This is a genomic window from Pseudomonas moorei (genome assembly GCF_008801475.1).
Taxonomy (GTDB): domain Bacteria; phylum Pseudomonadota; class Gammaproteobacteria; order Pseudomonadales; family Pseudomonadaceae; genus Aquipseudomonas; species Aquipseudomonas moorei.
This window is the reverse complement of the sequence record NZ_VZPP01000004.1, coordinates 57,081-114,751: the sequence shown is the minus strand read 5'-3', so window position 1 is coordinate 114,751 and position 57,671 is coordinate 57,081. Positions and strand designations below refer to the sequence as shown.

The 57,671-nt window shown below is 59.8% G+C and carries 55 protein-coding genes (2 of these 55 cut by a window edge); 3 read left to right on the top strand and 52 right to left on the bottom strand.

The features are described 5' to 3' along the window. A protein-coding gene (gene fliK, locus F7R06_RS08285; RefSeq protein ID WP_090324241.1) for a flagellar hook-length control protein FliK crosses the window boundary here: on the top strand, nucleotides 1-1,455 show its 3' portion. 120 nt of this gene lie to the left of the window's left edge; 1,455 of the gene's 1,575 nt are visible here — the last part of the coding sequence; its start codon lies beyond the left edge, outside the window; the stop codon is at nucleotides 1,453-1,455. Beyond that, nucleotides 1,452-1,781: an EscU/YscU/HrcU family type III secretion system export apparatus switch protein gene (locus F7R06_RS08280; protein WP_090324242.1), complete on the top strand. Its 330-nt coding sequence runs from the start codon at nucleotides 1,452-1,454 to the stop codon at nucleotides 1,779-1,781. The genes fliK and F7R06_RS08280 overlap by 4 nt, the downstream gene beginning before the upstream one ends. Nucleotides 1,782-1,960: 179 nt before the next feature. Here F7R06_RS08280 and F7R06_RS08275 read toward each other — a convergent pair whose 3' ends face one another. The 15 genes from F7R06_RS08275 to flhA form a co-directional block, all read right to left on the bottom strand. Then, nucleotides 1,961-2,461 carry a hypothetical protein gene (locus F7R06_RS08275; protein ID WP_090324244.1) on the bottom strand — a complete coding sequence of 167 codons (501 nt, stop codon included), beginning with the start codon at nucleotides 2,459-2,461 and terminating at the stop codon, nucleotides 1,961-1,963. 280 nt (nucleotides 2,462-2,741) lie between these two features. After that, on the bottom strand, nucleotides 2,742-3,137 hold the full coding sequence (locus tag F7R06_RS08270; protein WP_090324245.1) for a DUF2802 domain-containing protein: 396 nt from the start codon (nucleotides 3,135-3,137) through the stop codon (nucleotides 2,742-2,744). Then, nucleotides 3,138-3,623 carry a chemotaxis protein CheW gene (locus F7R06_RS08265; protein WP_007980742.1) on the bottom strand — a complete coding sequence of 162 codons (486 nt, stop codon included), beginning with the start codon at nucleotides 3,621-3,623 and terminating at the stop codon, nucleotides 3,138-3,140. A gap of 41 nt (nucleotides 3,624-3,664) precedes the next feature. Further along, the gene (locus F7R06_RS08260; protein WP_090324247.1) at nucleotides 3,665-4,618 is read right to left on the bottom strand and encodes a CheW domain-containing protein; all 954 of its coding nucleotides are present in this window, start codon (nucleotides 4,616-4,618) and stop codon (nucleotides 3,665-3,667) included. Between the two features lie 126 nt (nucleotides 4,619-4,744). Continuing rightward, nucleotides 4,745-5,533, bottom strand: coding sequence for a ParA family protein (locus F7R06_RS08255; RefSeq protein WP_090324248.1), 789 nt, complete (start codon nucleotides 5,531-5,533; stop codon nucleotides 4,745-4,747). A 43-nt stretch (nucleotides 5,534-5,576) separates the two neighbouring features. Then, nucleotides 5,577-6,467, bottom strand: coding sequence for a flagellar motor protein MotD (motD, locus tag F7R06_RS08250; protein ID WP_090324250.1), 891 nt, complete (start codon nucleotides 6,465-6,467; stop codon nucleotides 5,577-5,579). Nucleotides 6,468-6,482: 15 nt separating this feature from the next. Then, entirely contained in the window at nucleotides 6,483-7,223 is a 741-nt protein-coding gene (locus F7R06_RS08245; RefSeq protein ID WP_090324252.1) for a flagellar motor protein, read from the bottom strand. Continuing rightward, nucleotides 7,223-8,353 carry a protein-glutamate methylesterase/protein-glutamine glutaminase gene (locus tag F7R06_RS08240; RefSeq protein WP_090324254.1) on the bottom strand — a complete coding sequence of 377 codons (1,131 nt, stop codon included), beginning with the start codon at nucleotides 8,351-8,353 and terminating at the stop codon, nucleotides 7,223-7,225. Before F7R06_RS08240 ends, F7R06_RS08245 begins: the two co-directional genes overlap by 1 nt. Before the next feature lie 49 nt (nucleotides 8,354-8,402). Continuing rightward, nucleotides 8,403-10,661: a chemotaxis protein CheA gene (locus tag F7R06_RS08235; protein ID WP_090324255.1), complete on the bottom strand. Its 2,259-nt coding sequence runs from the start codon at nucleotides 10,659-10,661 to the stop codon at nucleotides 8,403-8,405. A 46-nt stretch (nucleotides 10,662-10,707) separates the two neighbouring features. Then, nucleotides 10,708-11,496 (bottom strand): protein phosphatase CheZ, encoded by a 789-nt coding sequence (locus F7R06_RS08230; RefSeq protein WP_090324257.1) that lies wholly within the window; start codon nucleotides 11,494-11,496, stop codon nucleotides 10,708-10,710. Between the two features lie 19 nt (nucleotides 11,497-11,515). Further along, nucleotides 11,516-11,887: a chemotaxis response regulator CheY gene (locus tag F7R06_RS08225; protein WP_003183998.1), complete on the bottom strand. Its 372-nt coding sequence runs from the start codon at nucleotides 11,885-11,887 to the stop codon at nucleotides 11,516-11,518. Between the two features lie 166 nt (nucleotides 11,888-12,053). Next, on the bottom strand, nucleotides 12,054-12,794 hold the full coding sequence (gene fliA / locus F7R06_RS08220; protein ID WP_007894214.1) for an RNA polymerase sigma factor FliA: 741 nt from the start codon (nucleotides 12,792-12,794) through the stop codon (nucleotides 12,054-12,056). Next, nucleotides 12,791-13,621 carry a flagellar synthesis regulator FleN gene (gene fleN, locus F7R06_RS08215; protein ID WP_008001746.1) on the bottom strand — a complete coding sequence of 277 codons (831 nt, stop codon included), beginning with the start codon at nucleotides 13,619-13,621 and terminating at the stop codon, nucleotides 12,791-12,793. The genes fliA and fleN overlap by 4 nt, the downstream gene beginning before the upstream one ends. 116 nt (nucleotides 13,622-13,737) lie before the next feature. Beyond that, on the bottom strand, nucleotides 13,738-15,066 hold the full coding sequence (gene flhF / locus F7R06_RS08210) for a flagellar biosynthesis GTPase FlhF (RefSeq protein ID WP_090324258.1): 1,329 nt from the start codon (nucleotides 15,064-15,066) through the stop codon (nucleotides 13,738-13,740). Nucleotides 15,067-15,077: 11 nt separating this feature from the next. Then, on the bottom strand, nucleotides 15,078-17,207 hold the full coding sequence (gene flhA / locus F7R06_RS08205; RefSeq protein ID WP_090324260.1) for a flagellar biosynthesis protein FlhA: 2,130 nt from the start codon (nucleotides 17,205-17,207) through the stop codon (nucleotides 15,078-15,080). A gap of 240 nt (nucleotides 17,208-17,447) precedes the next feature. Here flhA and F7R06_RS08200 point away from each other — a divergent pair, with 240 nt between their 5' ends. Next, the gene (locus tag F7R06_RS08200) at nucleotides 17,448-18,500 is read left to right on the top strand and encodes an RHS repeat-associated core domain-containing protein (protein ID WP_090324262.1); all 1,053 of its coding nucleotides are present in this window, start codon (nucleotides 17,448-17,450) and stop codon (nucleotides 18,498-18,500) included. 94 nt (nucleotides 18,501-18,594) lie between these two features. On the opposite strand, the gene flhB is transcribed toward F7R06_RS08200, so the two are convergent. From flhB to F7R06_RS08010, 37 genes are all read right to left on the bottom strand, one after another. Beyond that, a complete protein-coding gene (flhB, locus tag F7R06_RS08195; protein WP_090324264.1) occupies nucleotides 18,595-19,734 on the bottom strand; it encodes a flagellar biosynthesis protein FlhB in 1,140 nt (379 codons plus the stop codon). Between the two features lie 3 nt (nucleotides 19,735-19,737). Beyond that, complete coding sequence (fliR, locus tag F7R06_RS08190) at nucleotides 19,738-20,520, bottom strand: flagellar biosynthetic protein FliR (RefSeq protein WP_090324265.1); 783 nt, start codon at nucleotides 20,518-20,520, stop codon at nucleotides 19,738-19,740. Between the two features lie 3 nt (nucleotides 20,521-20,523). Next, on the bottom strand, nucleotides 20,524-20,793 hold the full coding sequence (gene fliQ / locus F7R06_RS08185; protein WP_057398373.1) for a flagellar biosynthesis protein FliQ: 270 nt from the start codon (nucleotides 20,791-20,793) through the stop codon (nucleotides 20,524-20,526). Then, on the bottom strand, nucleotides 20,790-21,548 hold the full coding sequence (gene fliP, locus F7R06_RS08180; RefSeq protein ID WP_090324267.1) for a flagellar type III secretion system pore protein FliP: 759 nt from the start codon (nucleotides 21,546-21,548) through the stop codon (nucleotides 20,790-20,792). The genes fliQ and fliP overlap by 4 nt, the downstream gene beginning before the upstream one ends. Then, nucleotides 21,548-21,994, bottom strand: a complete 447-nt coding sequence (fliO, locus tag F7R06_RS08175) for a flagellar biosynthetic protein FliO (protein ID WP_090324269.1) — start codon at nucleotides 21,992-21,994, stop codon at nucleotides 21,548-21,550. Before fliO ends, fliP begins: the two co-directional genes overlap by 1 nt. Then, complete coding sequence (gene fliN, locus F7R06_RS08170) at nucleotides 21,995-22,453, bottom strand: flagellar motor switch protein FliN (RefSeq protein WP_090324270.1); 459 nt, start codon at nucleotides 22,451-22,453, stop codon at nucleotides 21,995-21,997. 68 nt (nucleotides 22,454-22,521) lie between these two features. Continuing rightward, complete coding sequence (gene fliM, locus F7R06_RS08165; protein ID WP_090324272.1) at nucleotides 22,522-23,490, bottom strand: flagellar motor switch protein FliM; 969 nt, start codon at nucleotides 23,488-23,490, stop codon at nucleotides 22,522-22,524. A 9-nt stretch (nucleotides 23,491-23,499) separates the two neighbouring features. Beyond that, nucleotides 23,500-24,000, bottom strand: coding sequence for a flagellar basal body-associated protein FliL (gene fliL, locus F7R06_RS08160; protein ID WP_090324274.1), 501 nt, complete (start codon nucleotides 23,998-24,000; stop codon nucleotides 23,500-23,502). Between the two features lie 235 nt (nucleotides 24,001-24,235). Further along, nucleotides 24,236-25,597 (bottom strand): flagellar hook-length control protein FliK, encoded by a 1,362-nt coding sequence (locus tag F7R06_RS08155; protein WP_090324275.1) that lies wholly within the window; start codon nucleotides 25,595-25,597, stop codon nucleotides 24,236-24,238. A gap of 101 nt (nucleotides 25,598-25,698) precedes the next feature. Continuing rightward, nucleotides 25,699-26,049, bottom strand: coding sequence for an Hpt domain-containing protein (locus F7R06_RS08150; RefSeq protein WP_090324277.1), 351 nt, complete (start codon nucleotides 26,047-26,049; stop codon nucleotides 25,699-25,701). Between the two features lie 30 nt (nucleotides 26,050-26,079). Next, the gene (locus tag F7R06_RS08145) at nucleotides 26,080-27,786 is read right to left on the bottom strand and encodes an ATP-binding SpoIIE family protein phosphatase (RefSeq protein WP_090327504.1); all 1,707 of its coding nucleotides are present in this window, start codon (nucleotides 27,784-27,786) and stop codon (nucleotides 26,080-26,082) included. A gap of 5 nt (nucleotides 27,787-27,791) precedes the next feature. Next, a complete protein-coding gene (locus F7R06_RS08140; protein ID WP_090324278.1) occupies nucleotides 27,792-28,100 on the bottom strand; it encodes an STAS domain-containing protein in 309 nt (102 codons plus the stop codon). A 111-nt stretch (nucleotides 28,101-28,211) separates the two neighbouring features. Next, nucleotides 28,212-28,661 carry a flagellar export protein FliJ gene (fliJ, locus tag F7R06_RS08135; RefSeq protein ID WP_090324280.1) on the bottom strand — a complete coding sequence of 150 codons (450 nt, stop codon included), beginning with the start codon at nucleotides 28,659-28,661 and terminating at the stop codon, nucleotides 28,212-28,214. Between the two features lie 6 nt (nucleotides 28,662-28,667). Beyond that, nucleotides 28,668-30,026, bottom strand: a complete 1,359-nt coding sequence (fliI, locus tag F7R06_RS08130; RefSeq protein ID WP_090324281.1) for a flagellar protein export ATPase FliI — start codon at nucleotides 30,024-30,026, stop codon at nucleotides 28,668-28,670. Beyond that, nucleotides 30,016-30,813 carry a flagellar assembly protein FliH gene (gene fliH, locus F7R06_RS08125; protein ID WP_090324283.1) on the bottom strand — a complete coding sequence of 266 codons (798 nt, stop codon included), beginning with the start codon at nucleotides 30,811-30,813 and terminating at the stop codon, nucleotides 30,016-30,018. The genes fliI and fliH overlap by 11 nt, the downstream gene beginning before the upstream one ends. Nucleotides 30,814-30,817: 4 nt before the next feature. Next, entirely contained in the window at nucleotides 30,818-31,837 is a 1,020-nt protein-coding gene (gene fliG, locus F7R06_RS08120; protein WP_007983391.1) for a flagellar motor switch protein FliG, read from the bottom strand. Continuing rightward, a complete protein-coding gene (fliF, locus tag F7R06_RS08115) occupies nucleotides 31,830-33,617 on the bottom strand; it encodes a flagellar basal-body MS-ring/collar protein FliF (RefSeq protein ID WP_090324285.1) in 1,788 nt (595 codons plus the stop codon). The genes fliG and fliF overlap by 8 nt, the downstream gene beginning before the upstream one ends. Before the next feature lie 15 nt (nucleotides 33,618-33,632). Continuing rightward, on the bottom strand, nucleotides 33,633-33,962 hold the full coding sequence (gene fliE, locus F7R06_RS08110) for a flagellar hook-basal body complex protein FliE (protein WP_090324286.1): 330 nt from the start codon (nucleotides 33,960-33,962) through the stop codon (nucleotides 33,633-33,635). A gap of 258 nt (nucleotides 33,963-34,220) precedes the next feature. After that, the gene (gene fleR, locus F7R06_RS08100; protein WP_090324290.1) at nucleotides 34,221-35,612 is read right to left on the bottom strand and encodes a sigma-54-dependent response regulator transcription factor FleR; all 1,392 of its coding nucleotides are present in this window, start codon (nucleotides 35,610-35,612) and stop codon (nucleotides 34,221-34,223) included. Nucleotides 35,613-35,617: 5 nt separating this feature from the next. Next, complete coding sequence (locus F7R06_RS08095) at nucleotides 35,618-36,835, bottom strand: sensor histidine kinase (RefSeq protein WP_162493937.1); 1,218 nt, start codon at nucleotides 36,833-36,835, stop codon at nucleotides 35,618-35,620. Nucleotides 36,836-36,963: 128 nt separating this feature from the next. Next, nucleotides 36,964-38,439, bottom strand: coding sequence for a sigma-54 dependent transcriptional regulator (locus F7R06_RS08090; protein ID WP_090324293.1), 1,476 nt, complete (start codon nucleotides 38,437-38,439; stop codon nucleotides 36,964-36,966). 173 nt (nucleotides 38,440-38,612) lie between these two features. Continuing rightward, complete coding sequence (fliT, locus tag F7R06_RS08085; RefSeq protein WP_090324295.1) at nucleotides 38,613-38,909, bottom strand: flagellar protein FliT; 297 nt, start codon at nucleotides 38,907-38,909, stop codon at nucleotides 38,613-38,615. Between the two features lie 10 nt (nucleotides 38,910-38,919). After that, nucleotides 38,920-39,315, bottom strand: coding sequence for a flagellar export chaperone FliS (gene fliS / locus F7R06_RS08080; protein ID WP_090324297.1), 396 nt, complete (start codon nucleotides 39,313-39,315; stop codon nucleotides 38,920-38,922). Nucleotides 39,316-39,444: 129 nt separating this feature from the next. Beyond that, complete coding sequence (gene fliD, locus F7R06_RS08075; protein WP_090324298.1) at nucleotides 39,445-40,881, bottom strand: flagellar filament capping protein FliD; 1,437 nt, start codon at nucleotides 40,879-40,881, stop codon at nucleotides 39,445-39,447. An 83-nt stretch (nucleotides 40,882-40,964) separates the two neighbouring features. Next, nucleotides 40,965-41,318: a flagellar protein FlaG gene (locus F7R06_RS08070; protein WP_090324300.1), complete on the bottom strand. Its 354-nt coding sequence runs from the start codon at nucleotides 41,316-41,318 to the stop codon at nucleotides 40,965-40,967. A gap of 72 nt (nucleotides 41,319-41,390) precedes the next feature. Continuing rightward, on the bottom strand, nucleotides 41,391-42,242 hold the full coding sequence (locus F7R06_RS08065) for a flagellin domain-containing protein (protein WP_090324302.1): 852 nt from the start codon (nucleotides 42,240-42,242) through the stop codon (nucleotides 41,391-41,393). A gap of 242 nt (nucleotides 42,243-42,484) precedes the next feature. Then, nucleotides 42,485-42,751 carry a hypothetical protein gene (locus tag F7R06_RS08060; RefSeq protein ID WP_090324303.1) on the bottom strand — a complete coding sequence of 89 codons (267 nt, stop codon included), beginning with the start codon at nucleotides 42,749-42,751 and terminating at the stop codon, nucleotides 42,485-42,487. Next, nucleotides 42,748-44,037 (bottom strand): motility associated factor glycosyltransferase family protein, encoded by a 1,290-nt coding sequence (locus F7R06_RS08055; protein WP_090324305.1) that lies wholly within the window; start codon nucleotides 44,035-44,037, stop codon nucleotides 42,748-42,750. Before F7R06_RS08055 ends, F7R06_RS08060 begins: the two co-directional genes overlap by 4 nt. Before the next feature lie 92 nt (nucleotides 44,038-44,129). Then, complete coding sequence (locus tag F7R06_RS08050; RefSeq protein ID WP_090324307.1) at nucleotides 44,130-45,056, bottom strand: ketoacyl-ACP synthase III; 927 nt, start codon at nucleotides 45,054-45,056, stop codon at nucleotides 44,130-44,132. Nucleotides 45,057-45,285: 229 nt separating this feature from the next. Next, complete coding sequence (gene pseI / locus F7R06_RS08045) at nucleotides 45,286-46,338, bottom strand: pseudaminic acid synthase (RefSeq protein WP_090324309.1); 1,053 nt, start codon at nucleotides 46,336-46,338, stop codon at nucleotides 45,286-45,288. Next, nucleotides 46,331-47,836 (bottom strand): UDP-2,4-diacetamido-2,4,6-trideoxy-beta-L-altropyranose hydrolase, encoded by a 1,506-nt coding sequence (gene pseG / locus F7R06_RS08040; protein WP_090324311.1) that lies wholly within the window; start codon nucleotides 47,834-47,836, stop codon nucleotides 46,331-46,333. The genes pseI and pseG overlap by 8 nt, the downstream gene beginning before the upstream one ends. Continuing rightward, nucleotides 47,833-48,540 (bottom strand): pseudaminic acid cytidylyltransferase, encoded by a 708-nt coding sequence (pseF, locus tag F7R06_RS08035; protein ID WP_090324312.1) that lies wholly within the window; start codon nucleotides 48,538-48,540, stop codon nucleotides 47,833-47,835. The genes pseG and pseF overlap by 4 nt, the downstream gene beginning before the upstream one ends. Beyond that, entirely contained in the window at nucleotides 48,537-49,157 is a 621-nt protein-coding gene (locus tag F7R06_RS08030) for a pseudaminic acid biosynthesis-associated methylase (RefSeq protein ID WP_090324314.1), read from the bottom strand. The genes pseF and F7R06_RS08030 overlap by 4 nt, the downstream gene beginning before the upstream one ends. 31 nt (nucleotides 49,158-49,188) lie before the next feature. After that, nucleotides 49,189-50,346 carry a UDP-4-amino-4,6-dideoxy-N-acetyl-beta-L-altrosamine transaminase gene (gene pseC / locus F7R06_RS08025; protein WP_090324315.1) on the bottom strand — a complete coding sequence of 386 codons (1,158 nt, stop codon included), beginning with the start codon at nucleotides 50,344-50,346 and terminating at the stop codon, nucleotides 49,189-49,191. Next, entirely contained in the window at nucleotides 50,343-51,344 is a 1,002-nt protein-coding gene (pseB, locus tag F7R06_RS08020) for a UDP-N-acetylglucosamine 4,6-dehydratase (inverting) (protein ID WP_090324317.1), read from the bottom strand. Before pseB ends, pseC begins: the two co-directional genes overlap by 4 nt. 29 nt (nucleotides 51,345-51,373) lie before the next feature. Then, nucleotides 51,374-54,298: a TIGR00180 family glycosyltransferase gene (locus F7R06_RS08015; RefSeq protein ID WP_090324319.1), complete on the bottom strand. Its 2,925-nt coding sequence runs from the start codon at nucleotides 54,296-54,298 to the stop codon at nucleotides 51,374-51,376. A 289-nt stretch (nucleotides 54,299-54,587) separates the two neighbouring features. Continuing rightward, nucleotides 54,588-57,671, bottom strand: partial view of a glycosyltransferase gene (locus F7R06_RS08010; RefSeq protein ID WP_090324321.1) — the 3' portion only. The gene runs 510 nt beyond the window's last position; only the last 3,084 of its 3,594 coding nucleotides appear in the window; its start codon lies off the right edge, out of view; the stop codon is at nucleotides 54,588-54,590.

Here is a 57,671-nt window from a genome sequence, read left to right as displayed (position 1 = left end):
GGTCAGACCGCCAGGGCCGAGGTGCTGTCGCTCAAGCAGGCGGATCAGACATTTCAATTGTTGCTCAAGGTCACCCTCGACAGCGGCCGCCAGACCACGGTCCAGGCCACCAGCAACCAGCCGTTGGCCCAGGGCACCAGCATGGTGGTCACTCAGCCCTCGGCGAGCAATCTGGCAGTGACCGTGCAACAAGCCATTGCGTCCAGCGTCGCCACCCTCACCCGCATCGACACGGCGCAATTGCCGGTCGGTACCCTGCTGCAAGCCAAAGTGCTGACCTCCCAGGTATTGCCGCAGGTGCCAGGCCAGGCAACGGTGTTTCGCTCGATGGTCAGCTTGCTCAACACAGCCCTGAGCGGCAGCACCCTGAGCATCGACAGCTCGCAACCGTTGCGCATCGGCACCTTGCTCAGCGCGCTGGTCCAGGACACCCAGACGCTCAAGTTCGTGCCATTGAGCAGCCGGCAGGATCAACTGGCCGTGACCCAGCAACTGGTCGACCAGCAAAGTCGCCAGGGCTCGCTGGACGGTTTGCTCAAACTCCTGCAAGACCTGCCGGATTCCGACCAGACCTCCGTAGACCTGCGTAACGCCGCTTCCCGATTGCTCGCCGGTTTGCCCGATGTTCAGCAACTGAGTACGGCCAAAGGCCTGGCCCAGGCATTACTGGGCAGCGGTGCGTTCCTCGAGACCAAGTTGCTGACCGGCCAGAACCCGGCGCTGGCGCCCGACTTGAAAGCCGACCTACTGAAGCTGATCGCGCAATTGACGCCAGGGCTTCAGGCCAACACCAACCTCAGCGCGATCATCGCGGCGAATACGCTGGCCCAGGCCATGCCGAACTTCGTGCGCAATGCCCTGGGCATGCTCGGGCAGGTCAGCGCCAAACCCTCGCCAACCAGTTTTCCGCTGCCCGAGCGCCTGTTGCAAAGTGCCGAGGGTGAAGATGACCTCGAACATCTGCTGCGCCTGGCCGCCGCTGCGGTCTCACGCCTGCAAAGCCACCAATTATCGAGTCTGGAACAGACCGGCGTGACCGCCGACGGGCGCCTGATGAGCACCTGGCAACTGGAAATCCCGATGCGTAACCTGCAGGACATCGTGCCGTTGCAAGTGAAGTTTCAGCGTGAAGAGGCCCCCGAGAAGGAACCTCAACAGGAACGCCGCGACGAACGCGAACCCAGACAGAATCTGTGGCGCGTTGACCTGGCGTTCGACATGGAACCCTTGGGGCCGTTGCAGGTTCAGGCACAGTTGATCAAGGGCAGTCTGTCGAGCCAGCTGTGGGCCGAGCGGCCCTACACCGCGAGCCTGATCGAAAGCAATCTGTCGGCATTGCGCGAACGCTTGCTGGCGTCAGGCTTGAATGTCGGCGATCTCGACTGCCACCTCGGCACACCGCCCCAGGGCACCCAAACCCGCCTCGAACAACGCTGGGTCGACGAAAACGCATGAATAACCCCAACGCCCCACGCCAGGCCATCGCCCTCAAATACGACGGCACCCACGCCCCGACCCTCACGGCCAAGGGCGATGAAGCACTGGCGGAAGAAATTCTGCGGATCGCTCGCGACTACGAAGTGCCGATCTACGAAAACGCCGAACTGGTGAAGCTGCTGGCGCGGATGGAGCTGGGGGACAGTATTCCGCAGGAACTCTATCTGACGATTGCCGAGATCATCGCGTTTGCGTGGAACCTGAAAGGCAAGTTTCCGGCTGGGCATGTTCCGGATGCGCCCTGGGTCGAGAAGGATGTCACTGAACGCGGGGATGATTACTGAGACTTCCAGAACGCCATCGCGAGCGGGCTCGCTCCCACATTTGATTTTCGGTGAACACCGATTTTATGCCCGACCTGAAACCGCTGTAGGAGCGAGCCTGCTCGCGATGGACTCAGGCGCGACGCGTTGATTCAGACAGCCCGCGTCATCGTTAACGCCCATCGCGAGCGGGCTCGCTCCTACAACGGCGCCCTCGCACCGGTACCGGCCTTGAAAAAACGCAAAAGCCTGAGGCTGCGACCAACGATCAGACCGTTGATGATGCCTGACGCCAATGCGGAGGTTGCTACCGCCGACACGCCATCAACGAGTTCCGGGTACATAGCCGCTTGATATCCGCTGTAGTAACGCCAGGCAAAGAACCCCCAATACACAAGTAGCACCTTGGTGGTGCCATTCAGTACTAGTCGATCTCCATCTCGTACTACGCCTTCGTACGAATAAAAGCGCAATGCCAGAACCCAGCCTGCCAGCATTCCCAACGCATATACCGAGAGCGGGATTGCAGCGCCTTGGGAGAAATTCAGCGAAACCAGGGAAATGGCGACAAAAACCGCCGGTGTGAACTGCAACGACCTCTTCGATTCATGACTCTTGAAGCAGGCGCGCACACCGTAGTAAGTCAGGATAAAAAAGACCGCATAAACCCACAGCGGTGTACCACGCAAAATGTCGTACATAGGCCTCCCTGGCATTGAAATTCACTCAACCAAGCGTCGTTGAATAACGGCGATGGACTCAAATGCAACGCGTTGATCCAGAAAGCCCGCGTCATCGTTAACGTCCTTCGCGAGCGGGCTCGCTCCTACATTTGATGTTCAGTGATCACCGATTTTGTGCCCGACCTGAAACCACTGTAGGAGCGAACCTGCTCGCGATGGACTCAAGCACGACGCGTTGCTTCAGAAAGCACGCGACATCGTTAACGTCCATCGCGAGCGGGTTCGCTCCTACAGGCTTTTAGCTGCTCTTGTGCAACTTGCTCATCAACTCTGCCTCAGCCTGGGTCAAGCCGCAGGACTGGGTCAGTTCGTCGACGCTGGCGCCCATGCCCACCAGTCGCGCCGCCTGGGCGAACGACAGGCTGGAAGGGTCGCGCTGTTCCAGCTGGGCCAGTTTGTCCGGCAAAGGCGCGACGATCGCGCGCAGTTCGTGCAGGTCTTCACCCATGCGCACGCTGCCGTTCTGGTAATTGTCGACGCGCTTGGCCAGGTCCTTGATGCGCTGATCGCGCAGCGCATCACTCTGGGCCTGTTGCGCGGCAATCAGCCGCTGACCGCGAATGTACGCCAGAAACATTGCCAGCGTGCCTGCCCAAAACAGGAACAGGACAATGACCGCCACCTCAAGAATCAATCAGATACTCTCCAGTTCCGACCATTCTTCTTCGCTCATCATCTTGTCGAGTTCGACCAGGATCAGCAGTTCGTTGTTCTTGTTGCACACGCCTTGAATGAACTTGGCGGACTCTTCGTTACCCACGTTCGGCGCGGTTTCGATTTCCGACTGACGCAGGTAAACCACTTCGGCCACGCTGTCGACCATGATCCCGACCACTTGCTTGTCGGCCTCGATGATGACGATACGGGTGTTGTCACTGATTTCGGCGTTCATCAGGCCGAAGCGCTGACGGGTGTCGATCACGGTGACCACATTGCCGCGCAGGTTGATGATGCCCAGCACGTAGCTCGGGGCACCCGGTACCGGGGCGATTTCGGTGTAGCGCAGGACTTCCTGAACGCGCATCACGTTGATGCCGTAGGTTTCGTTGTCCAGCTTGAAGGTGACCCATTGCAGGATCGGATCTTCGGAACCCTTTGCCGCCGTCGCCTTATCATTCATACCCTGACCCCTCGAAAAACCGCCCTGGCGGTGTTGTTCTGTTATGTAGTTTTTTGAGTCGGCTTGCTGCCGCCCATGTGCCTGGCCCCACCGCTGGCGATCAACTCGGCCAGCGCGGAAACGTCGAGCAACGCACACATGTGTTCAATCACGGTGCCCGCCAACCATGGTCGTTGACCACGATGGCTGCGCCATTTGATTTCGTTCGGGTCCAGGCGCAACGAGCGGCTGACCTGATGCACCGCCAGCCCCCATTCGTAGCCCTGAACGGAAATGACGTATTGCAGGCCCTGGCGATAATCCTCGCGATACCGGTCCGGCATGACCCAGCGCGCGGTGTCCAACACTTTCAGATTGCCGGCCTGGCTCGGCAAGATGCCCAGGAACCATTCCGGCTGGCCGAACAACGGCGTCAGCTCATGCCCTGCCAGCGGGTAGATCGACCCCAGGCACACCAGCGGCACCGCCAGGGTCAAGCCCGCGACATCGAACAACAGGCACTCGAACGGTTCGGCGGCCCAGGACGGACGGCCATCGGTTTCCACCGGTGGCGGCGTGTTGGCAGGCGGCAGGTGGACTTCGACGACCGGTGGCACCAGCGTTTGAGGTACCTCGGCAGCCGGCGGTACCACAGCGTGTTGCTCTTCCACGGCTGGCGGTGCCAACGCTTGCAGCAACGGTGCGATGGTCGATACCTGAGCGAGTACCGGTGCAGTGGCTTCGATCACGGCGACCGGTGTTTTTTCAACGACTGGTGCCAGGACCGGCACGGCAAGGGCGGCGCTTTTCTGCGCATCACGGGCCTGTTCTTCGAGCACCGCTGCCTGGAACTCATCCAGCGCAGCTTCTACTTCAATCGCTTCGACAACCTCGACGATTTCAGCAAGCGCTTGAGCTTCAACCGGCAGTTCTTCGGTCGCCTCCATCAGCAAGCTGTCCAGATAAGACTGGAGCGCCAGTTGCGGACGCGAGGTGGTCTTCACCGGCCGATTCATGCCAGCCCCCTTGCAGGAGAGCGCTTGCTCGCGATGAAGGTATGGACACCGCGCATCTCCATGAACCCCGCGTTATCGTTGTCGTCCATCGCGAGCAAGCTCGCTCCTACAGGGGCTGGATTCATCTCACGCCACCTGCGGAACAAGTTGTGCCGCCAGCAAATGCTTGAGTAACGCGCGGTAGGCCAGAACTCCACGGCTTTTGCCGTCGAATTGCGAAGGCGTCAGCCCGGCCCGGCTGGCATCGCGCAAACGCGTGTCGACCGGAATGTAGCCCTGCCAGATTTCATCCGGGAATTTGTCGCGCAGGACACGCAGCGTGCCCAGGGACGCTTGCGTACGACGATCGAACAGGGTCGGTACGATGCTGAACGGCAGCGCCTGTTTGCGCGAGCGATTGATCATCGCCAGGGTGTTGACCATGCGTTCCAGGCCCTTGACCGCCAAGTGCTCGGTCTGCACCGGAATCACCAGTTGCTGGCTCGCCGCCAAGGCATTGACCATCAGCACGCCCAGCAACGGCGGGCTGTCGATGACCGCGTAATCGAAGTCTTGCCACAACTGCGCCAGGCTCTTGGCGATCACCAGGCCCAGGCCACTCTGGCCCGGTGACTGGCGCTCAAGGGTCGCCAGCGCGGTGCTCGATGGCAACAGGGAAATACGTTCGTCGCTGGTGGACAGCAACAACTGGCCGGGCAAGCCCTCAGGCACGCTGCCCTTATGCAGGAACAGGTCGTAGTTGCTGTGTTCCAGGGTATCGGGGTCGTAACCGAAATAGCTGGTCATGGAGCCGTGGGGGTCGAGATCGACCACGACCACGCGCTTGCCCGCCTCGGCCAGCAAACCGGCTAAAGCGATAGAGGAAGTGGTTTTACCGACACCACCCTTTTGATTGGCGACTGCCCAGACTCTCATTCGGATTGTTCCTCCCGGCCGAACGGATCGACCGAGAAATAGCTCAACGTGTTAATGCGGGTGACGGAGAATTGACGGCTCCCTCTCGTCCCGGCGACTTGACCGGGGTCGGTGCAGTTTGTGTGCCAGCACGCTTCAACGCCGCGTCCGGTTGTGCGTGAGCGGTCCCCGTGCCGGTCAGGCTGCGCCGCACGTCGAGATTGCGCGATACCACCAGCACCACCCGACGATTGCGCGCCCGGCCTTCTGCCGTGGCGTTATTGGCCACTGGCTGGAATTCGCCGTACCCCACGGACGCCAGACGACTGGGGTTTACCCCTTGCATGGCGAGCATGCGCACGATGCTGGCGGAACGTGCCGAAGACAGTTCCCAGTTGGTCGGGTACTGCGACGTGCGGATCGGTTGATCGTCAGTAAAACCTTCGACGTGGATCGGGTTGTCGAACGGCTTCAGAATCGCTGCGACCTTGTCGATGATGTTGAACGCAATGTCGCTGGGCATGGCGTCACCACTGCCAAACAACAGGCTGGAATTGAGTTCGATCTCGACCCATAACTCGTTGCCGCGCACGGTCATCTGATTGGAGCTGATCAAGTCGCCGAACGCTGCACTGATGTCGTCGGCGATGCTTTTGAGTGGATCGCTGGTGCCAGCGACACCGGCTTCGACCTGGTCACTGTCGTTGACCAGTGGCTTGGCCGGGGTCACGGTCTTGGGCCGTTCTTCGCCGATCGGGATCGGTTTCAAGGAACGATCGGCGTCCGTGAAGACCCCGATCAGCGCCTGGGAAATGACCTTGTACTTGCCTTCGTTGATCGAGGAGATCGAGTACATCACCACGAAGAAGGCGAAGAGCAAGGTGATGAAGTCGGCGTAGGAAACCAGCCAACGTTCGTGGTTGACATGCTCTTCATGCTGGCGACGACGTGCCATGATCCATGCCCCCCATCAATCCATGAAGCCCTGAAGCTTCAACTCAATGGAGCGAGGGTTTTCACCTTCGGCGATCGACAGGAGGCCTTCGAGCAACATTTCGCGATAACGCGACTGACGCATCGCGATGGATTTGAGTTTCGCGGCAATCGGCAACAGCACCAGGTTGGCACTGGCCACGCCATAGATGGTGGCGACGAAGGCCACGGCAATACCGTTGCCCAACTGCGATGGGTCACCCAGGTTGCCCATGACGTGGATCAAGCCCATCACCGCACCGATGATGCCGATGGTCGGCGCATAACCGCCCATGCTTTCGAAGACCTTGGCGGCTTCGATGTCGCGGCTTTCCTGGGTATAGAAATCGACTTCCAGAATGCTGCGGATCGCTTCGGGTTCGGCGCCGTCCACCAGCAGTTGCAGGCCTTTGCGCGCGTAGTTGTCGGGTTCGGTATCGGCCATCCCTTCCAGTCCGAGCAAGCCTTCCTTGCGCGCGGTCAGGCTCCAGTTGACGACACGGTCAACGCCACCGGCCAGATCGATGCGCGGTGGAAACAGAATCCACGCCAGAATCTGCAGGGCGCGCTTGAAGGCGCTCATCGGCGATTGCAGCAACGCCGCGCCGAAGGTGCCACCTAATACGATCAGCGCCGCCGGGCCGTTGGCCAATGCACCGAGGTGACCGCCTTCGAGGAAGTTGCCACCGATGATGGCAACGAACGCCAGAATGATCCCGATCAGGCTTAGAACGTCCATCAGACACAAGCCTCGACCAGGTGCCGGCCAATGTCGTCGAGGCTATACACCGCGTCGGCGAGTTCGGCTTTGACGATGGCCATCGGCATGCCATAGATCACGCAGCTGGCTTCGTCCTGGGCCCAGATCGAACTGCCGCCCTGCTTGAGCAGGCGCGCGCCTTCGCGACCGTCGGCGCCCATGCCGGTCAACACGACCGCCAGAACTTTGTCACCGTAGGACTTGGCCGCAGAACCAAAGGTGATGTCCACGCAAGGCTTGTAGTTCAAACGCTCGTCGCCCGGCAGGATTTTCACCGCGCCACGGCCATCGATCATCATTTGCTTGCCACCCGGTGCCAGCAGCGCCAGGCCTGGACGCAGGATGTCGCCGTCCTCGGCTTCCTTGACGCTGATGCGGCAGAGCTTGTCCAGACGCTCGGCGAACGCTTTGGTGAAGGCCGCGGGCATGTGCTGGACCAGCACGATCGGTGCCGGGAAGTTGGCCGGCAACTGGGTCAGGACCCGCTGCAAGGCCACCGGGCCGCCGGTGGAGGTACCGATGGCCACCAGTTTGTAGGCTTTGCGTTTTGGCGCAGGCGACGTGGGTGCGTGCGCTGGCGCACGAGCCGGGATCGGAGCCGGGGCCGGACGCGCAGGCACGTTGCCGCTGAAACTGCCAACGCTCGAAGGTGCTGGTGTCGGCGCGGGGGCCGCTACCGGTGGCGGTGCCGTGTAGGTGCTGACACGACGGTTACTGCGCGCGATGCTGAGAATCTTCTCGCACAGCAGTTGCTTGACCTTCTCGGGGTTGCGCGAGATGTCTTCGAAATTCTTCGGCAGGAAGTCCACCGCGCCGGCGTCCAGCGCATCCAGGGTGACCCGGGCGCCTTCGTGGGTCAGCGAGGAAAACATCAACACCGGGGTCGGGCAGCGCTGCATGATGTGCCGCACCGCCGTGATGCCGTCCATCATCGGCATCTCGTAGTCCATGGTGATCACGTCGGGCTTGAGGGCCAGTGCCTGATCAATCGCCTCTTTTCCGTTGGTCGCCGTGCCGACGACCTGGATATTCGAATCCGCTGAAAGAATTTCCGAGACGCGGCGGCGGAAAAACCCCGAATCGTCCACCACCAGGACTTTGACTGCCATAAACACTCCGTTAGACGGAGCGAGGCTCAGTCGCCCCGCTCCATCAGAATCAAATACGCCGCGTGGCGTAACGCTTGAGCATGCTCGGAACATCGAGAATCAGCGCGATGCGGCCGTCACCGGTAATGGTGGCGCCCGACATGCCCGGGGTTCCCTGGAGCATTTTGCCCAATGGCTTGATGACCACTTCTTCCTGACCCACCAGTTGATCGACAACGAAGCCGATCCGCTGAGTGCCCACGGAAAGGATCACCACATGGCCTTCGCGCTGCTCTTCATGAGCGGCGGAGCTGACCAGCCAGCGCTTGAGGTAGAACAACGGCAGCGCCTTGTCCCGCACGATCACCACTTCCTGGCCGTCCACCACGTTGGTGGTCGACAGGTCGAGGTGGAAAATCTCGTTGACGTTCACCAGCGGGAACGCGAACGCCTGGTTGCCGAGCATGACCATCAGTGTCGGCATGATCGCCAGGGTCAACGGCACCTTGATGACGATCTTCGAACCCTGGCCCTTGGCCGAGTAGATGTTGATCGAGCCGTTGAGCTGGGAGATCTTGGTTTTCACCACGTCCATGCCCACGCCACGACCCGACACGTCGGAAATCTCGGTCTTGGTCGAGAAGCCCGGGGCGAAGATCAGGTTGTAGCACTCGGTGTCGCTCAGGCGATCGGCTGCGTCCTTGTCCATCACTCCGCGTTTTACCGCGATGGAGCGCAGGACGTTCGGGTCCATGCCCTTGCCGTCATCGGAGATCGACAACAGGATGTGGTCGCCTTCCTGTTCCGCGGCCAGAATCACCTTGCCGCCACGGGCCTTGCCCGAGGCTTCGCGTTCTTCCGGTGACTCGATGCCGTGGTCGACCGCGTTGCGTACCAAGTGGACCAACGGGTCGGCCAGGGCCTCGACGAGGTTCTTGTCGAGGTCGGTTTCTTCGCCGACCAGTTCCAGGTTGATCTCTTTCTTGAGCTGGCGAGCCAGGTCGCGAACCAGACGCGGGAAGCGCCCGAAGACCTTCTTGATCGGTTGCATCCGGGTCTTCATGACCGCGGTTTGCAGATCCGCGGTGACCACATCCAGGTTCGACACCGCCTTGGACATGGCCTCGTCGGCGCTGTTGGCCCCCAGGCGAACCAGGCGGTTACGCACCAATACCAATTCGCCGACCATGTTCATGATTTCGTCCAGACGCGCGGTATCGACCCGCACGGTGGTCTCGGCTTCGCTGGCCGGTTTCTCCGCAGGCGGAGCGGCCGGGGCACGGGCGGCTGCCGGTGCGGCGGCAGGCGCCGGAGCTTCAGCTTTGGGTTCGGGGGCTTTGGCGACAGGTTTCGGCGCTGCTGCCTTGGCGACTGGCGTGGCCACCGAAGCGGCGGTACCGGTTGCAGCAGTACCCACATCAGTGAACTTGCCTTTGCCGTGCAATTCGTCGAGCAGCGATTCGAACTCGTGATCGGTGATCAGATCGCTACCCGCCGCCGCAGCGGCAGGTGCTGCCGGCGCCGGCACCGAAGCGATGGCCGATTCCAGTGCGTCGACCGCAAAGTTGCCCTTGCCGTGCAACTGGTCGAGCAACGCTTCGAATTCGTCGTCGGTGATGTCGGAGCTGTCGCCTGGCGCTTTAGGCGCTGGCGGTTCGCTGGACGCCGCAGGTGCTGCCAGGGCATCGACGGCGAACTGACCTTTACCATGCAATTGATCGAGCAGTGACTCGAACTCGGCGTCAGTGATTTCGTCACTGGCAGCGGCAGCGCTATCTGCTGCTGGAACGGCTGGCGCTTCGGCCTGAGCCTTGACGGCATTCAGTGAGTCCAGCAGTTGTTCGAATTCATTGTCTGTGATGTCGCCCGAGTCGCTTTCGGCAACAGGCTCTTGCACCACTTCTTCTACCGCAGGTGCAGGCGCCGCCTCGTCAGCGGTTTGCGGCTCGGCCAGACGGGCCAGGGCTGCGAGCAATTCGGGTGTGGCCGCCGTGATCGGGCTACGCTCGCGGACTTCGCTGAACATGCTGTTCACCGCGTCCAGTGCTTCGAGAACCACGTCCATCAATTCCGAGTCGACGCGACGTTCGCCCTTGCGCAGGATGTCGAACACGTTCTCGGCGATGTGACAGCACTCCACCAACTCGTTGAGCTGGAGGAAGCCGGCGCCCCCTTTTACAGTGTGAAAACCGCGAAAAATTGCATTGAGCAGGTCCGCGTCATCCGGCCGGCTTTCCAGCTCGACCAGTTGTTCGGACAGTTGCTCTAGAATCTCGCCGGCCTCAACCAGGAAATCCTGAAGGATCTCTTCATCGGCGCCGAAGCTCATTAAGGGTGTGCTCCTACAGGTCTAAAAACCTAAAATACCTAGAACTCTAAAACCCTAGGCTGGATAGCAAATCGTCCACATCGTCCTGACCGGACACAACGTCTTCTCTTTTATCGGCATGAATCTGCGGACCTTCACCCTGAGAGAGATGTTTTTGTGGATCTTTTTCTGCAAGCATCGCTTCACGGTCATGTTCGATGCCCGCGAAGCGGTCCACCTGACTGGCCATGAGCACGAGCTTGAGCAGGTTGCTTTCGACTTCGGTGACCAGTTGGGTCACACGCTTGATCACCTGACCGGTGAGGTCCTGGTAATCCTGGGCGAGCAGAATGTCGTTGAGGTTGCTCGACACCGCACGCCCGTCTTCACTGCTGCGCGCCAGGAACCCGTCGACTCGCCGGGCCAGCTCGCGGAACTCTTCAGCCCCGACTTCGCGGCGCATGAACCGTCCCCAGTCCGTGCTCAAGGCCTGGGCTTCTTCACTCAGGCGATTGACCAGCGGCGTGGCGTTTTCCACCAGGTCCATGGTGCGGTTGGCCGCGGCCTCCGTCAGCTTGACCACATACCCCAGACGCTCGGTGGCATCGGTGATCTGTGACACTTCCTCGGCTTGCGGCATGTGCGGGTCAATCTGAAAATTGACGATCGCACTATGCAGCTCGCGGGTGAGCTTGCCCACTTCCTGGTACAGGCCGCGGTCACGGGTCTGGTTGAGCTCATGGATCAATTGCACAGCATCGCCGAACCTGCCCTTTTCAAGGCTCGCGACCAGTTCGACGGCGTGTTTTTTCAGGGTCGATTCGAAATCGCCCTGCGATGATTCGTTATGCCCCATAGCTCCCCCGTGGCGCAGTTCAACCGATGCGTTCGAAAATCTTTTCGATTTTTTCTTTCAACGCCTGGGCCGTGAAGGGTTTGACCACATAGCCGTTAACACCGGCCTGGGCGGCTTCGATGATCTGCTCGCGCTTGGCTTCGGCGGTCACCATCAGCACCGGCAGATGCTTGAGCTTTTCATCGGCACGCACGTGGCGCAGCAGATCGATACCGGTCATGCCAGGCATGTTCCAGTCCGTCACCAGAAAGTCGATGCTCCCGCTGTTGAGAACCGGAATGGCGGTAGTGCCATCGTCGGCCTCGACCGTGTTGGTGAACCCAAGGTCACGCAACAGGTTTTTTATGATCCGCCGCATCGTTGAGAAGTCATCAACGATGAGGATTTTCATGTTCTTGTCCAATTCGACCTCCAAGCAGACTAAAACGCGCCCAGCACCTGGACGCGCCATTTCAATCAATCTGGCAAAGCACTCAATGACTGTCTGGAGTACAACGGATCGAGACCGGCGCGGTTCAACACCCCACCCGCCACGTCGCAGTGCCCCCACACTGCCTTCAACGCGCTCGCCACTCTCCCAAACGCCCCCGCAAACGGGCCGCGCACTGGCTGTGTAACTGGCTGACCCGAGATTCGCTAACCCCCAGGACCTCACCGATTTCCTTGAGATTCAACTCTTCGTCGTAGTACAGCGCCAACACCAGTCGCTCACGCTCCGGCAAATTGGCAATCGCGTCCGCCAGCGCCGCCTGAAAGCGTTCATCTTCCAGGTCGCGCGACGGCTCGAGATGAGCACTCGCGCCATCCTCGTGCAGCCCTTCGTGTTCGCCGTCCTGCAACAGATCGTCGAAACTGAATAACCGGCTGCCCAGGGTGTCGTTCAAAATCCCGTAATAATCGTCGAGACTCAATTGGAGTTCGGCCGCAACTTCGTGATCTTTAGCGTCACGGCCGGTTTTAGCTTCAATCGAGCGAATTGCGTCGCTGACCATGCGCGTATTGCGGTGAACCGAACGTGGCGCCCAGTCCCCCTTGCGCACTTCATCGAGCATGGCGCCGCGGATTCGGATGCCCGCGTACGTTTCGAAACTGGCGCCTTTGCTGGCGTCGTATTTGGTCGAGACTTCCAGCAGGCCGATCATGCCGGCCTGGATCAGGTCTTCAACCTGGACACTGGCCGGCAGACGCGCCAGCAAGTGGTAGGCAATGCGCTTAACCAGTGGCGCGTAACGCTCGATCAATTCGTACTGCGCGTCACGTGCCGACTTCTTGTAGAGGTTGTAACCGCTGGCGGTCATAGCACGGGTCCTGCCGTTTGTTGCACGAGGCGCTCGACGAAAAACTCCAGGTGACCCCGCGGGTTGGCCGGCAGCGGCCAGGTATCGACTTTCTGGGCGATGGCCTTGAACGCCAGCGAACACTTGGAACGCGGGAACGCTTCATAGACGGCACGCTGCTTCTGCACGGCCTTGCGCACGCTTTCGTCATAAGGCACGGCACCGACGTATTGCAGGGCGACGTCGAGAAAGCGGTCCGTGACTTTGGTCAACTTGGCGAACAGGTTGCGGCCTTCCTGCGGGCTCTGCGCCATGTTGGCCAGGACGCGGAAACGGTTCATGCCGTAATCGCGGTTGAGCAACTTGATCAAGGCGTAGGCGTCGGTGATCGACGTCGGCTCGTCGCAGACCACCAGCAGGACTTCCTGCGCCGCGCGGACAAAACTGACTACCGAGTCACCAATGCCCGCAGCGGTATCGATCACCAGTACGTCGAGATTGTCGCCGATATCGCTGAATGCCTGGATCAGGCCGGCGTGTTGCGCCGGGCTCAGATGAACCATGCTCTGGGTCCCGGACGCGGCGGGAACGATGCGGATGCCGCCGGGGCCCTGCAACAGGACGTCGCGCAGCTCGCAGCGGCCTTCGATCACGTCGGCCAGGGTACGTTTGGGTGTCAGCCCCAACAAAACGTCGACGTTCGCCAGCCCCAGATCGGCGTCCAGCAGCATGACGCGCCGGCCAAGCTCAGCCAAAGCCAGGGACAAGTTCACTGACACATTAGTCTTCCCGACGCCACCTTTGCCGCCGGTCACCGCGATCACCTGTACGGGATGCATGCTGCCCATGTTATTTCTTTACCTTGTCTTGCATAGACGGAGGCCACATTACTGGCTGCGCGTTCTCAACCGGAACAATGCATGGCAGACCATCGATGTAGGTACAAAAACTATTCATTTTTACCTCAGCCAACCTGCTTGGTCGGGCTGTGGTAGATGTCAGCGAACATGTCAGCCATGGCTTCTTCGCTGGGTTCTTCCTGCATTTGCACGCTGACGGCGCGACTGACCAACTGATGACGACGCGGCAGATGCAAATCATCCGGGATCCGCGGGCCATCGGTCAGGTAGGCCACCGGCAATTCATGACTGATGGCCAGGCTCAACACCTCGCCCAGACTTGCCGTTTCATCCAGTTTAGTCAGGATGCAGCCCGCGAGCCCGCAGCGCTTGTAACTGTGATAAGCGGCGGTTAGAACCTGTTTCTGGCTGGTGGTTGCCAGAACCAGATAATTTTTCGATTTGATGCCACGCCCGGCCAGGCTTTCCAGCTGCATGCGCAGGGCCGGATCGCTGGCCTGCAGGCCGGCGGTGTCGATCAGCACCACGCGTTTGCGCAGCAACGGATCCAGCGCTTGCACCAGCGATTGCCCCGGATCGACGTGGGTCACCGACACGTTGAGAATCCGACCGAGGGTCTTGAGCTGCTCCTGAGCCCCGATACGGAAGCTGTCCATGCTCACCAGCGCGATGTTCTGCGGGCCGTACTTGAGCACGTAACGGGCTGCCAGCTTGGCCAGGGTGGTGGTCTTGCCCATGCCGGCGGGGCCGACCATGGCAATCACGCCCCCCTCTTCCAGTGGTTCCAGTTCCGGCGTGGAGATCATCCGCGCCAGATGCGCCAGCAACATGCGCCAGGCCTGACGGGGCTCGTCGATATCGGTAATCAGTGCCAGCAAATCCCGCGACAGTGGGCCGGACAGACCGATGCGCTGCAGGCGGCGCCACAGGTTCGCCTGCTCAGGGCGGCTGCCTTGCAGCTGATTCCAGGCCAGGGAGCCCAGTTGCACTTCCATCAGTTCACGCAAGCTGTTGAGCTCGAAACGCATCGAATCGAACGCCCGCGGGTCCACGCCACTCGAGGCCGGCGCAGCGGCCGGCGCAGGACGACGGGGTTCGGCATAGGTAGGCTCGATCAACGGCTCGGCGGCGGTCAACGGCAGGCCGGCGAACAACTGGCGATTGGTGCTCTTGTCGCTCTCGCCATCGCCTCGCAGGCTCAGTTCAGCCTGGGCGGTGACGATCCGCGATTGAGTCTTGCGCAGCTCGTCTTCGAGTTCCATGTTCGGAACACGCGGGGCCAGCGCCGACAGTTTGTAATCCAGGGCAGCCGTGAGCTCGACGCCACCGGCAATGCGGCGGTTGCCAATGATGGCGGCGTCGGCGCCCAGCTCATCACGAACCAGCTTCATGGCCTGACGCATATCGGCGGCGAAAAAACGCTTAACTTGCATAAACCACTACCTCAGCCGTTGGGCCCTACTGTCGCAACGATGGTCACTTGCTTGTTGTCAGGGATTTCCTGGTAAGCCAACACATGCAAACCCGGGACTGCCAGCCGGCCAAATCGCGAGAGCATCGCGCGAACCGGACCGGCCACCAGCAGAATCACCGGTTGACCTTGCATCTCTTGACGCTGCGCCGCATCGATCAACGAGCGCTGCAGCTTCTCGGCCATGCTTGGCTCCAGCAGAACGCCCTCTTCCGAGCCTTGCCCTGCCTTCTGCAGACTATTGAGCAATATTTGTTCCAACCTTGGCTCCAGCGTGATAACCGGTAGCTCCGACTCAGTGCCTACAATGCTTTGGACGATGGCACGGGATACACCGACGCGCACGGCGGCCACCAATGCGGCAGTATCTTGACTCTTGGCGGCATTGTTCGCGATGGCTTCGGCAATGCTGCGGATGTCCCGCACCGGCACCTGCTCGGCCAACAGCGCCTGCAGAACCTTGAGCAGCTGCGACAGCGAAACCACGCCCGGCACCAGCTCTTCCGCCAGTTTTGGCGAGCTTTTGGCCAGCAACTGCATGAGTTGCTGCACTTCTTCGTGACCGATCAGCTCGCTCGAATGCTTGTACAAAATCTGGTTCAAGTGGGTTGCCACTACTGTACTGGCATCGACCACGGTGTAACCCAACGATTGCGCCTGTGAACGCTGACTGATTTCGATCCAGACCGCCTCCAGGCCGAAAGCCGGATCTTTGGCGTTAATGCCGTTGAGCGTGCCGTAGACCTGCCCCGGATTGATCGCCAACTCGCGCTCCGGGTAAATCTCGGCTTCGGCCAGGATCACCCCCATCAGGGTCAAGCGATAGGCACTGGGCGCCAGGTCGAGGTTGTCACGAATATGCACGGTGGGCATCAGGAAACCGAGGTCCTGGGAGAGCTTCTTGCGCACGCCCTTGATTCGCGCGAGCAACTGGCCACCCTGGTTGCGGTCGACCAGCGGAATCAGGCGATAACCCACTTCCAGGCCGATCATGTCGATAGGCGTCACATCGTCCCAACCCAGCTCCTTGGTTTCCTGGGCGCGGGCCGGCGAAGGCAACAGTTCTTGCTGACGCTTGACCTCTTGCAGCGCCTGGACCTTGGCCGCGTTCTGCTTCTTCCAGAACAGGTAAGCCCCGCCTGCCGCCAGGGCCGCCATGCTCAGGAACGAGAAGTGTGGCATGCCGGGTACCAGGCCCATGACCGCCATCAAGCCCGCGGCCACCGCCAGTGCCTTGGGCGAGGCGAACATCTGGCGATTGATCTGCTTGCCCATGTCTTCCGAACCGGAAGCACGGGTCACCATGATCGCGGCAGCCGTGGACAACAGCAGTGATGGCAATTGCGCCACCAAACCGTCACCGATGGTCAACAGCGCATACACCTTGCCGGCATCGGCAAAGCTCATGTTGTGCTGGAAGATCCCGACGGCCATGCCGCCGATCAGGTTGATGAACAGAATCAGCAGGCCGGCAATGGCGTCACCGCGAACGAACTTGCTGGCACCGTCCATGGAGCCGTAGAACTCGGCTTCCTGGGCAACCTCCATCCGGCGTAGCTTGGCCTGGCTCTGATCAATCAGGCCGGCGTTGAGGTCCGCGTCGATGGCCATCTGTTTGCCGGGCATCGCGTCCAGGGTGAAACGCGCGCTCACCTCGGAGATGCGTCCGGCACCCTTGGTCACCACGACGAAGTTGATGATCATCAAAATCGCGAACACCACGATACCGACCACGTAGTTACCGCCGATCACCACCTCACCGAACGCCTGGATCACCTTGCCCGCCGCGGCATGACCGTCCTGGCCGTGGAGCATCACCACTCGCGTGGAAGCCACGTTCAACGCCAGTCGCAGCAAGGTCGCCACCAGCAGAATGGTCGGGAACACCGCAAAATCCAGCGGCCGCAAGGCGTACACGCACACCAGCAGCACGACGATCGACAGGGCAATGTTGAAGGTGAAGAACACGTCGAGCAGGAACGGCGGCACCGGCAGCATCATCATCGCCAGCATGACCAGCAGCAACAGCGGCACGCCCATATTGCCTCGACTGAGGTCAGCGATATTGCTGCGGGCACTGTTGATTAACTGAGAGCGATCCACCGGTTTTCCCCGTTCCTTTAAAGCAAACTTTTGACGCCTGAAGCGGGCGCAGGGCGGCTACTGCAAGAAGCCTTCCAACTTTTGCGAAGGGGAAATAGATCGTTTTTTCAGGGGGATATGAATGGCCTGGATGGACGCCATGAGGGGCGACGCTCTCGGACTATCAGTTCTGCTAGTACCCGACCTCGGCACCAGCGCAGATACTCAAGCTCTCAATCCTTGTATCTGCGGAGTGAGCCAATGACCGCCCCACCCACCACCCTGCGTTGCCAATATCGCTACGATCCACTGGATCGGATGATCCACCAAACACAGCCTGATACACCGGTACATCAGCGCTTCTATTGCAAAAGCCGCCTGGCGACCGAAATTCAGGGCTCGACGAAGCATTCGATCATTCAGCACGACGACCTACTATTGGCGCAGCAGCAACATGAAGGTAATGCACTCGATGCCACGCTGCTGGCCACCGACCTGCAACGCTCGGTACTGCACACCCTCAAGAAAGGCCTCCAGCCGCGCCCCATCGCCTACTCCCCCTACGGCCATCGCCCAGTGCTCAGCGGCTTGTTCAGCCTGTTGGGCTTCAACGGCGAACGGCCGGACCCGGTGACCGGGTGTTATTTATTGGGGAACGGGTATCGGGCGTTTAATCCGGTGTTGATGCGATTTAACAGTCAGGATAGTTGGAGTCCGTTTGGGAAGGGTGGATTTAACGCGTATGCGTATTGTGGCGGAGATCCTCGAAATCGTGTCGACGAAACAGGGCACAACGGGGTCAATATCCTTATAAACAAAATCCTAGTCGCAGCCCATAACATGATTGATGATTTCAGCATCGAGCTCATGGCCAGTAAATTAGCTAAAACAGCAAAAAGAGAAGGAATGAATACACAAAAAATCTTGAGCACGGAATCTGCCAATATTTTTGAAAAAAACTTACTCCGCGCCACAATTGCCCATGAGAGCAGCTCCATCTTTAAAAACACCAAAAGAGCCAAGGAATTAATTAGCCGCCCAAAATTTGCGGAACAAACGAAAAACCTGGAGTTATTGACCGCAAAAATAGATGACCGAATTAGAACAATTCAGCTATTCGAAAAACACACCAACGCCCTTAGTAACAATAGACTAATGAGAGCAACGACCACTGAATTCATTGACAATTACTCCCCCATAAAGGATTTTTTAAAAGAAAGTTACCACTTTACAGATGACAGCCCGCCTTTATATAGAAGTCTTTTTCCATCATCTGACGCTATACCATTCCAAAAACTCATCCGTAATGCATGATCTCGTGAAGAGGCAACTCAAAAAAAATTAAAAGCCTTGGAGAAAATTCTTGATGAAGATTTATTCAGCTCCGTCAAATCAGTCGAGACAAAATTCAAGCATCCCGCCGCAAATCCGGCGGAATCGGCAAATCATCCTTAAGCGGCTCCGGCCGCTTTCCTTTGCCCGCGCGGTACTGGCGGATCTGGTAGACGTACGCCAGCACCTGCGCCACCGCCAGATACAACCCACCCGGAATTTCCTGCTCCAACTCCGTTGAGTAGTAGATCGACCGCGCCAGCGCCGGCGACTCCAGCAACAGAATCTCGTTGGCCGCCGCGATTTCCCGAATCTTCAGGGCGAGGAAGTCGCTGCCCTTGGCGATCAGCATCGGCGCCCCGCCCTTGTCCGGATCGTATTTGAGCGCCACGGCATAGTGGGTCGGGTTGGTGATGACCACGTCGGCCTGGGGAATTGCCGCCATCATCCGCCGCTGGGACATTTCGCGCTGCAGCTGGCGAATCCGCTGCTTGACCTCTGGCCGCCCTTCCTGGTCCTTGTGTTCGTCGCGGATTTCCTGCTTGGTCATCAGCAGTTTCTTGTGGCTTTCCCACAGCTGCACCGGGACGTCCACGGCGGCGATGATGATCAGTCCGCACGCCATCCACAAGGTGCTCCAGCCCACCACTTGCAGGCTGTGGATGATCGCCATTTCCAACGGTTCGTGGGCGATGCGCAACAAATCGTCGATGTCGGAGGACAACACCGCCAGGGCCACGAACAGGATGATGATGAACTTGGCCAGGGCTTTGAGCAGCTCGACCAGCGCCTTGGTGGAGAACATGCGCTTGAGGCCCGGGGCGGGGTTCAAGCGACTGAATTTGGGCGCCATGGACCCTGCCGCGAACAACCAGCCACCGAGGGATATCGGGCCGATGATCGCCGCCAGCACCATCGCAATCATGAAGGGCTGAATCGACCATAGCGCTATTTGCCCTGAATGCATCAGGTAGGTGGCCATGGACCGTTGATCCAGAATCACTTCCCGCGGCAGCGAGAAGTTCAGGCGCATCAGCTCCATCATGTCTTGCGCCATCGCCCCGCCGAAAATCAGCAGCGCACTGGCGCCGATCAGCATGATGGCCAGGGTGTTCAGCTCTTTGGAGCGGGCAATCTCACCCTTCTCCCGGGCGTCCTTTTTCTTTTTCTCCGTGGGGTCTTCTGTTTTGTCCTGACCGCTTTCGCTCTCTGCCATGACTCAGCGCGCCTGTGCCAGTTCGCGTAAAAACTGCAGGGCTTCGGAGGCCAGCGGTTGATACTGATTGAGAATGTCCGCCAGCCCGACCCAGACGATAAACAGCCCGAGCACCAGGATCAGCGGGAAGCCGACAGAGAAGATGTTGAGTTGCGGCGCCGCCCGGGTCATCACGCCAAAGGCGATGTTGATCACCAACAGCGCCGTGATCGCCGGCAACACCAGCAGCAGCGCCGCGCCAAGCACCCAGCCGAGCTTGCCGGCCAGTTCCCAGAAATGATTGACCGACAGGCCGCCACCGACCGGCAGCGTGGTGAAGCTTTCTGTGAGCACCTCGAACACCACCAGGTGGCCATTCATCGAGAGGAACAACAGCGTCACCAGCATGGTGAAGAATTGCCCGATCACCGCCACCGAGACTCCATTGGTGGGATCGACCATGGAGGCGAAGCCCATGCCCATCTGAATGGCGACGATTTGCCCCGCCACGACGAAAGCCTGGAAGAACAGTTGCAACGAGAAGCCCAGTACGGCACCGATGAGGATCTGCTCGGCGATCAGCATCAATCCGCTCAGATCCAGCGCATGCACCGGCGGCATGGGGGGCAGGCCCGGGGCGATGACCACGGTGATCGCCACGGCGAAATAAAGGCGTACCCGTCGTGGTACCAATGTCGTGCCGAAAACCGGCATCACCATCAGCAGCGCCCCGACGCGAAACAGCGGCAACATGAATGACGCCACCCAGGTGCTGATCTGGGTGTCGGTCAATGCGAGCAGCGACATGGTTTAACCAATGACCTGCGGAATGCTGCCGTACAACTGCAGGATGTAATCCATGAAGGTCTGCACCAGCCATGGGCCACCGACGATCAGCGTCACCAGCATCACCAACAGGCGCGGCAAAAAGCTCAGGGTCTGTTCGTTGATCTGCGTGGCGGCCTGGAACATTGCCACCAGCAGGCCCACCAGCAAACTCGGAATCACCAGCACTGCCACCATCATGGTGGTCAGCCACAGCGCTTCGCGGAAGATATCGACCGCCACTTCAGGGGTCATGGCGACACACCTCCAAAGCTGCTGGCCAGGGTGCCGATGATCAGCGCCCAGCCATCCACCAGTACAAACAGCATGATTTTGAACGGCAGGGAAATGATCAGCGGCGACAGCATCATCATACCCATGGCCATCAGCACACTGGCCACGACCAGGTCGATGATCAGGAACGGAATGAAGATCATGAAGCCGATCTGAAATGCGGTTTTCAGCTCGGAAGTCACGAACGCCGGCACCAGGATGGTCAGTGGTGCCTGATCCGGCGTGGCAATGTCGGTGCGCTTGGACAGGCGCATGAACAGTTCCAGATCGCTAGTACGGGTCTGGGCGAGCATGAAGTCCTTGATCGGCACCTGAGCCTTGGCCACGGCATCCTGGGCGGTGAGTTTTTCCGCCAGGTACGGCTGCAGGGCATCCTGGTTAACGCGATCGAATACCGGCGCCATGATGAACAGAGTCAGGAACAGCGCCATGCCGGTGAGGATCTGGTTCGATGGCGTCTGCTGCAGGCCCAGGGCCTGGCGCAGGATCGAAAAGACGATGATGATCCGGGTGAAACTGGTCATCAGCATGACGAACGCCGGAATGAAACTCAGCGCGGTCATGATCAGCAGGATCTGCAGGCTGACCGAGTACTCCTGAGCCCCCTGGGCGTTGGTGCCCAGGGTAATCGCCGGGATCGACAACGGATCGGCGGCGAATGCCAGCGGCGCGGCCAGCATCAGCGCCAGCGTCAAGACGATGCGTAACGCACCCATTACTTCTTATCCTTCTGATCCTTGCCCAACAGCTCCATCAGGCGCTGGGCAAACTCGGGGGTCGTCGTCTCGGTCGTCGGCACTTGCACCGGCTCCTTGAGCACATGCAATGCCGTGATGGTGCCAGGGCTCAGGCCCAGAAGAATCTGTTCATTGCCCACCTGCACCAGCATCAATCGGTCGCGCGGGCCCAGGGCACGGGAACCGATCAGTTCGATCACCTGCCCCTTGCCGGCCGGTCCGGCCTGCTGCACCCGGCGCAATAGCCAGGCGAGGAAAAAAATCAGCCCCAGCACCAGCAGCAAGCCGAATACCAGTTGCGTCAATTGCCCGGCCACTCCGCTCGTGACCGCCGGCGCGGCAGCCGCGCTCGCAGCCGTCGCCATCGGTTCGGCCGCCAGCACGCTGAGCGGTAGCGCCAGCACACACCCCAGAAGCCTTTTCACTCAGCGCAGCTTCTTGATGCGTTCACTTGGGCTGATCACGTCGGTCAGGCGGATGCCGAACTTCTCGTTGACCACCACCACTTCGCCGTGGGCGATGAGCGTGCCATTGACCAGCACGTCCAGCGGCTCACCGGCCAGGCGGTCGAGCTCGATCACCGAACCCTGGTTCAGTTGCAGCAGGTTGCGGATGTTGATGTCGGTACTGCCGACTTCCATGGAGATCGACACCGGGATATCAAGGATCACGTCCAGGTTCGGACCTTCGAGGCTGACCGGCTCGTTGCTCCTCGGCACGCTGCCGAACTCTTCCATGGGCAAGCGATTGGATGACGAACTGGCCGCATCGGCCGCCAGCAAGGCATCGATGTCGTCCTGCCCGGCATCACCGGTTTCTTCCAGGGCCGCAGCCCATTCGTCCGCCAGCGCCTGGTCGTCCTGGGTATTGATATCGTTAGCCATCATTTGTCCTCGGCAGGCAACCATTCGATTGGAAGCCGTCAGTTAAAAGCGAATGTATGGGGTGCCTGTCAGCGGCGTTCGATCGGCTCGATCACTTGCAACGCGAGGTTGCCCTTGTGCGAGCCCATCTTGACCTTGAAGGCCGGTACGCCATTGGCACGCATGATCATCTCTTCCGGCATGTCCACCGGGATCACATCCCCGGGCTGCATGTGCAGGATGTCGCGCAGGCGCAGTTGGCGACGGGCAACCGTGGCGCCGATGGGCACATCGACATCCAGCACGTCCTGGCGCAGGGCATTGACCCAGCGTTCGTCCTGATCGTCGAGGTCCGACTGGAAGCCGGCGTCGAGCATTTCGCGCACCGGCTCGATCATCGAGTACGGCATGGTGACGTGCAGGTCACCGCCACCGCCATCGAGTTCGATGTGGAAGGTCGACACCACAATGGCCTCGCTCGGGCCGACGATGTTGGCCATGGCCGGGTTCACTTCCGAGTTGATGTACTCGAAGTTCACTTCCATGATCGCCTGCCAGGCTTCCTTCAAATCGACGAAGGCCTGCTCCAGCACCATGCGCACGACACGCAGTTCGGTCGGGGTGAATTCACGCCCTTCGATCTTCGCGTGCCGGCCATCGCCGCCAAAGAAGTTGTCCACCAGCTTGAACACCAGTTTGGCGTCGAGGATGAACAGCGCCGTGCCGCGCAGCGGTTTGATCTTGACCAGGTTGAGACTGGTCGGCACGTACAGCGAGTGCACGTATTCGCCGAACTTCATCACCTGCACGCCACCGACCGCCACGTCTGCCGAGCGACGCAGCATGTTGAACATGCTGATGCGCGTGTAACGGGCGAAACGCTCGTTGATCATTTCCAGGGTCGGCATGCGTCCACGGACGATGCGATCCTGGCTGGTCAGGTCGTAGCTTTTGACGGTGCCGGGTTCGGCAACGGTATCGGTCTGTACCAGACCATCGTCGACGCCATGCAACAGCGCGTCGATCTCATCCTGGGACAGCAGGTCCTGCACGGCCATGTCGTGTTCCTACTGCAGTACGAAATTAGTGAAAAGCAACTGTTCGACGACCACTTTGCCGAGTTCTTTCTGCGCCACTTCCTGGACGCTGGCCGTGGCCTTCTGCCGCAACATTTCCTGGCCGACCGGGGACGCCAGCGTGGCGAAGTCCTGCCCGGAGAACAGCATGACCAGGTTGTTGCGGATCACCGGCATGTGGACTTTGAGCGCGTCCAGATCGGCCTGGTTGCGGCCGAGCATGGTGATGCTCACCTGCATGTAGCGTTGACGGCCGTTCTGGTTGTAGTTGGCGACGAACGCCGGTGCCATCGATTCGAAAATCGCCGGCTGCTTGCCGACCGGGGCGGTTTCAGCCACTGGGGCAGGCTTGCTCTGAGCGCTGTGTATGAAGTACCAGGTCGCGCCCACGGACAAACCGATCGCCAGCAGCAGGGCCACCACGATCAAGATAATCAGCTTGAGTTTGCCTTTGGTTGCGGGGTCTTTTACTGCTGCTTCGCTCTTCGCCATGCCAATAATCCGTCACTATTCGGGTTTTCACAGTCGCACGGCAAGGCAAGAGCAAGTGTTATGCCAGAAGTATCGGAAGGGAGATGGGTGGGGATGTGTGCGATCCGAAGCACGCAGCAACACCCTGTGGAAGCGGGCTTGCCCGCGAGAGCAATGTAACAATCAACGAAGATGCTGAATGTAATGGCGTCATCGCGGGCAAGCCCGCTCCCACAGGGTTAAGTCTCTGGCTGGATCAGGCGTAGTAGTCGACAGCGCTGGAGCCGATCACGCTGGTGGTCGTTGCCGCCACTTCAGCCACGCTCGGGGCGATATCTTCATCCATCGCATCGAGGCGCCCGCCACTGGCGCTGGTACGCCCGCTTTGCTGTTGCTGGGCCTGATTCTGACCTTGCTGCGAACCACGGGACTGGTCCGACACATTGACGTCAACCTGCCCCATGCCCTGCTGCGCAAACATGTCCCGCAGACGATGCATCTGACCGTCCAGCGCTTCACGGACGCCAGGGTGAGCACTCATGAAGGTCACTTGGGTCTGCTGGTCCGGCACCATGTTCACGCGAATGTCGAGGCGCCCCAGTTCAGCCGGTTGCAGCTGGATGTCAGCGGCCTTGAGATTGGCGCTGGACAGGTACATGACCCGATTCACCACTTCTTCGGTCCAGCCACTTTGATGCATGGCGATCGGCTGGTTCACCGGCAACGCGTTGGCGGTTTTCGGCGTGGCCGCTTGCGTCAGTGCCGCCAGACGGTTGGCGAAGTCGTCGACCCGAGTGTCACTGCTGGCGGACTTCAAGTCCTTGAGACCGTCATCGATCAGGCCGCTGAACGCCTTGTCCCCGCCCTGACTGGTACTGTCCTTGTCAGCCTGCACATCGAGCATGCTCGCCATGCCGGCGGCGAAGACTTGCGCCGGTGTCTGCTCGCCATCGGCCTGCGCCTGCGCGGAGGTCGACGCCGCTTTAGGTTGTGCCTGACTGGAGGCGGAAAGGTGTCCGCTTTGCTCCATGGCCATGCGCAAGGCTGGCAGCGCATCGAGGGGATCGGCTTCAGGATCGAAATGGGTATCGGTGGTGGCAGTGGCAGCCGTGGTCGTTGCCGTCACCGCCGCTGCGACCGGTGTCTGGACCGATGGTTGCACAGGTTCAGCCACTGGCGGCGTTACCGGGACAGGTACGCTCGCCACGGGCTGTGCGGCTTGCATCTGGGCAGGATCGAGCGTCGGGTCAACGGGCGCGGCATCGGCTACCGGGGTTTGCTGGGTGTCCGACGCATTATCGTTGCCGTTCGAGTCGCTGGCTTGCGCCGGTTTATCGGCGGGCAAGGTTTTGCCGCTATCGGCAACCGCCGGTTCCGGGGCGGCAGATTTGTCGGCAAGGCGGTCTTTTTTACCGGCATTGTCCGGGGATTTATCACGTACCGGCTTGGCCGATCCATCCACTGCCACAGAGGGTTTGTTTTGGGCTTGCCTGGCGTAGACCTGCGCGAAGCTGGACGCTCTATCCCCGGTCTCAGCAGCCGGCGCCGTGGAATTGGCGGCGGCTTGAGTCTTGGCCTGCGTGGCGGCCTGAAGAAGCACTTGGGGGGTAACGGGCATGAAACGGTCTCCGCTGCACTGGGATCGTAGGTACAGTTGGGGGGATTACTGCAAGGGTCGCGCCAGCTTTGCTCTGGAGGCGTTTTATTAGCGTCAAATGGTCAAACTGGTGGAGACGAACGCCGTCGTTCCTCTTCATAAAGCGGCCGGACGAAGGCGAATTCGCGATCGATTGCCGCGACAAGCGTTTCGATGCCTGAAAGATCCAGCCCCTTGGCCTGCTGCTCCAGCTCATGACACAGATCAGCCAGGCGAATCGCGCCCATGTTGCTGCTACTGCCCTTGAAGCTATGGGCAGTCTCAAGGAATTGTGTAGCATCGGCAGCCTGCTTGAGCAGCTGCAAGCGCTGTTCGGAATCAGCGAGAAAGGTATCCACCAGGGTCGGATACTCGTCCTCCATGATCTCTTGCAACGCGCTCAGCACGTTCGGGTCGAGATGTGTGTCAGCCACTTGCTCACTCCTTGATCAAGAATGCGCGGATTATGCCAGAGCCTCCCAGTAAAACTCCACGCGGGCACTGCGACCATTGTCGGACCAACTGGCATTTCGCCCCAACTGGCGGATCAGACTGACACCGCGTCCCGACAGACGGACAGGGTCAAGCGGACGCTCCAGCACCCGTTCGACATCAAATCCCTTGCCACTGTCTTCGACACGAATCGCCAGACAACCACCCTCGCCTTGCGGTGTGACCTGCAAATGTACCCGGACAAAACCGTCCTGCAGCTCATCAAGACGTGCATTGCGCTGTTGATAGTAGCGGGTAAAACCCGAGACATCGCGCTTGAGGCTTGAGTCCAGACCGAGCACACCATGCTCCAGCGCGTTGGAATACAGTTCCGCCAGCACACTGTAGAGCGCCCCGCTTTGCGTCCGCAGACCGTGAACCTCCAGCAGCAATTGCAGCAAATAGGGCAGCGGGTTGAAGCGCTTGAGCGTGGCGGCACGAAACTCGAAACTCACCGACCAGTCCAGCGGGCAGGACTGGCCGCTGTCGGAATAAACCAGGGCGGGCGGATTCAGCTGTGCGGGCTCCAGCAGACTGATTTCGACCATGCTGACGTCGTCGCGTGTTACGCCGCCAAAATCCCGCAGCGCCTGTTCGATTTCCTCAAACAAGGCATCCGGATGACGATTGGCGGCGAACACCGCTTGCAGCCGCTGCACGCCAAACAGCTGTTCGTCGGCATCGCAGGTATCGATCACCCCGTCCGACAGCAGGAATACCCGATCCCCGAGCGCCATGGGAAACACTTCGGTGCGGTCATCGAATGTTTGCGGGCTCAGCACCCCCAGGGGCAAGTGCCGGGCGGTCAGCGGTGTTCGTTCGCCAGTGGCAATACTGTGCAGGTAACCGTCCGGCATGCCGCCGTTCCAGACCTCCACCGAACGCCGCTGAAAGCTCAAGCACAGCAGCGTCGCGCAGCAGAACATGTCCACCGGCAGGATACGTTTGAGCTTGGCATTCATCTCGCGCAAGGTTTCTGCCAGGCCATAGCCCTTGGCGGTCATGCCGTAAAAGACTTCAGCCAGGGGCATCGCACCGACGGCAGCCGGCAAACCATGACCGGTGAAGTCGCCGAGCAGCACATGCATGTCGCCCGCGGGGGTGAACGCGGCCAATAGCAAATCGCCATTGAACAACGCATAGGGCGATTGCAAGTAACGGATATTGGGGGCATTGAGGCAGCCGGAATGGGCCACCTTATCGAACACGGCCTTCGCCACGCGTTGCTCGTTGAGCAAATACTCGTGGTGCCGGGCGATCTGATCGCGCTGCTGCAGCACAGTGGCCTGCAATCGTCGCAAGCGATCCATCGCCTTGATCTTGGCCGAGAGAATCACCTGGTTGTAAGGCTTTGCCAAAAAATCGTCGCCGCCCACTTCCAGGCAACGGGCCAGGGCTTCGCTTTCCGACAATGACGTCAGGAAGATGATCGGCACCAGGGTTTCCCCGGCCAATGCCTTGATTTGCCGGGCCGCTTCGAAGCCATCCATCACCGGCATCATCGCGTCCATCAACACCAGTTGCGGACATTGCAGGCGAAAGACTTCGACCGCTTCGGCACCGTTGGCCGCGGTCAGCACTTGATGCCCCTGGCGACGAACGATGCTCGACAACAGCATGCGATCGGCCGCGCTGTCCTCGGCAATCAGAATCGTCAGCGATTCGAGTGCAGGCTGCACGGCGTTCAACTGATGTCGAACAGCTTGTCGAAATTGGATATCGCGAGGATTTTCTTCACATCGGAACTGCTGTTGACGAGGCGAACATCGGAGTGGTCGCCACCCGCATGATCCCGAAGCAGCAACAACATGCCGAGCGCAGAGCTGTCGAGATAAGTCGCCTCTTTGAGGTCGACTACAACGGACCTCGGCATGGCGCCATCGGTTCGCTCATAGGATTCGCGAAATTCTTGGTGCTTGGCGAAATCGAATCGCCCCTTGACCGAAATCGTCAGCTTTTTCCCATCCGCAGAGATTTCTTTAACGACTGACATGTCATGGCTTCCTTGTCATTGGGGAACCTGCCTGTACAAGGTTTAGCATTTGGTAAAGGTTGGGGCAAGGCTGGAAAAGGGTGGTGTCCATCCGATCGCCCCTCACCTGATTCAATACGCATCCTGGCGCGGCAAGCGCTGGGACAATTCATCCAGCAGTTTCTGTTCGCGCTTGTCTTCGAGCACTCGCGCTTCATCCGCGTAGCGCTGTACCAGCTTGCGCAAACCTTCGACCCGGGCGAACGCCTGTTGCCAGGTTTCCCGGGCCTTGTTCAAGTTGTTCTGGTGCCAGGCCAGGCTTTGGCGCTGCTGGTCGATGGCCGTACCCAGTTGCGCAAGGAATCCCTGGTAGCCCAGCAACCATTGGCCCGAGACACCACCGCTGCCGCGCACGATCCATTGCTCTTGATAGTCGAGTCGAAAGGCTTCGAGGTCGGCGAGTTTGCTTTCCGCCAAACGCACCTGCCCCTGAAAGTGCCCCAGACGCTGGACCGCAGTTTTCTCGGCCTTTTCGGCCATCTCCACCACCGGGGCCAGGCGCCCTGCTCGAGTCTGGGCCATGACCGGTTAACCGCTCGCCGCTGGCGCGAAGATCGAGGCCAGATACGCTTCGCTTTCGCCCAGGCTGATGCTGTCGTTGAGCCCCTGACGCAGGTATTTGACCAACTGTGGCTGCAGGGAAATCGCCAGGTCGGTCTCGCGATCACCACCGGCGACGTAGGCACCGACACTGATCAAATCGCGACTCTGTTGATAGCGCGACCACAACTGCTTGAAATACTGCGCACGAGCCATGTGCTCCGCCGATACCACCGCCGGCATCACCCGGCTGATGGAAGCCTCGATATCGATGGCCGGGTAATGCCCCTCTTCAGCCAGGCGCCGGGACAGGACGATGTGACCATCGAGTACGCCCCGCGCCGAGTCGGCAATCGGGTCCTGCTGGTCATCGCCTTCGGACAGTACGGTGTAGAACGCAGTGATCGAGCCGCCACCCTTCTCGGCATTACCGGCCCGCTCCACCAGCTTCGGCAACTTGGCGAACACTGATGGCGGATAGCCCTTGGTGGCCGGCGGTTCGCCGATGGCCAGGGCGATTTCCCGCTGGGCCTGGGCGAAACGGGTCAGCGAATCCATCAGCAACAGGACGTTCTTGCCCTTGTCACGGAAATATTCGGCGATTCGCGTGCAGTACATGGCCGCGCGCAGACGCATCAAAGGCGCATCGTCCGCTGGCGACGCAACGACCACCGAACGTTTGAGCCCTTCTTCACCGAGGATGTGCTCGATGAACTCCTTGACTTCACGACCCCGCTCACCGATCAGCCCGACGACGATAATGTCGGCCTCGGTGAAGCGGGTCATCATGCCCAGCAAGACGGATTTACCGACGCCGGTACCGGCGAAAAGCCCGAGCCGCTGGCCACGGCCAACCGTCAACATACCGTTGATGCAGCGAATGCCCACATCCAGCGGCTCGCTGATCGGTTCGCGCTTGAGCGGATTGATGGTCGGGCCATCCATCGGCACCCAGTCCTCGGCCTTCATTCCGCCCTTGCCGTCCAGCGCACGCCCGGCGCCATCGAGTACCCGCCCGAGCATGCTCATGCCCATCGGCAGGCGACCGGTATCGGCCAGGGGCACCACACGAGCGCCAGGCGCAATACCTGCGACGCTGCCGACGGGCATCAGAAATACTTTGCTGCCAGAGAAACCCATGACTTCGGCTTCGACCTGCACCGGGTGATAGCTGTCGTCGTTGATCACCATGCAACGGCTGCCCATGGCGGCGCGCAAGCCTTCGGCTTCGAGGGTCAGGCCGACCATGCGCAGCAAGCGCCCTTCCAGGATTGGCGCGCCAGCCAGTTCCGTGGCCTCGGCGTAACTGCCCAGGCGCTTGGCGAAACTGGTGCGATCAAGGCGCATCGGCGGCGTCCGGCACTGGCGCAATGGCAGGCCTGGCTTCGATCGGCAGTTCAAGGCTCAGGTCGGGGGCGGCCGGGTGCAGGGACTGTTCGTGCAATTGATCGAACAGCTTGTCCATCACCCGTGCAATCCGGGTTTCGATCGTGGCATCGATACGACTGTGCTCGGTCTCGACCCGGCAACCGCCCGGCAGCAACGCTTCATCTTCAACGATGCGCCAGGTTTCCTCATGACGCTCGCGCAGGGCTTTGACCTGCTCGAAATCCTGCGGATTGATGTACAACCGCACATTGCCGACGCCCAGCGGCAGAAGCTTGAGGGCCTCGCGCATGACGTGTTCGATCTGCGTCGAATCGATGGCCAGTTCGCGCTGAATCACTTGTCGGCTGATGTGCTGCACGAGGTCGACCAAAGACTTTTCGATCTGCGTGTCCTGCTCGGCGATAGGCTCGAACAGGTGCGCCATCAGTTGTTCCAGGCCGGCAATCTTCGCCGCCAGCGCCACTTCGGCTTCCTGACGAACCTTGAGCGTGGTGCTGTGGAAACCTTCTCGCTCACCGGTCGCGAAGCCTTCGTTGTAGGCTTCCTGGCGAATGCTTTCGAGCTCTTCGAGGGTCAGTGGCTGGACTTCTTCCAGCGGCACTTCTTCCATTTCCGGCGGTTCGGGTTCCGGCTCCGGTTCAGGCTCGGGCTCAGGCGGATCGAAGCTGGGCAGTGCCCATGTATCGAAACCACCGACATCCCTGGCCCGGATCAGGTCAGTGGGCGACTCATCATGCTTGGCCATGGTGTTAGATCATTTCCTCGCCGCCCTTGCCGCCGAGAACGATTTCCCCGGCTTCGGCCATACGGCGGGCGATGGTGAGGATTTCCTTCTGCGCGGTTTCCACGTCGCTGACGCGCACCGGGCCCTTGGCCTCGAGGTCGTCGCGCAACAGTTCGGCCGCACGCTTGGACATGTTCTTGAAGATCTTTTCCTTGACGCCTTCGTCCGAGCCTTTGAGGGCCAGTACCAGCACGTCGGAGGACACTTCGCGTAGCAATGCCTGGATACCGCGGTCGTCGACATCGGCCAGGTTGTTGAACACGAACATGAGGTCTTCGATCTGACCGGACAGGTCTTCGTCGACTTCGCGGATCGAGTCCATCAACTGACCTTCGATCGAGCTGTCGAGGAAGTTCATGATGTCCGCGGCGCGCTTGATGCCGCCCAGGGTGGTGCGCGAAGCATTCGAGTTGCCGGAGAACTGCTTCTCGAGAATCTGGTTGAGCTCTTTCAGGGCTGCCGGCTGCACGGTATTCAGCGAGGAAACCCGCAGAATGATGTCCAGTCGCACCTTGTGGTCGAAGTTGCCGAGCACTTCACCGGCCTGATCCGGGTCGAGGTACGCCACCACGATTGCCTGGATCTGCGGGTGCTCGTAGCGGATCACGTCGGCGACGGCGCGCGGTTCCATCCACTTCAGGCTGTCGAGGCCACTGGTGTTGCCGCCCAGCAGGATCCGGTCGATCAGGCCGTTGGCCTTGTCTTCGCCCAGGGCCTGGGTGAGCATTTTGCGCACGTAGTCGTCGGAGCCGACGCCCAGGCTGGTCTGGTCGCCGACGATGTCGACGAACTCGCTCATCACCTGCTCGACTTGCTCACGGTGCACGTTACCCATCTGCGCCATCGCCACGCCAACACGCTGGACCTCCTTGGGCCCCATGTGGCGCAGCACCTGGGCCGCATCGGTAGAACCCAGGGACAGCAGCAGGATCGCGGCTTTGTCGACCTTGGACAGCTTGGCGGCAACGGCTCGGTTATCACTCATCTGCGTTAATCCACTCTTTCACGACCTGGGCCACACGACCCGGATCTTCTGCCACCAGACTCTTGATTGCGTTCAACTGTGCGTCATAGCCTTCGCTCGGGCTCGGCAACAGGATGCTGGTCGGGCCACCGAGGCTGACGCGGTCGTTGGCCAGTTCGCCGTCCAGACCGCCCATGCCACCCAACTCGACGTCGCTGCCGATGCCGGCCAGCTGCTTGCCTTTGCCACCACCGGTGATGTTGTTCAGCACCGGACGCAGCACACCGAAGACCAGCACCAGGATGAACAGGACGCCCAGCACTTGCTTGACGATGTCCCAGAACCACGGCTGGGAGTAGAACGGAATATCGGCAATCACTTCACCGCGCTCGGCGGAGAACGGCATGTTGATCACGCTGACGCTGTCGCCACGGCTGGCGTCGAAACCGACGGCATCCTGCACCAGACGCGTGAAGCGCGCCAATTCGTCGGCGCTCCACGGCGCACGGGTGGTTTCACCGTTGGCCGGGTTGATCTTGACCTGGTCATCCACCACCACCGACACCGACAGGCGATTCAAACGGCCCTGCTGCTGCTTGGTGTGGCTGATGGAACGGTCGAGCTCAAAGTTCTTGGTGGATTGTTGACGCTTGTCCGCCGGGTACGGCGCCAGCATCGGCTGACCGGTGGCCGGGTCCATGACTTGCTGACCGTTGGCATCGAGCAATGGCTGGCCTGGCTGCACCATACCGGCCGACGCGGTGGCGCCACCGGTGGTTTGCGGCGCCGAGGCCGGCGATGGCGGCTGGTTGCTCAGGGCACCCGGCACGCCTTGCGGGCCATTGCTGGCGGTACGTTGTTCGTTGACCGACTGCTCGCTGCGCAACGCCGGCTGGTCGGGGTTGAACTGCTCGGAGGTCGATTCGACGGCACTGAAATCGACATCGGCCGAGACTTCGGCCTTGTAGCGATCATTGCCCAGTACCGGTTGCAGGATGTTATGCACGCGCTGGGTGAGCATGCTTTCCATGCGACGGCTGTAGTCGAACTGCTTGCCGGCCATGGTCAGTTCGGAGTTCTCCGCCTGATCGGACAGCAGGTTGCCTTTCTGGTCGACGACGGTGATCTGCGACTTGCTCAGCTCGGGAACGCTGGTCGCCACCAGGTTGATGATGGCCACGACCTGACCCGGCTCCAGGGAGCGACCGGAGTAAAGCTCGACCAGAACCGAAGCACTTGGCTTGCGCTCGTCGCGCACGAACACCGAGCTTTTTGGAATCGCCAGGTGCACGCGGGCACCCTTGACGTTGTTCAGGCTGGAGATGGTCCGCGCCAGCTCGCCTTCGAGGCCGCGACGGTAGCGGGTCGCTTCCATGAACTGGCTGGTGCCCAGACCCTGCTCTTTATCGAGGATTTCAAAACCGATATTGCCATCGCTGGGAGTGACACCAGCGGCCGCGAGCTTGAGCCGCGCACGGGACAGGTCATCGGCCTTGACCAGCAAGGCACCGGAATTGGGTTCAACGGTGTAAGGAATATCGGCGGAGGCCAGGGTATCCATGACCTGTTTCGCATCCATACCGGCAAGACTGCCGTACAACGGCCGGTAGTCCGGTTGCTGGGACCACAACACCACGGCAAAACCAATCGCCACGCTCGCGGCCAGGCCGACCAGCAGGCCGACCTGACGCAGCATGGTCATCTCGGAAAGGTTTTCCAGGAAGGACAAGCCGAACAACGGCGGTTTGCCGTCTACCGGTGTGGCCTTGGCCGGAACATTATCGGCGACTGCTTCTGCCATGACTCAATCTCGTCCTTAAACCGGCATCTGCATGATGTCTTGGTAAGCCTGAACCAGCTTGTTACGCACCTGGGTCAATGCCTGAAAGGACACACTGGCCTTTTGCGAGGAAATCATCACGTCCGTCAGGTCGACGCCGCTCTTGCCGATCTCGAAGGCGTTAGCCAACTGGCTGGACGCCTGTTGGGTGTCGTTCACTTTATTGACGGCCTGACCGAGCATGTCGGAAAAGCTGGTGCCACCCATTTCAGGGACCGCGGCAGTCGACTTCGGCGCAGACATGGCATCCATTTGCATGGCGCGCATATCCAGCATCAACCGATTGAATTCAATACCTTGGCTCATGGTCTCTCTCTTTGACGAACTACGTCGTTAGCGTCCCGCAATTTTTTGACACTCACTCGGCGGGTAGTGAGGTGTTAGCAACAAGGGTGCCAGCTCCGCGACTGCGCTCAACAAAAGCCATCCACCGCCCTGAGCCGAACCTCGTCCTGTAGGAGCGAGCCTGCTCGCGATGAGCTCAAGAGCACCGCGTTTATCCTGAAACCCCGAGTCATCGTTAACGACCATCGCAAGCAGGCTCGCGCCTACACAAGCACGCGTTCAGGTGGCGAACAGACAGGCTTCCACGTCCATTCCCGCATCGCGCATTTGCGCCAACTTGTAGCGCAAGGTACGCGGGCTGATGCCCAGGCGCTCGGCGGCCTCTTTACGTCGGCCACGCTCGGTGCGCAGGGTGTCGATAATCATCTGGAACTCACGGCGACGCAGATCATCGCCAAGCGCCCCGGCAGATTCGGCTTCGACCTCCACACCCCGAACAGAGGTCGGCACCGACGCCATGGCCGGCAAAGGCGCACAGGCGACCGGGCCGCTCAGGCAGAAATCCTGTGGCTGAATCAAGCCGCCCTGTTGCAGGATCAGCGCACGCTGAATCGCATTATCCAGCTCACGCACGTTCCCGGGCCACGGGTAACCGACCAGGCAAGCCTGCGCCTCGGGCGACAGTCGCGCCGCGGCATGCTTCATTTTATTGACGTGTTTGGCCAGCAGTCGCTCGGCCAAAGGCAGGATGTCAGCGGCGCGCTCGCGCAGAGGACGCCAGGCCAGCGGAAACACCGACAGGCGATAGTAAAGGTCTTCACGGAATCGCCCCGCCGCCACTTCTGCGGCCAGATCACGGTTGGTGGTCGCGACGACACGAATGTCCAGGGTGATCGGCTTGCGCGCACCGACCCGCTCCACTTCGCGCTCTTGCAACACCCGCAGTAATTTGGCCTGCAGGCCCAGAGGCATCTCGGAAATTTCATCAAGCAGGATGGTGCCACCATCGGCCTGTTCGAACTTGCCGGCCTGCGCGGCTATGGCACCGGTGAACGAGCCCTTTTCATGACCGAACAGCGTGGCCTCCAGCATGTTGTCCGGGATCGCCGCACAGTTGATCGCAATGAATGGCTGGCTGGCACGATGGGAATGCTGATGAATGTAGCGCGCCAGCACCTCCTTGCCCGTGCCCGACTCACCGGAAATCAACACCGTGGAATCACTGCGGGCAACCCGCGCAGCCAGTTCGAGCAATTGCGCACTGGCCGGTTCGAACGCTACCGGCCCTTCACTCTCGGGCGCGCCGAGGCTGCCCAGGGCATGGCGGGCAACCAGATCAAGCAAGGCCTTGGGCTCGAACGGCTTGACCAGATAATCCGCAGCGCCCTGACGCATCGCATCGACCGCGCGCTCGACGGCACCATGTGCCGTCATCAGCAACACCGGCAGTTGCGGTTGATGCGTGCGCAGCAAACCGAGCAACTGATGGCCGTCCATGCCCGGCATGTTGACGTCACTGAGCACCAGGCTGAACGCCTCGCCCCCAACGGCAACCAGTGCCTCTTCTGCCGAACCGACGGCTTTGTAATCGTGCCCCGCGAGCAACAGTGTGTCGGCCAGCGCCTCGCGTAGCGCGCGGTCATCCTCGACCAGCAGAACCTTGATACCCATGACGTTTACTCGACTCCCGGGGCACCGGTTTTTTCACCGGAAAAAAGCGGCAGAATCACCTGCGCACACGTGCCGCGCCCCAACCGCGAGCGCAGTTGCAATTCTCCCTGATGAGCACGCGCAACCGCCTTGACCACGGTCAGGCCCAGGCCGGTTCCAGTGGATTTCGTAGTGAAAAACGGTTCACCCAAACGCGCCAGCACGGCATCATCGATACCGCTGCCGCTATCACTGACACACAGGCGCAACGTGTTTTCACGGGTGTACAGATGAACCTTCAGACGGACATCACCGCCGCTGGCCTGAATGGCGTTTTCGATGAGGTTCAGAATGGCTCCGACCAGGGTGTCGCGACTGCACAGCAACTCGCCGGCATGACTGTCGCACTGCCAGCGGATCGGCAGGCCCAGCACATGGGTCAGCGCCGCCGCTTGCAGCGACTGCATCAGTTGTCTGGGGGTGACCCGATCGGTCAAGGGCAACTCGCCACGGGCAAACACCAACATATCGCGCACTTGATGCTCCAGCTCATGCAGGCGTTCCTTGAGGCGCCCGGCGAACCGTTGCTGGGTCTCGACCGGCAACGCCTGCTCGGTCAAATGACTGGCGTACAGCAACGCGGCAGACAAGGGCGTACGGATCTGATGAGCCAGCGACGCGACCATTCGCCCCAGAGACGACAGACGTTCGTGACGGGCCAGCTGATCTTGCAGATGACGGGTTTCAGTCAGATCGGTAAGCAACACCAATTGACCGGGCTCCGCATCCAGCGAGCGCGTGGAAATCGACAAACGCCGACCATCCTTGAGGGAGACTTCATGACCATCGTCCTCGCGGGGCGCAAAGCACCGTGCAATGACATGGCGCCACAGCTCGCCCTCAAGGGGCAGCCCGAGCAGTTCGCAGGCCGCGGGATTGGCTTCACGCACGATGCCCTGGGCGTCAATGACGATGACGCCGCCTGGCAAGAGATCAAGGAGGTTTTGCAGGCGATTGGCCAGGCGTTCTTTTTCCGCCAGCTCCTGCATGCGCTGGGCACTGACCACCGCCAGCTCACCCTTGAGTTCAGTGACCCGGGCTTCGAGCATGCTGTAGGAATCGGTCAACTGGCTCGACATCTGGTTGAACAGGGCAAAAGCCTGTTCAAGACCCTGCCGGCTTGCCTGCTCTACCGACGACGGTTGCCCCAGCGCTTGGCCAAAAGCATCTGAGACAGGAGACATCTGGGCGGCTTGGGGCATCGTGCTCTCTCGCGTGGCTGACCGTCAGTGAAACGGAACGTTGCGAGGGACTTAGCAATACCCGTGCCTAAAAAAAACCGCCCATAAATGAAGGAGTTGAAAAACAGGCGTCAATCATCCGCCTGTTCATCACCCTCACGACGACTCATGCCGTACTTACGCATCTTCTCCACCAGGGTGGTGCGACGGATGCGCAGGCGCTCGGCAGCACGCGCCACAATGCCGTTGGCATCGTCCAGGGCCTGCTGAATCAAGCCTTGCTCCAGACCGCCAAGGTAGTCCTTCAGGTCCAGGCCTTCCGGCGGCAGCATGGCGTTGGCGCTGAAGTCCGGAGTGTGGCCGTTGATGGCCACCCGCTCTTCCAGATCGGTGCGCAGGCTGTCGACCAGTTGCTCGTCTTCGTCATCGACGTAGCGGAATTTTTTCGGTAACTCGACCACACCGATCACACCGTACGGATGCATGATCGCCATGCGCTCCACCAGGTTCGCCAGCTCGCGGACGTTACCTGGCCAGCCGTGACGGCACAGCGACATGATTGCCGCCGAGTTGAAACGGATCGAACCGCGCTTTTCGTGCTCCATGCGCGAGATCAATTCGTTCATCAATAGCGGGATGTCTTCGACACGTTCGCGCAGCGGCGCCATCTCGATCGGGAACACATTCAGGCGGTAATACAGGTCTTCGCGGAAGGTGCCGATCTCGATCATGCTTTCGAGATTCTTGTGGGTCGCAGCAATGATGCGCACATCGACGCTCTGGGTCTTGTTGCTGCCCACACGCTCGAAGGTGCGCTCCTGCAATACGCGCAGCAATTTGACCTGCATCGGCAACGGCATGTCGCCGATTTCGTCGAGGAACAGGGTACCGCCGTTGGCCAGCTCGAAACGCCCGGCACGGCTGGTGATCGCGCCGGTGAAGGCGCCCTTCTCATGACCGAACAATTCGCTTTCCAGCAGCTCTGCCGGGATCGCCCCGCAGTTGACCGGCACGAATGGTGCCTCACGGCGCTTGGAGTGGTAATGCAGGTTGCGCGCAACCACTTCCTTGCCGGTTCCCGACTCACCGAGGATCAGCACGCTGGCATCGGTATCGGCGACTTGCTGCATCATCTGACGGACGTGTTGAATCGCCCGGCTGGTGCCGACAAGGCTACGGAAAAGATTGGGTTCGCGATGGCGACCGCGCTCACGGGCCTGGTCGTACATCTCGCGATAGACCTGGGCACGGTGCAGGGAGTCGAGCAGCTTGCTGTAGCTGGGTGGCATTTCGAGGGTCGAAAGCACTCTGCGACGCTGGTCTTCGGGCAGATCAATCGAAGAATTATCGCCCATCAGCAAAACCGGAAGGAACTCATCCCAGTTCGAGAGTGTCTTTAACAAGCCCACCAGTGCACCAGGAGCATTGACCGTCCCGATGAGGACACAGATTACTTCACGACTTGACGACAAAGAGCCGACAGCCTGCTGCCAGTCGTGGCTACCGCAGGGTAAATTTTCTTCGCCCAGAAAATTTAAAATCACCGCCAGGTCGCGGCGGCGGACGCTATCGTCATCAATCAGCAGAATTTTGGTTTCACGCCACATGCAATAGCAACTTCCCTAGTCAACTCAATGCCCAAAATGCTGGGGCAAGCTAAACGCTTGCAGGCAGATCATGCCTGAAGACGACTGAAATCTGGAACCAGCCACTAGTTAAGTCAAAAAACCGTGCACAGTCAAATTTATGGCGCACTATGTTTGGATTAACAGAGGATTAATTAACCAAACAGATGGTAAACCTTTGCCGCGTTCCGCGCTTGCTGGATCTGAGACATTTCGTCGACTATCGCCTGCCTCTCCCCCATTGCCACCTCAAGTAACTGCTTGTAGACATACAGCAGCTCTTCAAGGTTACTGCGAAGCACCGCCTCGTCCAGCGAAGCCTCACTCAAGACGTCTTCCATGCAGGAACGGCAATCCAGGTCCAATTGCCCGATTGCCTCCCAGTTGCGCTCGGCAAGCGCATCAACCAGCGCTTCACGCGTGTGTTCTATTCGCTGCAATACAAGACTCATGGCGATCTCCCTAGAACTGCGGACCTGGAGTAGCAATACCGTCCCAGCCTTCTTTCACCGTACGAAGCAACCCGGCAACCTCATCGAGAATCTTCGGATCGTTGCTGATGTTCGCCTCTGCCAGACGCTTCATCATGTAGATGTAGAGACTGTCGAGTTCGCCCACCGCATCGGCGCAGCTTTCAAGATCCAGGCCTTCACGCAGGCCGCCAATGATGCCGATGGCCTTGCTGATGGACACGCACTTGCCGGGAATATCCTTGCGCTCGATGGCGCCTTTGGCCTGAGCAATTCGATCCAGGCCACCTTCCATGAGCATTTGCACCAAACGATGCGGACTCGCTTCGGACGCCTGGGCATGCGCGCCCACTTTCTGATATTGCCGAAGGGCTAACATTGGATTCATGTTCTACCTCATTACCACACTGACTCGTATGACCAGTGTATCGCCCGAGAGTCAGAAAACTTTAGTTCAAAAGACAAAAACCCGGCGCACGCCAAAAGGCGTAGCCGGGTTTTTGTCGTCAGCTCATGACTAACTGTTGGATTTCTGTGCATTCAACGAAGTGAAGAACGACGTGATGCTGCTCGCCGTCGCCTTCATTTGCCCGACCAGCAGGTCCATGGCGTTGTATTTGGCGGTCAGTGTCGCCGTCATGTTGGTGACTCGCAAATCCAGCGCAGCCTGCTGATCAGAGAGGTTCTTGCTCACGGTCTGCAGGTTGGAGTTGCGCTGATCGAGCAAGCCACCGGTCTGAACGTATGGCGTGATTGCCTTGCCCATGCGCGCCAGCAGGCCATTGGTTGCGTCGGTACCGCTGAACAACTGCTGCACCTGACCACTCATGCCGCTGGTGGACATCGTCTTGTTGAACGCAGTGGTATCGAACGCCAGGTTGCCGGTGTTCTGGTCCGTCATTACGCCGATCTGCGACAACACAGCCAATGGGCCGCCCGCCCCGGGAGCAGTCAACACGCCGCGGATATCGGAGATCAACGCACGTGGCATCGAGTCACCGGTAAACGCCGCCTGAACCGTGAGCTTGCCATCGGCGTCGGCTGTCGCCTTGGACAACGTGTTGATGGTGTTCATCAAGGTATTGTAGGAATCGACGAACGACTGGATCGAGGTTTGCAAACCGGTGGAGTTGGTCGCCACCGTGACGGTCGCCGCAGCCGGAGGAGTGCCGGTGCTCACGGACGCCAGGTTCAGGGTCAAACCACTGACTGCGCCGGTCACTGTGTTGCTCTTGCTGGTCACTGCCAGACCGTCGATGCTCAGCGATGCATCCGTGGCAACCCCGTTGACAGCCCCTGAAGCAGAAGCCGAAGGATTAGCCCCCATCGGTTGAGTGCCATCGATTTCTAGACCCGCAATACCACTGACAGTCAGGTCAGAGCCCGCGCCGGTCTTGCTGGAGCTGATCACCAGACGCGACGAACCGCTGCTGTCGGTCACAATGTTGGCGGAAATACCGTTGCTCGCCTGCGCCGAGTTGATCGCGTCCCGCGTTGACTGCAAGGTCGCATTGGCAGGAATCGTGACATTGTAATCAGTGCCATTCTGACTGATTTTCAGGGTACCACTCGGAATGGCACTGGCCGCTCCGCCGGCAAAAGAAGCACTGGCTACTTTCGAACCGGTGGCCAAGCTGTTCACAACAACACTGTAGGTACCGGCAACGGCTGTGTTGTCAGAGGTCGCAGTAAGGATCGACGGAGTACCCGAAGTCGCCGTAAAGCCGGCAAACGCAGGATTGGTGGTGCTGCCAAGTTTGGTCAGCGCCGTCTGGAAAGCCGTCAGTGCGCTTTTCAATGATCCCACGCCGGAAATCTTCAGCGTGTTGGATTTGGTCTGAGTGTCGATCTGCGTCTGCTTGGCCGCCTTGTCGGAGTTGACCAGTGCCGTGACGATCGAACCAATGTCCAGGCCAGAACCCAGGCCCGTACCCGGTAAAATTGGACTTGCCATGTTTTGTCTCCCTTCAAGTTGCAGCCAGTCTTTTGACCCTTACCGGCGCCCAAAGATCGTACAAACATTATTCGTGCCAGCTATCAGGCTTTGGCGTCGAACAATACGTGACTGGCATTGTTCAAGCTGTCTGCCAGCTTCAGCGCTTCTGCGGAGGGGATCTGCCGAACGACCTCGCCCGTCTCGCTTGCAATCACCTTGACGACGACCTTTCCGGATTGCTCGTCTATCGAGAACTCCAGATTGCGCTTGATCGACTGGACAAACTTTTCGATCTCCTGCACGGCCTGTTTCAGCTTGGTGTCATTCGCATCCTGTTTTTTATCCACCACCGGAGCAACATCGGCGACCACAGGCTTTTCTGGCTGCTTATCCGAAACGGCACTCGCTGACTGGGGAGCCGGATAAGACACGTTAAGCTTTACGCTCATATCCATGTCCATCACCTCTTAACGTAAAAAGCGAGAGAGCGTGACCAGCACACCCCCCCGCTTAAACTCATTCCGAAATTACTGAAGCAGTTTCAGTACAGCGGAAGGCAGTTGGTTGGCCTGAGCCAGAACCGAAGTAGAAGCCTGTTGCAGGGTTTGCTGCTTGGTCAGGTTTGCGGTTTCTGCGGCGAAGTCGGTGTCTTGTACACGACCTTGTGCAGCAGTGGTGTTTTCCACGATGTTTTGCAGGTTGGAGATGGTGCTGGTCAGACGATTCTGCGAAGCACCCAGGTTTGCGCGGGTGGTGTTGATGGCTGCAATTGCAGCATCAATCGCGGTGATCGCGTTGTCGATGTTGGCCGACAGGGTAGCGGAAGTCGCACCGGTCAGAACAACAGTACCGCTGCCTACGGACAGGGAAACGGCGTCGAACTTGGAGCTCAGTACCAGGTCGATACGGTTGGCCGAACCCGTGTTCGCACCTACTTGCAGTGAAACAGTACCCGCCGAACCGTCCAGCAGGTTTTTGCCGTTCAGGTTGGTGGAAGCGGAGATACGGGTCAATTCGTCAGACATCTGAGCGAATTCGGCGTTGGTAGCGGTGGTGTCAGCAGTACCGTTGGTGCCGTTACGTGCTTTAACAGCCAGTTCACGCATACGCTGCAGAATGTCGGTCGAAGCTTGCAGAGCGCCTTCAGCGGTCTGGGCAACGGAGATACCGTCGTTGGCGTTCTGGATAGCCTGGTTGCCACCACGAATCTGCGAAGTCATGCGGGTAGCGATCTGCAGGCCGGCTGCGTCGTCTTTTGCGCTGTTGATTTTCAGGCCGGAAGACAGGCGCTGCATCGAAGTCGACAGGGCGTCAGAAGCGCGGTTCAGGTTTTTCTGAACGTTCAACGACGTAGTGTTGGTGTTTACAGTTAAAGCCATGACGAATTCCTCGTTGGTTGGGTACTGCGGCTTCCGGCCCTGGCAACCGCCGGGTATGGCCTAGAGAACCTTCGTAATAGTTATCGTCGGGTTGGCAGCTTGCTTGAGGGCTTTTTTAAAAAAAATTGCCATCACCCTGCCACCCCCGAGAAAACAAGGGCTTAGCGCCCCTCAACCACAAAAAAATGACGTCATAAAATCAACCCTGACGCAAACCCGCGCGCCAGCGCGATTGGCCAGACTCAAGCGGGAACGGATTCCAGCAGTTCCAACAACTCGTACTCCAGGAAGTCGGCAAGCCCCAACCAATCCTGGCGCTCCTGACAGGCCAGCATTTTAGTCAGCACACAAGTCCACGATTGTTGAACATCCTGAGACGCGGACAGCACCATTGCCTGCGCCTCATCGATCACATCGACCATGGTCAACGCCGCTTCGACATCTCGTCCCAAACGAAACAATTGGGCGCACTGGCGGCATCCACTGAGGCACTTCAACCTGGCATTCATTGCACGAAATCCGAATTGAACGCTGTCCCGGCAATCATCGCCCCTGCCCGGCTGCTGTTGAAAAAACTCACCTGCGGATGCCCGGCGATATAGCGCTCAAGCACACACAGGTAGCTGCGGAAGTTCAGCTGCGTCCTGACACGCTCACCCTGCCCGTCCAGCACCCAGTGCCGTGCCTGACTGACTGCTGGCCCAAGGTCACCGTCATTCCAGCTGGCATGGGTCTTGTTCATCGGAAAGGCAAAGTCAGCACCGAACAATGTAATGCGCGCAGCGCCCATTTTCACCGCCAGGTCCACCGCCGGATGGATCACGCTGCCGCCCACATGCAACTGTCCCCTTGGGTGCTGCTGGCGCAATTGCGCATAAATCGGACTGGCGGAATAACCGCCGTAGCGCTTGCCCTTCCAGGCTCTCAGCACTTGCGGATCGCTCATGGGCATGTAGACCAGCGGGATACCGTCGGATTCTTCGAAGGGCAAATGCCGAAAACTGATGCGCTGGTCGATACTCACTACCAGATCCGGTGTGATCCCGTTCTCGCGCAAGGGTCGATAAGCCGTGTCGACACAAATGAACAGCGGCCGCTCGGCTTGCCCGCGCACCGCTGCCAGGCGTTGAAAGTGCCCTTCGAGCGTCGGCCCGGTGGCGATCACATAGACTTCCCGACCGGCACAGGTGCCGAACAACTGCGCCACGTCGGCGTCGGCGAGCAACACTTCAAGGCAATCCCGCAGGCGCTGTTGAATGAACGGAGACTGTGGATCGAACTCGCGATTGTTGAAGCTCAAATGCACTTCACTGACCAGCCGGTCGCGGATCTTCGCGTTGAAGTCATCCGCCAGCAACATTTCGGCCGGCAACGCAAAAAACGGCGTGCAAATGTCCGGCAGATCGCCGGCAAACAGCAGCTCTACACGCGGGTGCTCAAGCCATTGCTGGTGATCAAGCAGTTGCAGTACCAGTTTGAACAGCGCGCCATTGAGGATGTGAACATACAACTTCTCGAGCCCGGGGCGTTCCAGCAGCACGCGAGGGAGATCCCCCAGCCCGGTGCCGTAGACGTGCAGATGAAGCTTATCGAGCGGCAGGCTGGCCGCCTGAATACGGGCTTCGTGAAGACGATCATGTCGACTGGTAAGCTGGATGCCATCCACACTCAGGGTCGAGTCCATGCCTTTCAGCAGCTCGACGTGGACCTCGCCATCCTCCATCAACAGTCGCGAATACAGCGCCGGCCAGCGTCGCTGTATTACCTGAGCATTGTCGTCAAACCATTCGCTCATGCCGCCTCACATTCCTTCACGCAAAAAAAGCGTCCAAGGTTACCCTTTGAACGCTTTTTTTGTATCGGTCTTTTTTATGAAAAGACTTTCACTCAGGAACGATAGATGATCGCCGAACCCCAGGATAGCCCCACACCAAAACCGCTCAGCGCCACGCGTTTCCAGCTCGAATCAAGAACGTGCTTCTCCAGGAGCAACGGAATGCTCGATGACACGGTGTTGCCGGTCTCGACCATGTCCTTGATGAACTTCTCCGGCTCGCCTTCGAAGCGTCGCGCTACCGCATCGACGATCGCCGCACTGCCCTGGTGAATACAGAAGGCATCGATATCGTCCGCAGAGAGACTCGATTCAGCGAGCAATTCATGCAAATGCGCCGGGACCTTGAGCAGTGCGAAGTTGAACACCTGACGACCGTTCATGAAGAACACCCCGTCAGTCACTTTCAAGTGTGGCGCACCGGCGCCATCGGTACCGAACTTGGCCTTGCCCAGCGCCCAGACCGGGTCCTCGCCCATCCAGGTAGCGGTAGCCGCGTCACCAAACAGCATGGTGGTGTTGCGGTCTTCCGGGTCGACGATTTTCGAATACGGGTCGGCGGTGATCAACAGGCCATTCTTCAGGCCAGCGGCTTCCATGAAGCCCTTGATCGCATAAATGCCGTAGACATAACCGGAACAGCCCAGGGAAATATCGAACGCCGCCACGGTCGTCGGCAGGCCCAGCTTGTCCTGGACGATGGCAGCCGTGTGGGGCAGGCCTTCTTCGTCACCGTTCTGGGTAACGACGATCAGCGCATCAATGGATTCGCGTTTCAGATCAGGGTTGCTGGCAAACAGCGCATTGGCCGCTTCAACGCACAGATCGGATGTTTCCTGTTCAGCGCCTTTGCGCGGCAGGAAGGCCGAGCCGATCTTGCCCAGGATGAACTCTTCATCCTTATCGAATTTTGCACCTTGTGCGTAATTGTCCACGCCGGCTACAGGAACGTAGCTCGCAATGCTTTTTATGCCAATCATTACGGCTTCCCAATAATAAACAGCCCAATACCACCGCTCGCAAGGATTCGAGGGGCGCCGACAAACAGAGAAAAACGTCACCCCGAGGCGGCGACAACGGGAAGAATAAAAAGGCAATCACTGGGCCAGTCAGACCCCAGGCGCCACCTTCCCGGTTAATACAATACAGTGAAGATGCGCGTTATGACTCGCAGGTCACGCTATTTTGCCGAATCAGACCCGCGACAGGTTATTCGACCAACGACCAATCCAGCGCTGTTCCACGCTTGATCGCCCCACGGGCGCGGCGCCCCAGAAGACTTTCAGCGTGTTTGGGGGCGAGTCCCAGGCCCGGACGAATGGCCCGCAGATTGGCGGTGCTGAAGGGTTCGCCGGCGGCCATGTCCTGAGTCACATAGAGCGAACGGCGGTACACCAGGGATTTGCGCTCGGCTTCGGTCACGCCGTAATGCACCTGCCCCATGGACTGCCAGGCCCGCTCGGTTTCGACTACCAGACTGGCCAGTTCCGCGGGTTCCAGAGAAAAGCTGGCGTCCACACCACCCGCCGAACGGTCGAGGGTGAAATGTTTTTCCACCACCGTAGCCCCCAGCGCCACCGCCGCGACGGACACCCCGACACCCATGGAATGGTCGGACAAACCCACTTCACAGCCAAACAGTTCGCGCAGATGGGGAATCGTTCGCACATTGCTGTTGGCGGGCGTCGCCGGATAGGTGCTGGTGCACTTGAGCAGCACCAGATCCTTGCAACCGGCCTCCCGGGCGGCGCGTACGGATTCATCGAGCTCGGCGATGCTGGCCATACCCGTGGAAATGATCAACGGCTTGCCAGTGGCGGCCACCCGTCGAATCAGCGGCAAGTCGGTGTTTTCGAAACTGGCTATTTTGTAGGCCGGCACGTCGAGGCTTTCGAGGAAGTCCACCGCTGTCTCATCGAAAGGGGTCGAGAATGCCAGCATGCCCAGCTCCCTGGCCCGGGCAAAGATCGGCGCGTGCCATTCCCATGGCGTATGCGCCTTCTCATACAGCGCGTACAACGAGGAACCCGCCCAGAGGCTGTTGGGGTCCTTGATGAAGAACTCACCTTCGGATAAATCCAGCGTCATGGTCTCGGCGGTGTAGGTTTGCAGCTTCAACGCATGAGCACCGGCCCTGGCAGCGGCTTCGACAATCCGCAGGGCCAGTTCAAGCGACTGGTTATGATTGCCACTCATCTCGGCAATAATGAATGGCGGCACTTCGGCACCGATCAGGCGCTCGCCAATCTTGAAACTAGTCATTTCTGTGATCCTTCAATACGCGAGTGAACGCGCAAGCGCTCTGGGTGAAACCGGCTTCGCGAAAAACCTTCAATGAAGGCTGGTTGCCAGGCATTACGGTTGCGTTGAGCGACTCCAGTTGCGGCCAATGGGCCATCGCAAAGGCTTCACCCCGCGCCAGCAGCGCCCTGCCCCAGCCCAGGCCGAGCCGGTCTTCGAACAGGTAAATCGACACTTCGGCGGCAAAGCCGCGCAGGTCATAACGCAACACGCCGACCGGCCCGTCATCGGCCTCGGCGATCAGCAACAGCCGCCGGGCGTTGCTCAGGCTTGCGGTCAGCCAGTTCTGATGCGCGGACCATTCGATCACACCGTTCTCCAGCGACCAGCGCCGCACCGGCTCGGCATTGCGCCCATCGAACAACAATTGTGCATCTGCCAGGGTTGCCCGGCGCACGCTCAACACAGCACCCGCCAGCGCCGCCGCCACTCGCTGTGCGCCACGACCGTCGACCAACTGGCGCGATCGTGCCGCCATGCTCTGGCGCAAGCCCTGATTGTCCGCGACAAAACCGATGGCCAGGCGCAATTGCTCGACGCTGACGTGCTCGCGGGCGCCCATGAATACATGCGCACCCGCAGCCGCCATCACCTCGCCATTGGCCTGCTGATTGTTCGACACCGCAATGCTGATCGTTGGCAACCCCAGGGCCGCTCGCTCCCAACTGGTGCCACCGCCAGCGCCAATGAACAGGTCCGCTTCAGCCATCAACCGGTAAAAGTCGCTGACAAAAGCATGCAAACGCCAGTGCGGACGACCTGCGGCCAGGGCCCGCATCTGCGTCCAGGCCGGGTTATCGGCACCGGCCACAAAATCGACTTCCAGCTCATGGAAATCCATCAGCGCCAGCATCGCGTGATGTGTCTGCATCGCCGCGTCGAACCCGCCGAAATTCACCAGTACGCGTCTGGCTCTCGGTTTGATCTTGATCGGCGGACAGCAGAACTCCTCGCGCAGCAGGGCAAATCGTGGGCCGAGCAAAGTCCGGCAGGCGGGCGCCAGCAGCGATGCGTAAGCCTCGGCTGTACCTGAGAGGTTCTGGTTCAGCAGCAGGTCGACGCTGTAGGTTCGGCTGGCCAGGTCGTCCACCGCCGCGATCCGTGGCGCCCAGCGGCGGGCGGCGGTCTGCCAGTGATGATCCAGGCCGTAGTGATCGACGATGACCCAGTCGAACGCCGAATGGCTTTGCAGCAGCTGCCCCAGCGCGGCAATGTCGGCCTGCCACGGCAACATGGATTCGATGGCCTGCTGCGGGTCTTCGCCCTCATAGCGCTCGGGTAGTGCAAAGGTTTCGAAGCCCTCGGCCCGCAACGCATCCAGGCGATGCCCCGGCAACAGACGACAGGCAAAGGCCACATGGCTGCCCTGCTGGCGCAACACTCTGGCCAGGGTCAGGCAGCGGGCGATGTGTCCGCTGCCAATGGTGGGCGAAGCGTCGGCACGGATCAGCACTCTCATTGCAGCTCCCCTCCCGCCTTCAGGGCGGCGTAGAGGTATTCGGCGCGTTTCCAGTCTTCAGGCGTGTCGATGTCCTGAACCAGAAAGCGCGGCAGCATGACCGGCAGGCTTGCCGGCGAATACAGCACCTCACCGTTCAACCAGGCCTTGCTGCGTCCCCAATAGAACTGTCCGGCGTCTTGATATGCCGCTGGCAAATCCTGTGAACGAGTTTCGCGAAACTCAGGGTAAAGCGCAGTCAGCGCTCCCTGATCGTCAACGGTCAGGGCTCGCTGAACGGGAAAGCCGAAATCGCACACCGAGAATGCGAAGGACCTGTCCGGATGCTGTTCCAGCAACTGCAGCCCTTGCTTGAGAAATCGCGCCTGCAGCAGCGGCGCGGTGGCGTAAATGCAACAGGCGTAATCGAACTGCTGACCTTGCTCGCGCAGGGCTTGCAGCGCATGGGCAATTACCGCGGCGGTGCCGGTGAAGTCGTCGGCCAGCGCTGCGGGGCGCATGAACGGCACTTGGGCGCCTGCCGAACGCGCCAGTTCGGCGATTGCTGGGTCATCGGTGCTGACCACTACCTGAGAGAACAACCCCGAATCAATGGCGGTCCGAATCGAGCGGACAATCATCGGCACGCCATCGAACAGCTTGAGATTCTTGCGCGGTATACGTTTGCTGCCTCCGCGAGCCGGGATGATGGCGACGCTGTTCAAGGGCGTTTTTCCAGGAGAAACCAGGTGATGTCGTCGACCGGAAATTGCCGATCGCGGTGGTAGGCAAATCCGTAATCGAGCAGCTGCAGGTCGTCGTAGCGATCGAGCATTTCACCGGCAAAATCACGTTTGAACAGCTTGCCGCTGTTGCCACGATACGAGACTTCAACCGGCGAAGGATTGTAGTACTCCGCGATCAGTATGTAGCGCTGGCTCAGCTCATACAGCTGCGCATAGGCGGCCGGCAACAACTCTGGAGCGAGATGAATCAGCACGCCTTTGCTCAGGGTCAGGTCGAAGCTGCGCTCACGGGGAAAATCAAACAGCGAGCCGTGCCAGATCTGCCCGATGCCCAGCGTCCGGGCCTGGGCGCAGGCACTGGCGTTGATCTCGACGCCGAACAATTCACATTGCGGCAACAACTGGTGCAAGGCCTGCAAGTTGTTCCCGGCATTGGTACCCAGCTCCAACAGACTTTCAATACGCCCGGCTCGCGTCAACGCCTTGGCAAACAAGGCCAGGTTGGCCGCCACCAATGGTTGCCCGACGTTACGTTCGACGTACTGGTTGCCGAAGTCGCCTTGCCAGAATTTTTCCTGCTCGGTCAGTTCACGCATCGCACATTTTCCATCAGCCGCTGGGCGGCAGTTATTCGGTCAGTCGTCGCAGTTGCTCGACCACATAGTCCTGCTGATCGTCACTGAGCAACGGATACAGCGGCAGGCTGATGGCTTCGGCGTAGTAGCGTTCGGCTTGCGGGAAGTCACCCTCGGCGAATCCCAGTTGGCGATAGTACGGCTGCAAATGCACGGGAATGTAGTGCAGGTTCACACCGACCCCGGCGGCCCGCAACCCTTCGAATACTTGTCGATGACTGAGCTTGATTCGGTCAAGTTGCAGGCGCACCACGTACAGATGCCACGCCGATTCAGCGTCCGCCTGTGCACCGGGCAAGGTCAGCGGCGAATGCGCCAGCAAGCGCTGATAACGTGCGGCCAGCTCACGCCGACGCGCGACGAACTCATCGAGCTTGCCCAACTGCGACAACCCCAGGGCCGCTTGCAGATCGGTGATGCGATAGTTGAAACCCAATTCCACCTGTTGGTAGTACCAGGGCCCGTGGCTCGGCTCGGTCATCTGCGCAGGATCCCGGGTCATGCCATGGCTGCGCAAGCGTTGCAGGCGCTCGGCGAGGTCCGGGCGGTTGGTCAGGACCATGCCGCCCTCGCCGCTGGTGATGATTTTCACCGGATGGAAGCTGAACACCGTCATTGCCGCGAATTCGCCACAGCCCACCGGACGACCGGCGTAGGACGCGCCGACCGCGTGGGACGCGTCTTCGATGACCGTAAAGCCATAACGCTCGGCCAACCCGGAAATCCTGCGCATGTCGCAGCACTGCCCGGAGAACGCCACGGCCACCAGCACTTTCGGCAACGTGCCGTCACGCTCGGCCTGGGCAAGCCTGGCGGCCAATACCTCGGCGTCGAGGTTCCAGGTCTGGGGATCGATATCGACAAAATCCACTGCGGCGCCGCAATAGCGACCACAGTTGGCCGAAGCCAGGAAGGTGTTGGGCGTCGTCCACAACCGATCACCCGGCCCCAGGCCAGCGGCCAGGCAAGCGATGTGCAGGGCGGCCGTGGCGTTGCACACCGCGACGGCAAAATCAGCCTGGCAGCATTCGGCCATCGCCCGTTCGAAACGCTCGATGGTCGGCCCCTGGGTCAGCCAGTCGGACTGCAAGACCTCGACCACCGCATCGATGTCCGCCTGATCAAGGCTTTGCCGACCATAGGGAATCATGCCGACAACCGAGCGTGCAGATCTGCAATTTGCCCCACCGACAGGAAGTGCGGGTTGGTGTCAGAGCGGTACTCGAAATCTTCGCCTACCGGTTTCCCCCGCTCGCCCAGCTTATCCACGGCGAAATCCACATCGACGCTGGTGAAGCGGATCGATGGCTGGATCGTGTAGTGATCGGCGAACTCCAGGGTCATGCGCGCATCGTCCACCGGCACCATCAACTCGTGGAGCTTCTCGCCGGGGCGAATCCCCACGTGTTTATGCGGCAAGTGCTCAGCCATGCCCAAGGCCAGGTCGACAATGCGTATCGACGGAATCTTCGGCACAAACACTTCGCCGCCATGCATGCGCGCGAAGCTGTCGAGCACGAACTGCACACCGTGATCGAGGGTGATCCAGAACCGGGTCATGCGCTCATCGGTGATTGGCAACTCCTTGGCGCCCTCGTTGATCAGCTTGCTGAAGAACGGCACCACCGAGCCACGGGAACCGGCCACGTTACCGTAGCGAACCACGGCAAAACGGGTCTGCTGTTCGCCAGCAATGTTGTTGGCGGCGACGAACAGCTTGTCCGACAGCAGCTTGGTCGCGCCATACAAGTTGATCGGGCTGGCCGCCTTGTCGGTGGACAACGCGACGACTTGCTTCACGCCGTTGTCGATGGCAGCGGCGATGATGTTTTCCGCACCGTTGACGTTGGTGCGGATGCATTCTGTCGGGTTGTACTCGGCCGCCGGCACTTGCTTCAACGCTGCGGCATGCACCACATAATCGATACCGCGCATGGCCTGACGCAAACGCTCGGCATCGCGCACATCGCCAAGGAAGTAACGCATGCACGGCGCGTTGAATGTTTGCTGCATCTCGTACTGCTTGAGTTCGTCCCGAGAAAACACCACCACGCGCTTGGGCTGGTATTGCTCCAGCAAGCGGCGGATGAAGTTGCGACCGAACGACCCGGTGCCGCCTGAGATGAAAATCGATTTACCGTTGAACATGCCTGAATCCTTATACCTGTCCGCCAGGCTTATGCGAGCAACTGCGCCCAGTCCACCGGGGCGCTCTCACCCAGGGAGAACCCTTTGCCGCTCAAGGCCAGATTGGCGTTGTAGGCCTGGTCCTGAGCGAAGGCGGCAGCCCATTTTTCACGCAGCGCATCAAGGGCGTTCGGCGCCTGCGGCATTTCACCCTGATGAATGACTTGAACCAGCGGCGTCCAGACGGTGAGGTAGCCGGCCTGGCCTGCCTTGAGGCACAGATCGACATCGCTGAAACCTTCAGCGAAGGTCGAGCTGTCCAGACCACCCAGGTCGGTGAACAACGCTTTACCGATCATCAGGCAAACCTTCGACACGGCCGAATAGTTCTGCTCCAGAGCCAGCCGGTGCATGTAGCCATTGGCATCGTGCTTCTCACCGACAAAGGCCGAGCCAACCCCACCGTTCATGCCCAGAATCAGGCCGGCTTGGGTGACCTTGCCATCACGGTCGATCAACTTGGGACCGACCACCCCGACTTCCGGACGCTGGGCGTGATTGAGCAGCGACTCAAGCCAGTTCGGGTTGACCACTTCACTGTCGGCGGCCAGCAGCACCAGGTATTCGCCCTGGGCCTGCTGACTGGCGGCGTTGTACAGCGCGGGAACGCTCATGAGCTTGTCAGTACGCAGAATGCTGACTTTCGGATGCTGATAAGTACCGAGCCAGTCGTTGACCTCAGCCGACTGATTCTGATTGACCGCAACAACGACTTCATACTGGTTGTAACGGGTACGCAGCAATACGCCTTGCAGGCATTGTTGCAAGGCCGGCAGATCGTCACCGGCGGGCACGACGATCGAAACCAGCGGGCGCTCGGTGTGTCGGTAGTCGATCTGATAAGTGCCAGGCTGGGCCGAAGTGATCTTGGCCTTGTAGCCACGATTGCCCAGGTGGCGCATTAACGTCAGGCGCTCATCGGCATTTTCTTCCAGTACCGGTGCCCGGGCAATCAATAGCGGCTCGTCCAGGTGAGCCAGCCCGTTGAGGCCGCCCTGCTCGATGATGCGCAGCAGCAAGTCGAACTCCAGCGCCTTACTGAAGTCCGCGGAATAACCGCCAGCTTCCAGCAGCACCTCACGGCGTATCAGCCAATGGCGTGACATCAACGCCGGGAAACTTTGCAGCAGGTCCAGGTTGAAGCCCGGTCGGAACACATCCACCAGTGAGCCACTGGCCTGACGCTGGATTTCATCTGTCGCCACCGCTCGGCAATGCGGCGCCTCCAACAGTTCCAGGCTCGCTCGCAACAGACCACTTGCGGTGAATTCGTCATCCACTTCTGCCAGCAACAACCAGTCGCAGGTCGACTGCCGAGCTACCTGATTGAGTTTGTCGACGTAATTGCCCTGGGTGACCCGGACAAAGTGCAGGGTGTTTTGCGCCGTCGTCGCCGCCAACGGTTCGCCGGTGGTGAAGACCACGATCTTGAACGCCTTGCAGTACCCCTCCAGAAGACTGTCGAGGGTCACCTGCAATTTGCCGATATCGTTCTCCAGGTCCAGGATCAGGATGCCGAACTGAGGGCCGCCGTGATGGGCCGCCAGATGCTGGGCGATTGCCTCTCGTTGCCCGGCATCCGGCTCTCGCGCCTCCAGCCACTTGAGCAAACGCCCGGATAGCGTGGAATCAAATGTCTGGCGGATGAGCTGAGGCGGGAGCGTATCCAGACGCTCGGCCCAGGCGAGCATCTTTTGCGCATCTTCTTCCTCGCCAAGACCTTGCAACTTTTCCACCAGGCACTGGATCAGGTGCTGGTTGAATATATTGATATCGTGGGCACTCCACAGACGGTCGACGACACTCTCAGGTGTATCGTTGTTGCGTGCACGCATCAAGTCGTGCTGAAGGGCCCACATCCCTTCAAGCTGCTGTAGCTGAACACGACCCGCCGGCATCCCATGGAGCAGAAACTCGATGTGGGTCAACTGATCGAAAAAGGTCTGGTTATAAAAGGGCATTTCGACGTACTGCTTGGACGAGAAACGTCGCTCCGGCACTTTAAGGTCGCTGTTCCAGTAGGACTCGAAAATCTTTTCGAGCACCAGCGCCTTTCCCGTTCTCAAGCTTTCGGCCATCGCTTCGAAACACTGGAGCGCGAATTGTTTGCCCTGCTCCGGCTCCAGATCAACAATCCCGGTGGGCAACGCCGCCAGGAACTCGGCAAAAGCCTCACGCTCAGCCACCGATTTGGCATCGGTGAACGAGAGCGACTCATACACATCGGTCTTGTGCTCCGACTGCATGTAGTTGATCTCACGCACCACGTACGGTATCGGCAGAATCCGCGCCTTGGCCCGGGCCAGCATGTAGTACGAGTGGCCGATTTCCTGCCACTCGAACTTCGCGTCATGGGGCATGGCCGCATACCAGTCGCGAAACAGCGAGGTACGGTGAACGGCATAAAAGGGCGGAATGAACTGGCCCATGAAGTCCAGCACACGGTCTTGAGCTCGCTCGGACGAATAGTCTTCGCAGACTTTCTTGTCGCGGCGGTAGTAGGTCACGCCCCCCCCCAGCGACATGTACATCAGGCAGTAACCATGGCACATGCCATAGTCCTGGTTCGCCTCCAGAAACGCCACCGACTCTTTCACTGACTCATGCACGAGGAAGTCATCGTCGGCGGCAAACACGACATAGGGTGTGGTGACCTGATCGATACCGTAGACGACCTTCGCCTGGGCATCCCAGTAGCCAAACTGTGGTAGGTGCAGATACTCGACGCTCGGAAAAGTGTCGGCAATGCCCTCGCTGGCCTGGGGCGAGGAGTCCAATACAATGATCCGGCAAGGCAAGGGACAGTAGAACTGCAACGCCCTGCGCAAGAATGCGGGTCTGTTATGGGTGATTACCAACACCGTCAACTGCTCGCTCAATGGTAAAGCGTGTTCAGAGCCGTACTTGCCTTGCATAACGTGTCCCCAGAATCGGCGAATCGCCCGATGAACTTAACAATGAAGTTTTTTGCCATAACGACGGCGTGGTGACCCTTGCCCCACTCGGCGTCCATTGATGTGCCAGAGAATTGGCTCGAACCTGAAGTGCAACGATTCAAGCCAAGCGCACAGCCTTCTGGCCGCGCCGAAAAATGCACGTTTTATGGCGATATTGGGGGGCCGTGCAGGAAGCGCGCCATCTCGAATTGCCCGAAACGGGAAAGTCTGTCGTAGCTGCCGCTTGACTGTTAAACACGGCTTCTTGTCAGTCCGCCAACCAACCATGCTCCCAGTACCGCAGGTTATCCCCGCGAAGCACGTAGTCGCGCAACACCGCCTCGCGCAACTCATCGCCCATGCGATAGCTGGCGTCCGGATCGGCCAGGTGCATGCGAATGGCTTGCAGCCATTCGTCCGTGGAATTGGTTTTGATGCGGGTGCACGGCAAGTAGCCGCTATAGGCTTGAGTGTCGGTGCAGATCACCGGGTAGCCGCAAGCGCCATACTCCAACAAGCGCAGGTTGCTCTTGCAGTCGTTGAAGATGTGGAACTCCAGTGGCGCCAGGGCCAGGTCCAGATTCAGGCTGGCCAGCTTGGCCGGGTAGACGTCCAACCCGATCACCCCGTGGAACTCATGCATGTATGGACGCAGATCATCCGGACACATGCCGAAGAACACCCAGTCGACTTCATTGGCCAACTCACGGACCACATCGGCGATGACCGCCAGATCACCGTGGTGACTGGTGCCGCCCCCCCAACCGACCCGCGGCTTTTTCGAGGTACGGCGCCGGTTGCGCAAATTGGTCCACATGTGAGCCGCCAACATGTTCGGCACTACGCGGATGTCGTGATGCATGTCCGACAATGCGTTGCCCAGCGCCTCGGTGGAAACCACCACGCGATCGCACATGCCGATGGCGCGACGGACCAGTTTCTCCATCTCGTCCTTGCCCGGCATGTTGCGGATATGGGCATTGCGATGAGGCACATTGATCACGAAGTCGTCCAGCTCGTAGATGCGTCGCGCGCTGGAGTATTTTTGCAGGCTCGGAATTTCGTTGATTGGCCCTTCCGAATAGCGACCCTGCAAGATGATCACATCAGGCGAATAACGCTCGACTTCAATGATGGTCGGCAGATTGTAGTGAATGCGCCCCTGCGCCCTGCCTGCAGCCTCCAGCTCGATCAACGGTTGAGTCACCCGATAGTGACCGATTGCCGAGGCATTGACGGGCAGCGCGAGAATTTTAGGCAGTTGAGCCTTGGAAAACGGACTCCAGCCGGAACGCAGACCTGGTTCAAGACTGAAGCTGGCACTGCCCACGCCCTGCAGTGCCAGATTGGCGTTGTAGGCCGGATCCCGGGCAACGATCGGCAGCCAGCGCTTATAGAAAGCCTCCTGTTCCTGATCGCTGCGAGCCTGATCACCTTCCTGCGCCGCCACGACCGGTTGTGCGCCCAAAGCCAGTTGGGCGTATGGCGTCCAGACAACCAGATAACCTTCCTGGCCGATGCGCAGGCACAGATCAACCTCGCTCAGGGAATGCGCCAGGCCCTGCTCATCCAAGCCGCCGACGGTTTCATAAACCGCCTTGCGCACCATCAGGCAATCACCGCCCACGGCGCTCAAATCGTGAGCCGCCTGCAAGCGGAACATGTGACCCGCTGCCTGCATCGACTCGCCAAAGAAAGGTACCCCGGCCGGCCCCTGCAAACCCAGGATCAAACCCGCATGCAGCACTCGGCCATCGGGGTTGAACAACTTGGCCCCGACCACGCCGACTTCTGGGCGCTGCGCGTGATTTAACAGCTCGGCAAGCCAGTCGCCCTGAGTGATGATGGCGTACGGGTTGAGCATCAGGACATAATCGCCAGCGGCCTGACTCACGGCAAAATTGCGCGCCTGCGCCGCACTGCGCTGCTGCTCCAGTCTCAGTACTCGAATCCGCTCGCTGCCCAACTGCGCCATGCCGTCGAACCAGGTGCGCGCCTCCCCGCCTTCACTGCCATTGTCCACCAACAACAACTCGTATTCGCTGTAGGCCGTTTTCTCGAGCAGGCTCTCGACGCAACGCTGCAAGGCAAGCGTCTGGTCTTTGCTGACGATGACGATCGAGACCAGCGGACGTTCGCCATGAAGGTAATCGACACGATTGAGTATCATCGAACTGCCTGGGCGAATCTCATGGGCAAGGCCCAGGCGCTGCAGGTGTGCTTCGAGCAACAGCGGGTTGGCGTCAAGCACTTGCGGCTGCGACAGCCATTTGGTCAGATCCAGGGTGGACTCCAGCAAAACTTCGGCAATATGGCCGACCACCTGCGTGCCGTCATCTTCGACCATACGCCACAGCACATCGTGAGGCGCCAGCTCGGCGAACCGGGAATTGAAGCCGCCCACGGCCAGGAAACGCTCACGCTCAAACGCCAGGGCGCGTCCGACATAGGGGTAGCTGCGCATCAGGTCGAGGTTGAAATCGGGCTTGAACGCAGGCTCTGCGGATTCACCCTGGTACAGCCCACCTTCGTCGCTGTACAGGCATGTCATTGCCGGCGTGAGGGCAATTCGCTCGGCCATCACCAACAAAGCCGGCACAACCAGTCGATCACCGGCACGCAATAGATAGAACCAGTCGGCGCCTTCCAGTTGCGACAACAACTCGTTGACCTGCTGCTGCCAGTCGTCTTGCAGCGGCACGCGGAAAACCCGCTCCTCCAGTTCGACCCGCGTGCAGGACGTCGACAGAACCACGGTCAGCTCAGGCGGGTAGTCCTGCGCGGCGAGCGACTGCAGCGTGATCTCCAGCGCCGAACGGCTGCCGTCCTCATCAATGATGACCGGAACGATTTTCGGCACTTTGGGCCAGGCTGCCAGCGTGTCTGGCAGCAGGTTGCGCTGGCCGTCAGTCAGATGCCGGCACTCCAGCCATTGAGCGTAGAGCTGGGAGAAACTGACACTGTCAATACCCACATGCCAACCCTGGGTGGTCTGCTTTGTGCCCAGGGTCCGGCTCAACGGCAACTCTTCCCAGACCCGTGGTGACTCGTCGACCCTGGTCAGCGGCAGGTAGCGCACCCAGCCTGGAGCCGGCGCCGATTCGCCGCTACGCGCCTTGAGCATCTGCGACAGCCATTGCCGCTCGATTTCGGCCGCATCCTTCATTGATTGCTGGCTGCTCAAACGCTCCGGATACAGGCGTTCGACGCCGAGCACATGATTGGAAACCGCCATATTGCCCCGTCGCATCAGGCAGACGTACAAGGCAAAATCGAGCGTCGCAACAAAGCAATGACCGGGCTGGGTCAATGCCGGGAACAGTTCAAGCAGATCTGCCCGACGGAACAGCGC

Coding starts and splice junctions, on each gene's coding strand:
- F7R06_RS08280 (WP_090324242.1), top strand. CDS start 1,452: ATGAATAACCCCAACGCCCCACGCCAGGCCATCGCCCTCAAATACGAC.
- F7R06_RS08275 (WP_090324244.1), bottom strand. CDS start 2,461: ATGTACGACATTTTGCGTGGTACACCGCTGTGGGTTTATGCGGTCTTT.
- F7R06_RS08265 (WP_007980742.1), bottom strand. CDS start 3,623: ATGAATGATAAGGCGACGGCGGCAAAGGGTTCCGAAGATCCGATCCTG.
- F7R06_RS08260 (WP_090324247.1), bottom strand. CDS start 4,618: ATGAATCGGCCGGTGAAGACCACCTCGCGTCCGCAACTGGCGCTCCAG.
- F7R06_RS08255 (WP_090324248.1), bottom strand. CDS start 5,533: ATGAGAGTCTGGGCAGTCGCCAATCAAAAGGGTGGTGTCGGTAAAACC.
- motD (WP_090324250.1), bottom strand. CDS start 6,467: ATGGCACGTCGTCGCCAGCATGAAGAGCATGTCAACCACGAACGTTGG.
- F7R06_RS08245 (WP_090324252.1), bottom strand. CDS start 7,223: ATGGACGTTCTAAGCCTGATCGGGATCATTCTGGCGTTCGTTGCCATC.
- F7R06_RS08240 (WP_090324254.1), bottom strand. CDS start 8,353: ATGGCAGTCAAAGTCCTGGTGGTGGACGATTCGGGGTTTTTCCGCCGC.
- F7R06_RS08235 (WP_090324255.1), bottom strand. CDS start 10,661: ATGAGCTTCGGCGCCGATGAAGAGATCCTTCAGGATTTCCTGGTTGAG.
- F7R06_RS08230 (WP_090324257.1), bottom strand. CDS start 11,496: ATGGGGCATAACGAATCATCGCAGGGCGATTTCGAATCGACCCTGAAA.
- F7R06_RS08225 (WP_003183998.1), bottom strand. CDS start 11,887: ATGAAAATCCTCATCGTTGATGACTTCTCAACGATGCGGCGGATCATA.
- fliA (WP_007894214.1), bottom strand. CDS start 12,794: ATGACCGCCAGCGGTTACAACCTCTACAAGAAGTCGGCACGTGACGCG.
- fleN (WP_008001746.1), bottom strand. CDS start 13,621: ATGGGCAGCATGCATCCCGTACAGGTGATCGCGGTGACCGGCGGCAAA.
- flhF (WP_090324258.1), bottom strand. CDS start 15,066: ATGCAAGTTAAGCGTTTTTTCGCCGCCGATATGCGTCAGGCCATGAAG.
- F7R06_RS08200 (WP_090324262.1), top strand. CDS start 17,448: ATGACCGCCCCACCCACCACCCTGCGTTGCCAATATCGCTACGATCCA.
- flhB (WP_090324264.1), bottom strand. CDS start 19,734: ATGGCAGAGAGCGAAAGCGGTCAGGACAAAACAGAAGACCCCACGGAG.
- fliR (WP_090324265.1), bottom strand. CDS start 20,520: ATGTCGCTGCTCGCATTGACCGACACCCAGATCAGCACCTGGGTGGCG.
- fliQ (WP_057398373.1), bottom strand. CDS start 20,793: ATGACCCCTGAAGTGGCGGTCGATATCTTCCGCGAAGCGCTGTGGCTG.
- fliP (WP_090324267.1), bottom strand. CDS start 21,548: ATGGGTGCGTTACGCATCGTCTTGACGCTGGCGCTGATGCTGGCCGCG.
- fliN (WP_090324270.1), bottom strand. CDS start 22,453: ATGGCTAACGATATCAATACCCAGGACGACCAGGCGCTGGCGGACGAA.
- fliM (WP_090324272.1), bottom strand. CDS start 23,490: ATGGCCGTGCAGGACCTGCTGTCCCAGGATGAGATCGACGCGCTGTTG.
- fliL (WP_090324274.1), bottom strand. CDS start 24,000: ATGGCGAAGAGCGAAGCAGCAGTAAAAGACCCCGCAACCAAAGGCAAA.
- F7R06_RS08155 (WP_090324275.1), bottom strand. CDS start 25,597: ATGCCCGTTACCCCCCAAGTGCTTCTTCAGGCCGCCACGCAGGCCAAG.
- F7R06_RS08140 (WP_090324278.1), bottom strand. CDS start 28,100: ATGTCAGTCGTTAAAGAAATCTCTGCGGATGGGAAAAAGCTGACGATT.
- fliJ (WP_090324280.1), bottom strand. CDS start 28,661: ATGGCCCAGACTCGAGCAGGGCGCCTGGCCCCGGTGGTGGAGATGGCC.
- fliI (WP_090324281.1), bottom strand. CDS start 30,026: ATGCGCCTTGATCGCACCAGTTTCGCCAAGCGCCTGGGCAGTTACGCC.
- fliH (WP_090324283.1), bottom strand. CDS start 30,813: ATGGCCAAGCATGATGAGTCGCCCACTGACCTGATCCGGGCCAGGGAT.
- fliG (WP_007983391.1), bottom strand. CDS start 31,837: ATGAGTGATAACCGAGCCGTTGCCGCCAAGCTGTCCAAGGTCGACAAA.
- fliF (WP_090324285.1), bottom strand. CDS start 33,617: ATGGCAGAAGCAGTCGCCGATAATGTTCCGGCCAAGGCCACACCGGTA.
- fliE (WP_090324286.1), bottom strand. CDS start 33,962: ATGAGCCAAGGTATTGAATTCAATCGGTTGATGCTGGATATGCGCGCC.
- fleR (WP_090324290.1), bottom strand. CDS start 35,612: ATGGGTATCAAGGTTCTGCTGGTCGAGGATGACCGCGCGCTACGCGAG.
- F7R06_RS08095 (WP_162493937.1), bottom strand. CDS start 36,835: ATGTCTCCTGTCTCAGATGCTTTTGGCCAAGCGCTGGGGCAACCGTCG.
- F7R06_RS08090 (WP_090324293.1), bottom strand. CDS start 38,439: ATGTGGCGTGAAACCAAAATTCTGCTGATTGATGACGATAGCGTCCGC.
- fliT (WP_090324295.1), bottom strand. CDS start 38,909: ATGAGTCTTGTATTGCAGCGAATAGAACACACGCGTGAAGCGCTGGTT.
- fliS (WP_090324297.1), bottom strand. CDS start 39,315: ATGAATCCAATGTTAGCCCTTCGGCAATATCAGAAAGTGGGCGCGCAT.
- fliD (WP_090324298.1), bottom strand. CDS start 40,881: ATGGCAAGTCCAATTTTACCGGGTACGGGCCTGGGTTCTGGCCTGGAC.
- F7R06_RS08070 (WP_090324300.1), bottom strand. CDS start 41,318: ATGGATATGAGCGTAAAGCTTAACGTGTCTTATCCGGCTCCCCAGTCA.
- F7R06_RS08065 (WP_090324302.1), bottom strand. CDS start 42,242: ATGGCTTTAACTGTAAACACCAACACTACGTCGTTGAACGTTCAGAAA.
- F7R06_RS08060 (WP_090324303.1), bottom strand. CDS start 42,751: ATGAATGCCAGGTTGAAGTGCCTCAGTGGATGCCGCCAGTGCGCCCAA.
- F7R06_RS08055 (WP_090324305.1), bottom strand. CDS start 44,037: ATGAGCGAATGGTTTGACGACAATGCTCAGGTAATACAGCGACGCTGG.
- F7R06_RS08050 (WP_090324307.1), bottom strand. CDS start 45,056: ATGATTGGCATAAAAAGCATTGCGAGCTACGTTCCTGTAGCCGGCGTG.
- pseI (WP_090324309.1), bottom strand. CDS start 46,338: ATGACTAGTTTCAAGATTGGCGAGCGCCTGATCGGTGCCGAAGTGCCG.
- pseG (WP_090324311.1), bottom strand. CDS start 47,836: ATGAGAGTGCTGATCCGTGCCGACGCTTCGCCCACCATTGGCAGCGGA.
- F7R06_RS08030 (WP_090324314.1), bottom strand. CDS start 49,157: ATGCGTGAACTGACCGAGCAGGAAAAATTCTGGCAAGGCGACTTCGGC.
- pseC (WP_090324315.1), bottom strand. CDS start 50,346: ATGATTCCCTATGGTCGGCAAAGCCTTGATCAGGCGGACATCGATGCG.
- pseB (WP_090324317.1), bottom strand. CDS start 51,344: ATGTTCAACGGTAAATCGATTTTCATCTCAGGCGGCACCGGGTCGTTC.
- F7R06_RS08015 (WP_090324319.1), bottom strand. CDS start 54,298: ATGCAAGGCAAGTACGGCTCTGAACACGCTTTACCATTGAGCGAGCAG.